This is a genomic window from Pseudonocardia hydrocarbonoxydans, from assembly GCF_006539565.1.
Taxonomy (GTDB): Bacteria; Actinomycetota; Actinomycetes; order Mycobacteriales; family Pseudonocardiaceae; genus Pseudonocardia; species Pseudonocardia hydrocarbonoxydans.
In genome coordinates, this window is sequence record NZ_BJNG01000045.1 from 1 (window position 1) to 50,409 (window position 50,409).

Genomic DNA, 50,409 nt, shown 5'->3' on the forward strand with positions numbered 1-50,409 from the left:
GTGCGACATGCAATTGCATATGGTGTCCGTTCACTCCGCCGCCGTAACGGGAAAGGGCCATGTCCGCACCGCAGAGCCCGATCGGGTCGCGCCGTCGCCTCGGCGCGGAGCTGCGACGGCTCCGGCTCAAGACCGGGCTGACGCTCGACGACGTCGCGGAGAGGATGACCTGCTCGACGTCGAAGATCTCCCGGTTGGAGACGGGGAAGGGCCTGCCCAAGGTCCCCGACGTCCGGGAGCTGATGCGGATCTACGGCGTCACCTCCGACACCGAGCAGGACATGCTGCTGAGGCTGGTCAAGGACGGCCGCCAGCACGGGTGGTGGGAGCCGCTGACCGAGGGCGTCGCGCCGGAGCGCTACGTCATGGACTCACCCGGCCGCTACGCCGCTCTGGAGAGCGACGCCACGGCCGTGCGGTCGTTCGACATCACCGTCGTGCACGGGCTGCTGCAGACCGCGGACTACGCCCGTGCGGTGCTCACCGCACTGCTGCCGCAGCACCTGCCGGCGGAGATCGACCGGCTGGTGCGGCTCCGGCTGCTGCGCCAGCAGGCACTGCACCGCGCCGCCCCACGGCCACTGGAGCTGCTCGCGATCCTCGACGAAGCGGTCCTGCGCCGGCCGGTCGGTGGTGCGGCGACCATGCACGCGCAGATCCAGCACCTGCTCGACATGACGGAGCGGCCGACCGTCACCGTGTCCGTGCTGCCCTTCGGCACCGACATCCTGCGGGCACACTCCGGGCACTTCGTGCTGCTGGAGATCCCCCGCGAGCTGGGTTCGGACGTCGTCTACATCGAGGGACACGCGGGTGAGACCTACCTCGACGCGGAGTCCGATGTGGACCTGTACAAGGATGTGCTCGCCGACGCACGCCGTCATGCGATGTCCCCCGACGAATCGCGAGCCGAGCTGCGTCGTTACCTGGACAAGTTCGCCCCCCGCAGGAAGGCCCACCCGTCGTGATCGAGTACCGGATCAGCAGCTTCTGCAACCTCGGGAACTGCGTCGAAGTGGGGCAGGCGCCTGACGGATCCGTGGTTGTGCGGGACACCAAGGACGCCGAGCGGAGCCAGTCGTTGACCTTCACCCGCGACGAGTGGCTGGCCTTTCTGGCCGGGGCCCGCGCGGGGGAGTTCGACCCCGTGTGACGGAGGACCACCGATCGGTCACCGAGCCGACACGGTCGTAGCCCAACCGTGACTCTGGCACCTACCGCTGAGTACGAGCCGCGATTACCGTTCGCGGGTCTCCTACGAAGAGGTGCCGTCCATGAGATCTGCCCGACGACTGTCCGCCGCCATGACCGCGGGCCTGCTCGCCGTGACCCTTGCCGCCTGCGCCACGTCCGAGCGCGACGACGGTGCCGCCGGCGGATCGGGGGAGGCCGGCGGGACGCTGGTGTTCGGGGCGCCCGGCGCACCGGACATGTTCGACCCGATCTTCGCCACGGACGGCGAGACCTTCCGCCCCGCGCGCCAGATGTACGACACGCTGATCACCTACGCGCAGGGCACCTCCGACCTCGCGCCGGGCCTGGCCACCGAGTGGACGCCCAACGCCGACGGCACCCAGTGGACGTTCACGCTGCGTGAGGGCGTCACGTTCCACGACGGCACCCCGTTCGACGCCGCCGCGGTCTGCTTCAACTTCGACCGCTGGTTCAACCTCGACTCCGAGGCCGCGCAGAGCCAGGCGATCTACTACACCGACACGTTCGGCGGCTACGCCAACAACCTCGCCGGTGGCGGGGACCCCGTCTACAACTCCTGCGCCGCGCCCGAGGCGAACACCGCGGTCATCACGCTGAACCGGAACAAGGGCGCGTTCCCGGCCGCGTTCGGCCTGACCTCGCTGTCGATCTCCAGCCCGACCGCGCTGCAGCAGTACGACGCCGACACCATCGAGCAGAGCGGCGAGGCGTTCACCTACAGCGACTACGCCAACGAGCACCCGACCGGCACCGGCCCGTTCAAGTTCGAGAGCTTCGACCGCGCCGCGGGCACGATCACGCTGGTCCGCAACGACGAGTACTGGGGCGAGCCCGCCCTGCTCGAGCGGCTGATCTTCCGGGTGATCCCGGACGAGAACGCGCGGCGCCAGGAGCTGCAGGCCGGCACGATCGACGGCTACGACCTGCCGAGCCCGGCCGACTGGGAGGGCCTGGAGGCCGACGGCAACCAGGTGCTCGTGCGCCCGCCGTTCAACATCCTCTACCTGGGCATCAACCAGGCGAACAACCCGGCACTGCAGGACGTCCGGGTGCGCCAGGCGATCGCCTTCGCGCTCGACCGCGAGGCGCTCGTGCAGAACCAGCTGCCCGAGGGCGCCAGCGTCGCCACGCAGTTCATGCCCGACACCGTCGCCGGTTACGCCGACGACATCGCACCCATCCCGTACGACCCGGAGCGGGCGCGGGCGCTGCTGGCCGAGGCCGGCCAGTCGAACCTGACGCTGAACTTCTACTACCCGACCGAGGTCACCCGGCCCTACATGCCGAACCCGACCAACATCTTCACGGCGCTGTCGGAGAACCTGCGCCAGGTCGGCATCACCGTGAACCCGGTGGCGCAGCCCTGGAACGGCGGCTACCTCGACTCGGTGAACGTCAACGGTGTGCACGACCTGCACATCATCGGCTGGACCGGTGACTACAACGACGCGGGCAACTTCGTCGGCACCTTCTTCGGCGCGGCCAAGCCGGAGTTCGGGTTCACCAACGACGCGCTGTTCGGCGCGATCACCGCGGCCGACGCCACCGTCGACGAGGCGGCCAAGGACGCCGCCTACGAGCAGGTCAACCGCGACATCATGGCCTACCTCCCGGCCGTCCCGATCTCCAGCTCGCCGCCGGCGGTCGTGGTGTCCGAGGCCGTGACCGGCCTGATCCCCTCCCCGCTGACCGACGAGCGCTTCCTGACGGTCAGCAAGAACTGACGGACACACACCCGGGTGGCACCGCTCGACCGGGCGGTGCCACCCTCGTGCGTCCGGACCGGGGGGAGGAGAGGTCATGCTGCGGTTCATCGTGCGGCGGCTGCTGCAGGTGATCCCGACGCTGCTGCTGCTGTCCGTCCTGGTGTTCGCCTGGCTGCGCAGCCTGCCGGGAGGGCCGGCGACGGCGTTCCTGGGCGACCGCGCCACGCCGGAGTCGGTGGCGAACCTGGAGCGGGTGCTCGGGCTCGACCAGCCGATCCCGGTCCAGTACGTGCAGTTCCTGGGCCGGGTCGTCACCGGCGACTTCGGCACCTCGACGATCACCGGTGAGCCGGTGCTGGCCGAGATCGGGAGGGCGTTGCCGGCCACGATCGAGCTGTCGATCGCGGCGCTGGTGCTCGCCGTCGCGCTGGGCATCCCGCTGGGCTACCTCGCCGCGCGCAAGCGGGGCGGCCCGCTGGACGTGTCGACGGTGATCGGCACGCTCGTCGGCGTCGCCGTGCCGGTGTTCTTCCTCGGCTACATCCTCAAGGCCGTGTTCGCCGTCGAGCTCGGGCTGTTCCCGCCGTCGGGGCGGCAGTCGGTGGCGGTCGACGCCACGAACGTCACCGGCTTCGCCGTGCTCGACGGCCTGCTCACCCGCGAGTTCGACGCGAGCCTCGACGCCCTGTCGCACCTGGTGCTGCCGGCCGTGGCGCTGGCCACCATCCCGCTCGCGGTGATCACCCGGATCACCCGGGCGTCGGTGCTGGAGGTGCTGAACGCCGACTTCGTGCGCACGGCCAACTCCAAGGGCCTGACGCCGGGCACGGTGCGCGGGCGGCACGTGCTGCGCAACGCTCTGCTCCCGGTCTCGACGACGATCGGCCTGCAGGTCGGCCTGCTGCTCGCCGGGGCGGTACTGACCGAGCGGGTGTTCGTCTGGGGCGGCATCGGTACCCTGCTCGCCGATGCGATCACCCTGCGCGACTACCCACGGCTGCAGGCGATCCTGCTGCTGGGCGCGCTGGTGTACGTGCTGGTCAACCTGCTCGTGGACCTCTCCTACGCGATCATCGACCCCCGGGTGAGGTTGTCGTGACGACGCTGCTCCAGCGCAAGCGCAAGCGGGTCGACGACCTCGCGGGTGGGCGCAGTCTCACGCAGGAGGCCCTGCGCAGGCTCCGCCGCGACCCCGTCGCCCTCACCGGGGCGGCGATCGTCGGCCTGTTCGTCCTGGTGGCGGTGTTCGCGCCGCTCATCGCCCCGTACGAGGCGACGCAGTCGTTCCCGCAGCTCCAGCAGGACCTGCGCCCGGGCTCCATCCCGGGCCCGCAGGAGGGTTTCCTGCTCGGCAGCGACCAGCTCGGCCGGGACTTCTTCTCCCGACTGGTGCTGGCCTCGCAGCAGACGCTGCTGGTGGGCGTGCTGGCCACGCTGATCGGGCTCGTCGTCGGCATGGTCATCGGGACCCTGGCCGGTGCGTTCGGCGGCTGGGTCGACACCCTGCTGATGCGCGTCACCGACGTGCTGCTGGCCATCCCGAGCCTGCTGCTGGCGATCTCGGTGGCGGCGCTGTTCGCCAGCCCGTCGCAGACCTCGGTGATCATCGCGGTGTCCATCGTCGGCGTGCCGATCTTCGCCCGGCTGCTGCGTGGGTCGATGCTCGCCCAGCGCGACAGCGACCACGTCGTGGCGGCCACGGCGCTGGGCGTCAGGCGACCGGCGGTGGTGTTGCGACACATGCTGCCCAACGCGATCGGGCCGGTCGTCGTGCAGGCCACGCTGACGCTGGCCACCTCCATCCTCGACGCCGCCGCGCTGTCGTTCCTCGGCCTCGGCGACGCCGACCCGGGCCGTGCCGAGTGGGGGCTGATGCTCGCCCAGGCGCAGGCCCTGCTGGAGGTCCGGCCCGCGCTCGCCCTGTACCCGGCCGCCGCGATCATCGTCATCGCGCTGGGCTTCACGCTGCTCGGCGAGTCGCTGCGCGAGGCCCTGGACCCGAAGGGCAGCCGATGACCACGTCGCTGCAGAAGACCCCGGGTGGTGCGTCCACCGGGGAGCCGTTGCTGTCGGTGCGCGACCTCACCGTCGCGTTCACCCGTCGCGGCGAGCCCGACTCGGTCGCCGTCGACGGCGTGAGCTTCGACGTCGCGCCCGGGCAGATCGTGGGCCTGGTGGGGGAGTCGGGCTGTGGCAAGTCCGTCACCTCGATGGCCATCACGCGGCTGCTGCCCGCGCGCGGGGTGCGCGTCACCGGCAGCGCGATGATGGACGGCGTCGACCTGCTGACGCTGCCCGAGGCCGAGATGCGGGAGCGGCGGGGCCGTGACCTGTCGATGGTGTTCCAGGACCCGCTGTCCTCGCTCAACCCGGTGATCCCGGTCGGCCTCCAGGTCACCGAGGTGCTCACCCGGCACCGGGGGATGAAGAAGGAGGCCGCGCGCGCCGAGGCCGCCGACCTGCTCGACCGCGTCGGCATCCCCGACCCGCGCCGCCGTCTCGACTCCTACCCCCACCAGCTCTCCGGCGGGATGCGCCAGCGCGCGCTCATCGCGATCGCGCTGGCCTGCCGGCCGCGCCTGCTCATCGCCGACGAGCCGACGACCGCGCTCGACGTCACCATCCAGGCGCAGATCCTGGAGCTGCTCAAGGACATGGTGCGCGACACCGGGGCCGCGCTGGTGATGATCACGCACGACCTCGGCGTCGTCGCCGGGTTGTGCGAGACCGTCAACGTGCTCTACGGCGGGCGGATCGTCGAGCGCGCGCAGCGGCACCGCCTGTTCGCGACGCCGCGCCACCCGTACACCAACGGCCTGCTCGGCTCGATCCCCCGGCTCGACTCGCCCGCGGGGGAGGACCTGGTCGCGATCCCCGGCTCGGTCGCCGACAACCTCCCCTGGGCGAGCGCGTGCGCGTTCGCGCCGCGCTGCCCCCGCGCGGTCGGCGTCTGCCGCACCACCACGCCGGAGGCCGAGACCAGCGGCGGACGGCTGCTGCGCTGCCACAACCCCGTCCCGGCGACCGCGGAATGAGTGACGTGACCACCACCGAACCGCTGCTCGACGTCCGGGACGTCGCGGTGCACTTCCCGATCAAGCGCGGGCTGGTGCTCGACCGCACCGTCGGCCACGTCTACGCCGTCGACGGCGTCACGCTGACCGTGGCGCGGGGCGAGACCTACGGCCTGGTGGGGGAGTCGGGCTGCGGCAAGTCGACGCTCGGGCGGGCGATCCTGCGCCTGGTCGACCCGACGGCGGGCTCGATCCTGTTCGACGGCACCGACGTCGCCACGCTGCGGGGCGAGGAGCTGCGGCGGATGCGCCGACGCTTCCAGATGGTGTTCCAGGACCCGCTGTCCTCGCTCGACCCGCGCCAGTCGGTGGAGTCGCTGCTGCTGGAGGGCATGAAGGCGCACGGGCTGTCGAAGGGACCCGAGGCCGACGACGCGCGGCTGCGCGAGCTCGTGCAGCAGGTCGGCCTGCCGGTCTCGGCGCTGCGGCGTTACCCGCACGAGTTCTCCGGTGGCCAGCGCCAGCGCATCGGCATCGCCCGCGCGCTGTGCGTCGAGCCCGACCTGATCGTCGCCGACGAGCCGGTGTCGGCGCTGGACGTGTCGGTGCAGGCCCAGGTGCTCAACCTGCTCGGGCGCCTGCAGCGCGAGCTGGGCCTGACCTACCTGGTCATCGCGCACGATCTCGCCGTCGTGCGCCACGTCAGCGACCGGATCGGCGTCATGTACCTGGGCGGGATCGTCGAGGAGGCGCCCTCGCAGGCGCTCTACGACGACCCGCAGCACCCCTACACCCGCGCGCTGCTCTCCGCGGTGCCGGTGCCCGACCCGGAGCTGGAGGACCGCCGCGAGCGCATCCTGCTCACCGGCGACCTGCCCTCGCCCGCCGCGCCGCCGGCGGGCTGCCGCTTCCACACCCGCTGCCCGTGGCGCCAGCCCACCCGCTGCGACGACGAGCGGCCGCAGCTGCGCGTGGTGGACGGGGCGGCGGAGGGGCACCGGGTGGCCTGTCACTTCGCGGAGGACATCCGCAGCGGCGTGCTGCAGCCGCATCGCGTCGAGGCCGTCGCCACCGACGACGTGCTGGCCGCGGCGAGCGTGCCGGAGCTGCCGGGTTCGGTGAACGAGATCCTCGGTCGCTGACGTTCCTGTCGCGCCGGGTTGTGTCGTGCACCGTTGACCTGCCGGTGGATCATTGCGACAGTGAGGCCGCTCACACCACCACGCGCACCGAGGAGCGGACCATGGCGGAACAGACCCTGTACGAGCGGTTGGGCGGCACCTACGGCATCGGGGGAGCCGTCGACGTACTGGTCGACCGGCTCTTCGCGAACGTCTCGGTCAACGCCAACGAGGGCGTGCACGCCCACCACGGCGACCCTGCCAACGCCCCGGGCTACAAGTTCCTGGTCACCGCGTGGACGATCGAGGCGACCGGTGGGCCGAAGTGCTACCCCGGCCAGGACATGACGAAGGCCCACGACCAGCTGGCCATCACCTCCGACCAGTTCGACGCCGTCGCCTTCGAGATCGCCGCCACCCTGAACTTCCTCGGCGTGCCCGGGCCGGAGCACAGGGAGTTCATGGAGATCATCGAGAGCTACCGGTCGCAGGTCGTCCAGGCCTGATACGACGTCCGGGTGATCGCGGTCACCCGGACGTCCGGTATCTGCCGGGTTCACGCGCCCCTCTTGTCGAACACCGGGAAAGAGGTGGGTCATGGACGTCCGACCGTGGGTTACCGTCGTCGCTCCGCGAGAACCGCGGGCGGGGCGGAGCATGGCAGGGGCGAGTGGAACCGACCGAAGTGGCGGACGCCGTACGGGCGGCCGCGGCCGGCGACCGGGACGCGTGGGACGCGCTGGTGGCGGGCTTCGGCCGGCTGGTGTTCGCGATCGCGACGGCACACCGGCTGAGCGCGGCCGATGCCGCGGAGGTCTCCCAGACCACCTGGCTGCGGCTGGTCGAGAACCTCGACCGGATCAGCCACCCCGAGCGGCTCGGGGGCTGGCTGGCGACCACGGCCCGGCGGGAGTCGCTGCGGCTGTTGCGCCTGCACGGCCGGGAGGTCCTGACCGAGGACGAGTCGCGGCTGGAGCCCGACGACGGCGGCCGGGTCCCGACCCCGCGCACGCCGGAGGCGGTGATGCTCGACCTCGACCGCGACCACCGGCTGTGGCGGGCCTTCGCCGGGCTGTCGGAGCGGTGCCAGATCCTGCTGCAGCTGGTGGTGGTCGTCGCCCCGCCGTACGCGGAGATCGCCGAGGTGCTGGGGATCCCGGTCGGCAGCATCGGGCCCACCCGGGCCCGGTGCCTCGACCGGCTCCGGCGGCTGCTGGCCGCCGACGGCATGACGAGCGCGACCGGGGCGTACTGACGTGACGACCGGACCCCACGACGACGACCTGCTCGACGGTCTCGCGGAGCTGCTGGCGCCCCGGACCGAGCCGCCGCCCGAGGTGCTGCACGCCGCCCGCGAGGTCTTCACCTGGCGCACCGTCGACGTGGAGATCGCCGCACTGGCCTACGACTCGCTGCTCGACGACGCGGTCACCACCCGCGCCACCGCACCGCCCCGGCTGATGTCCTTCGAGACGGCGGGCCGCACGATCGAGCTGGAGCTCGACACCGGCCCGTCCGGGCGTCGCCTGCTGGGCCAGCTCGACCCCGCGGGGGAGTCGGACCTCGAGCTGCGCCGCGGCGGCGAGGTCGTCGCCTCCGGCCGGTCCGACGCGCTCGGCCGGTTCGTGCTGCCGCTGCCCGAGCAACCGGTCCGCGTGTCGGTCCGCTGCCGCCCCGACGACGGCCCGGCCGTCGAGTCCGCACCCACGGTGGTGTGAGCATGGACGACGCGACGCGCCGGTCGCTGCACGGGATCGCCGAGCTGCTGATCGCCGGCCCCCAGTACCGGGCGCACGGCACGATCCGGCTGCGGGTGACGCCCGGCGGGTTCGGCGGGGTCGCCGTGCCGCAGCGTGTGGAGGGGACCGACCTGGTGTGGGACGGCGGGCGCGCCCCGCTGACCGGTACCTACCGCGCGCTGGCCGCCACCGCCGGGATCACGGACCCGGGCGCTCCCGGCTCCTACACCGACACCTCCGGCGTGGATCCCGACGAGGAGATCGTCGTCGACGCCGCCGCGGTCGCCGAGCTCACCGACTGGTTCGCCCGCGGTGACGCCGGGCTGCGCGCGTTCGCCCCGGACCATGAGCCGGTCCTGTGGCCGGAGCACTTCGACCTCGCGATCACCGTCGACGAGGTGAACTACGGCGTCTCGCCCGGCGACGGCGGCCACCCCGACCCCTACGCCTACGTCGGGCCGTGGACCCCCCGGGAGGGCCCGTTCTGGAACGCGGCCTTCGGTGCGCTACGCCCCGCGACCGCACTCCCGGACGCGGACGCGGTGGCGAGGTTCTTCGCGCAGGGCCGCGCCGAGGCGGGCTGAGGTGCCCGGTCAGTGGGGCGGGACGGCGTCCGGTCGGCGGGCGGTGGCGGTCAGGAGGCCGTCGCGCTCCGACACGGCCACGTCGTCGAAACCCGCTCCGGCCAGCGCGGAGGTGATCTGGCCCGCGGTCCAGAACCGGCGGACCCACTCGTTCAGCTCCGTCGCCACCAGCGCGCCGTCGACGAACAGCTCGTAGATCCCGACGGCCTCCTCGACCTGGGTGGCCGCATCGTAGTGCCCGGTGCCGCGCAGAGTGATCGTCGCGCCGTCCGGCCGCCGCCAGAACGTGCCGCTCCACGGCCGCCGCCGGGTGTGCTCCGGCGGCGGCTCCACCTCCAGCAGCACCCGGCCGCCGGGGAGGAGGTGGTCGCGGATCCGGGCGAGCGACCCGGCCACCTCCCCGTCGTCGACGACCAGCCCGAACGACCCCGCGACGCAGAACGCGAACGCGTAGCGCCGGGGCAGGTCCAGCTCGTGCAGGGCCTGTTCGTACTGCCGCAGTGGCAACCCGGCGCAGCGGCGCCGGGCCGCGGCGAGCATGTCGGGCGAGGCGTCCACGCCGTCGACGTCGAGGCCCGCGGCGAGCAGCGGGGCGAGGAACCGGGCGGAGCCGCTCATCAGCTCCAGCGCGGGAGTCCCGTGGGCCTGCACCCGCGCCCGCAGGGACGCCAGCTCGGCCTCGGGGGCGTGCGGCTTGTCGAGGTCGTAGGCCTCGGTCAGCAGCCGCCGGTACTCCGCGCGCACGGCGGGCTACCGCATGGCCCGGTTGACCGCCGACACCACCGCCTTGAGCGACGCGCTCACGATCGAGCCGTCGACGCCGACGCCCCAGAGCACCTGCCCCTCCACCGTGCACTCGACGTACGCCGCGGCGCGGGCGTCGTCACCGGAGGACATGGCGTGCTCGTGGTAGTCGAGTATCCGCACGTCGAAGCCGATCCCGGCCAGCCCGTCGACGAACGCGGCGAGCGGGCCGTTGCCGCGGCCGTGGATCTCGTGCAGGTCGTTCTCGACGCGCACGGTGGCGACGATCTCGTCGGTGCCCTCGCCGTCGCTGGTCAGGCGGTGGCGGATCAGCTTGAGCGGGGTGACGCGGTCGAGGTACTCGGTCTCGAAGACGTCGCGCATCTCCTTGGGCGAGACCTCGCCGCCCTCGGAGTCGGTGACCTCCTGGATCACCTTCGAGAACTCCATCTGGAGCCGCCGCGGCAGGTCCATCTGGTGCTCGGCCTTCATGATGTAGGCGACGCCGCCCTTGCCCGACTGCGAGTTGACCCGGATGACGGCCTCGTAGGTGCGGCCGATGTCCTTCGGGTCGACCGGCAGGTAGGGGACCTCCCACCGGTACTGGTCGACGCCCGTGCCCGCGTCGAACGCGGCCGCCTGCATTGCCGCCAGCCCCTTGTTGATGGCGTCCTGGTGGCTGCCGGAGAACGCGGTGTAGACCAGGTCGCCGCCCCACGGGTGGCGCTCGGCCACGGGCAGCTGGTTGCAGTACTCGACGGTGCGGCGGATCTCGTCGATGTCGGAGAAGTCGATCTGGGGGTCGATGCCCTGGGTGAACATGTTCATGCCCAGCGTCACCAGGTCGACGTTGCCGGTGCGCTCGCCGTTGCCGAACAGGCAGCCCTCGATGCGGTCGGCGCCCGCCTGGTAGCCCAGCTCGGCGGCGGCCACGCCGGTGCCGCGGTCGTTGTGGGGATGGAGCGAGAGCACGATGCCGTCGCGCCGGGCCAGGTTGCGGTGCATCCACTCGATGGAGTCGGCGTAGACGTTCGGGGTGGCCATCTCCACCGTCGCCGGCAGGTTGACGATCATCGGCGACTCGGGCGTGGGCTGCCAGATCTCGCTGACGGCGTTGCAGACGTCGACGGCGTACTGGAGCTCGGTGCCGGTGTAGGACTCGGGGGAGTACTCGAAGCGCCAGGCGGTGTCGGGGTACTTCTCGCTGAACCGCAGCACCTCCTCCGCCCCGTCGGTGGCGATCTTGGTGATGCCGGCGCGGTCGGAGCGGAAGACGACGCGGCGCTGGAGGATCGACGTCGAGTTGTAGACGTGCACGATCGCCCGCGCCGCCCCCTCGCACGCCTGGTAGGTGCGCTCGATCAGCTCCGGGCGGGCCTGCGTCAGCACCTGGATGGTGACGTCGTCGGGGATCAGGTCGTCGACGATCAGCTCGCGGACGAAGTCGAAGTCGGTCTGGCTCGCGGCCGGGAACCCGACCTCGATCTCCTTGTAGCCCATGCGGACGAGCAGCTCGAACATGCGGCGCTTGCGCGAGGGGCTCATCGGGTCGATCAGGGCCTGGTTGCCGTCGCGCAGGTCGACCGCGCACCACATCGGGGCGGTGGTGATGCGCGTGTCGGGCCAGGTGCGGTCGGGCAGAGACACCGGCTCGACCAGCTCGTGGAACGGGCGGTAGCGCTCGATCGGCAGGTGCGAGCCGAGCTGCGGGTTCCAGGCGGGCTGGCCGTCGGGCGCGGGCCGCGACGGCGTGCGCAGGCGGCTCTGCGCAGCGGAGGTGTACGAGTCGGGCGAGGTGGTCACGGGTGCTCCAGAGATGGGCCGATCAGGGAGAGACCGGCGCACGCCGAGAACCCGCGACGAGGGGCCGGTCGGTCAGACCCCGCCGCGGCAACCAAGGAGCAGGCGCGCCACGCCACGACAGTAGCCCGGACCCCGGGTGCGCCCGCAACCCCTTCATCACCCGGACAGGTGATACCTACGAGTAGGTGTGGACGCCGGGTTCTGCCACCATGGCCGACATCTGTTCGATCGGTCACGACGAGGGTGGGGCACACGTGGCAACCGGCACACGGGCACGACGAGGCATCGACGCCCTGGCGAACGTCCTGCGGATCATCGGCATGGCCATCGTCCTGGTCCTGGTCGTGTTCATCGTCCTCACGCTCCTGGACGCGAACCCCGACAACGGGCTGACCACGATCGTCCGCGACCTCGCGAACACCTTCAACCTCGGGTTGTCCGACCTGTTCCAGCCCGAGGAGCCCAAGCTCGGCGTGGTGCTGAACTACGGCACCGCGGCGCTCATCTGGTTCGCGATCACGACGGTCGTCGTGCGTCTGGTGCGCCGCGCCGCCTGATCGGCCCCGGGCCGTGTGGCCCAGGTCATTGCACTCTGCACGCGGCGCCCGCGCCGGTAGGGTCTCCTCCCGACCAGATACTCGACGGCCCGCGTGGAGGACCCGCGCGGCCAGGATCGGAGGTCGGCGTGGCCCTCGTCGTGCAGAAGTACGGCGGATCATCCGTCCAGGATGCGGACCGCATCAAGAAGGTGGCGGAACGGATCGTCCGTACGCACAAGGAGGGGCACGACGTCGTCGTCGTCGCCTCGGCGATGGGTGACACCACCGACGAGCTCCTCGACCTCGCCGACCAGGTGTCGCCCGCGCCCCCGCCGCGCGAGCTCGACATGCTCCTCACCGCGGGCGAGCGGATGTCCAACGCGCTGCTGGCGATGGCGATCCACGCCCTCGGCGTGGAGGCGCGGTCGTTCACCGGGTCGCAGGCCGGCATGGTCACGACCTCCAAGCACGGTGACGCGCGCATCGTCACCGTCAACCCGCAGCGGCTGCGCGAGGCCCTCGACGAGGGCTCGATCGTGCTGGTCGCGGGCTTCCAGGGCGTCAGCCAGGACTCCAAGGACGTCACGACGCTGGGCCGGGGCGGCTCCGACACCACCGCCGTCGCCCTGGCCGCCGCGCTGGACGCCGACGTCTGCGAGATCTACACCGACGTCGACGGCATCTTCAGCGCCGACCCGCGGATCGTGCCCGACGCGCAGCGCCTCGACACCATCACCTACGAGGAGATGCTGGAGATGGCCGCGTGCGGGGCGAAGGTCCTGCACCTGCGCGCGGTGGAGTACGCGCGGCGCTACAACGTCCCGCTGCGGGTCCGCAGCTCGTACAACGACAAGCCGGGCTCGCTCGTCACCGGCTCGATCGAGGAGATCCCCTTGGAGAACGCGATCATCACCGGGGTCGCGCACGACCGGTCCGAAGCCAAGATCACCGTGACCGACGTGCCAGACAGCCCCGGCATGGCGGCCCGGATCTTCCGGACGGTCGCCGACGCCGACATCAACATCGACATGGTGCTGCAGAACGTCAGCCGCACCTCCGACCGGCTCACCGACATCACGTTCTCGCTCCCGCGCACCGACGGGGCCCGCGCGGTCGCCGCACTCACCGCGGTGCAGCCCGAGATCGGGTTCGCCGAGGTCCTGCACGACGAGGAGGTCGGCAAGGTCTCCCTCGTCGGCGCCGGGATGCGCAACCACCCGGGCGTGACGGCCACCTTCTGCGAGGCGTTATCGCAGGCCGGCATCAACATCGAGACCATGAACACCTCGGAGATCCGGATCTCGGTGATCTGCCGGGCCGACCAGCTCGACGCCGCGGTCAAGGCGCTGCACGAGGCGTTCGAGCTCGGCGGCGGCGAGCAGGCCGTCGTGCACGCGGGGACCGGGCGATGACCGTTCTGGCGATCGTGGGTGCCACCGGAGCGGTGGGTTCCACGATGATCGAGATCATCGACGCGCGGGAGACCGTGCCGTGGTCGGAGATCCGGCTCGTCGCCTCCGCCCGCTCGGCGGGCAAGGTGCTGAGGGTCCGCGGTGAGGACGTCACGGTCCGGCTGCTGGAGCCCGAGGTCTTCGACGGCGTCGACGTCGCGCTGTTCGACGTGCCCGACGAGGTCAGTGCCGAGTGGGCGCCGGTCGCCGCGGCGCGCGGGGCGGTGGCCGTCGACAACTCCGGTGCGTTCCGGATGGACCCCGACGTGCCGCTGGTGGTGCCCGAGGTCAACGCCGACGAGGCCGCGAACCGGCCGAAGGGGATCATCGCCAACCCCAACTGCACGACGCTGTCGATGATGGCCGCGATGGGTGCGCTGCACCGCGAGTTCGGCCTCACCGCGCTCGTCGTCTCCTCCTACCAGGCGGCCTCCGGGGCGGGCCAGGGCGGGATCGACCGGCTGCAGGCCGAGATCACGGCCGTGTCGGGCAAGGATCTCGGCTCCCGCAGCGGTGACGTCGCCGCGGCCCTGGCCGAGGCCGGGCTCGACGCCGACTCGCCGTTCCCGGCGCCGCTCGCGCTCAACGTCGTGCCGTGGGCGGGATCGCTCAAGGACGACGGCTGGAGCTCCGAGGAGCTCAAGGTGCGCAACGAGTCGCGCAAGATCCTGGGCATCCCGGACCTCAAGGTCTCGGCCACCTGCGTGCGCGTGCCCGTCGTCACGACGCACTCGCTCGCGGTGCACGCCACGTTCTCCCGCGAGGTGACGGCGGACGCCGCGCGCAAGGTGCTCGGGGCCCAGCCGACGATCGTGCTGCGCGACGACCCGGCGGCGGGGGAGTGGCCGACCCCGGCCGACGCGGTGGGCGGCGACCCGACGGTGGTCGGGCGGATCCGCCAGGCGCTGGACTTCCCGGACACCCTCGAGCTGTTCGTGTGCGGCGACAACCTGCGCAAGGGGGCCGCGCTGAACACCTACGAGATCGCCGAGACGGTCGCGGCCGGCCTGTAGTGGCCCTCGACGACCTGATCGCCCGCTACGTCGCGGGTGGCGGTCGGGTGGCCGCGGCGAACGCGCGGGGCCTCTCGGCCCCGCCCGCGCTGCACACCGTCGTCCTCACCTGCATGGACGCGCGGATCGACGTGTCCGCGCTGTTCGGGCTGCGGGCCGGCGAGGTGCACGTGCTGCGCAACGCGGGCGGCGTCGTCACCGACGACGTCGTCCGCTCGGTCACCATCAGCCAGCGCAAGCTCCGGACGCGCGAGGTGCTGATCGTGCAGCACACCGGCTGCGGTCTCGCGACGTTCACCGACGACGAGTTCTCCGAGGAGCTCGCCCGCGAGACCGGGATCCGCCCGCCCTGGCGCACCAACGCCTTCGCCGACCCGGCCCTGAGCGTGCGCCGCGGCATCGCCCAGCTGCGCCGGGACCCGTTCCTGCTGCCCGACACCCGGATCCGGGGGTACGTGCTGAACCTCCGGACGTTCGCGCTGCAGGAGATCGTCGTCGACGGCGGGCCCGCCGCCGCGCCCGCGGCCGAGCCCCCGCGGCGCCGCGGGTACCGCCGCAGGCGCTGAGCCCCCGGACGACGACGGCCCCCGCACCGTGTGGTGCGGGGGCCGTCGACGTGCGGGTGTCAGGACTTGACGCCGCCCGCGGTCAGGCCCGCCACGATCCGGCGCTGGAAGATCAGCACCATGATCACCAGCGGGACGGTGAGGATGATCCCCGCCGCCATGATGCTGCCGGTCGGGATGTCGCGGCCGGTGGTGCCGGTGAAGAACGTGACCGCGACCGAGGCCGTGCGGATGTCGGCCCGGTTGGTCATCGTCAGGGCGATGATGTACTCGTTCCACGCCGCCACGAAGACGATGATCGCCGTGGTGAACACGCCCGGCGCGGCCAGCGGCAGGATGACCAGCCGGAACGCCTGGCCCTGGGTGCAGCCGTCGATCATGGCGGCCTGCTCCAGCTCCGCTGGCATCTGCCGGAAGAACGCCGTGAGGTTCCAGACGGCCAGCGGCAGGGCGAACGACATCGCCGGCAGGATCAGCGCCTGGTAGGTGTTGATCCAGCCGATGTCGGTGAACAGCTTGAACAGCGGGATGACCATCGCGATGCCCGGGAACATCGACGTCGCGATGATGACGCCGAGCGCGAGGTTCTTGCCCCGGAACTCCAGCCGCGCCAGTGCGTACGCCGCGAAGGTGCCGATGACCAGCACCAGCACCGTCGTGATGCCCGCGACGATCACGCTGTTGGCGAGCGCGATCGCGAAGTTGTTCTTCGGGTCGAACACGTCGACGAAGTTCTGGAACGAGATCGGGTTCGGCACGATGTTGGTGTCGAACGTGTCGGTCGGGCGCCGCAGGCTCGTGACGAGCATCCAGTAGAACGGCGCCAGGCAGTAGATGATCAGCGCCGTGATGCCGACGTAGGCGGCGTAGTGCCCCCAGCCCTGGACGGGCTGGAACCGGCGCCTGCCCTCGGGGACCGCTGCCGCGTCCTGCTCGCCGCCCTGCTGCGGCGCACCGATCGTGACGGTCACGGCATGTCTCCCTTCGCGACGGTGCGCAGGCGTCGCCGGCCGGCCGGCCGGGGCGTCTTCTGCTTGGCGTCGCCGATGACGTCGGCGCCGAGCAGCCGGACGAAGGCGTACGCCACGACGACGATGTAGAGGAACAGGATCACCGCGTAGGCGGCGGCGGCCCCGAACCGGACGTTGGAGTTCTCCAGGAAGGCCAGGATCGACACCGTCTCGACGCTGGGCTTGCCCTGCCCGACGAGGACGTAGGGCAGGTCGAACATGCGCAGGCCGTCGAGGATCCGGAACAGCACCGCGACCAGCAGCGCCGGCTTCACCAGCGGGAGCGTGATGCTCCAGAACTGGCGCAGCGCGCTCGCGCCGTCGACGCGGGCCGCCTCGTACACCTCCGACGGGATGACCTGCAGGCCGGCGAGCACCAGCAGGCCGATGAACGGCGAGGTCTTCCAGACGTCGGCGATGATGACCGCCCACTGCGCCTGCGCCCCGTCGGTCGACCACAGCACCTGGGTGCCGAGCAGGTCGTTCGCGATGCCGTTGGCGTCGAAGATCCAGCGCCACAGCAGCGCGGAGACGACGGTGGGGATGGCCCACGGGATGAGGATGCTGGCCCGGATCAGGCCCTTGCTCCGGAACGCCCGGTTCATGATCAGGGCCATCGCGACGCCCAGGATCACCTCGAGCGTCACGGTGACGACGGTGAAGTACGTGGTGTTGTAGAAGGCGTTCCAGAACCGCGCCCCGGAGTCGCCGGAGAAGATCGCGGCGTAGTTGTCGAGCCCGACGAACTGGTCGCCCTGCACGACGAACCCGGACTCGTCGACGCCCTGGCTCTGGCTGAACAGCGACTGGTAGGTGCCTGCCAGGATCGGATACCCGATGACGATGAGCAGCACCAGCATCGTCGGCGTGAGCAGCAGCCGCGCCAGCCTGCCCTGCTGACGGGTGTCCACGGCCCGGTTCGTGGTCGGCGGGGGCTTCTTCCCCGCCGGCGCCTCAATGGTTGCCATTTCCGACCTCCTCGGCGAACGGGACGGTGGACGGGCGAGCCGTCCACCGTCCCATTCGGTCGTCTACGGGCTGCGTCAGTTCGTGGTGAGGGCCTCGAGCTCGGTCTGCAGCTGGTTCAGTGCCTCCTCGGAGGTCACCGTCCCGGTGAGCGCGCCGTAGGCCGCGTCCTGGATGGCGAGCGTGGCGTCGCCGTAGCGGACCACCTTCGGTCGCGGGACGGCGCTGAGGATGGAGTCCTTGAGCACCGGCAGGTACGGGAACTCGGCCTGCAGCGAGGCGTCGTCGTAGATCGAGGTGTAGATCGGGGCCTTCGAGCCCAGCTCCAGGTACAGCTGGCTCTGCTCCTTGCTGGTGTAGAACTTGATGAACTCCAGCGCGGTGGCCTTGTTCTTCGCGTAGGTGGAGATGCCCAGGGCGTGACCGCCCAGGCTGGAGACGCCGGGGCCGTCGAGCCCGGGCAGCGGGGCCACCGCGAACAGGCCGGCGACCTGCGACGAGCCGTCGGTGGCGTTGGCCAGGCTGTACTGGTAGGGCCACTGGCGGTGGAAGAGCAGGCGCCCCTCCATGAAGGCGCGGCGGCCCTCCTCCTCCTTGTAGGTGATGGCCTCGGCCGGGATCTGGCCGGTGCTGAAGCCGTTGACCAGGAAGTCGAGCCCGGCCTGGGCCTCCGGGGTGTTGACGTTCGGGTTGCCCTCGTCGTCGGTGATGACGCCGCCCGCGCCGTTGACGGCCTCGGCGAAGTTCACCGTGAGGCCCTCGTACTTCTCGAACTGACCGGCGTAGCAGGCCACGCCCGCCCCGGCCGGGGTGGCGGCGACGGCCGCGCAGGCCTCGCCGAGCTCGGCCCAGGTGGTGGGCGGCTCGGTGATGCCGGCGCCCTCCAGCAGGTCGGTGCGGTAGTACAGCAGGCCGCCGTCGGACTCCGACGGGACCGCGTAGAGCCGGTCGAGGTAGCGCGCCGAGTCGATGACCGGCGGCAGCATGTCGGCCACCGGGAACTGGTCCTCGGGGAGCTCGACGATGTAGCGGTTGGCCGCGAACTCGGCGGTCCACACGTTGTCGACGCTGAGCACGTCGTAGGCGTCGGACTGGGCCTGCGCGTTCTGGATCATCTGCTGGCGCTGGGCGTCGGCGCTCTCGGGCAGCTCGATGAGCGTGACGGTCTGGTCCGGGTTCTGGGCGTTCCAGTCGTCGAGGATCTCCTGCAGGAAGCCGGAGGTGTCCTTGCCCTGCACGAGCGTGATCGGGCCGACGCCCTCCAGTGCGGTGCTGGCCGCCCCGCCGCCGCCACCGCCACCCCCTCCGCACGCGGTGAGGACGAGTGCGGCGATGGCCGTCATGGCTCCGACAGCGGATGACCTGCGGCGCATGAGCGGCTCCCTTCTGTTCGAGCGATGGGGTGTCCGGACGCGCGACGCGCCGGGACAACGTTTGCGCTCGAAAGAGTGGCACGCGCCACACGGGGAAAGCTAGTGTGAAGTAGGCGTTACTTTTCCGTGATTTCGGGGGCCTCACCAGCGTGTTAGCGTGGTCGGCCCTCCTGCAAACGTTGGCAGGCTCGTGTCGCACTCGTCCACTCGGCGGTATGGCGATGGGAGGTTCGTCCGATGAGGGAGGAATCGGCGCGTTCGGAGCGCCGGCAGCGCCACGCGAGCATCGTCGACGTGGCCGCGCTCGCCGGGGTCTCGCCGTCGACGGTGTCGCGCTCGCTGCGCGGGCACGAGAACGTCTCCCCGGCCACCCGCCAGCGCGTCGCCGACGCGGCGCGCGAGCTGGCCTACACCGTCTCGCCCCACGGATCGGGCCTGGCCAGCGGCCGCACGGGCACCGTCGGGGTGGTCGTCCCGTTCGTCACGCGCTGGTACTTCGCGAACGCGGTGGCCGGCGCGCACGACGCGCTGCACGCGGCGGGGTTCGACGTCCTGCTCTACCACCTCGGCGACTCGCCGTCGCGCGACCGGTTCTTCGAGCGCATGCCGCTCGCCCGTCGCGTCGACGCGGTGCTGACGCTGTCGATGCCGCTGACCGACGCCCACACCCTGGCCCTGCGCGCGCTGGACATGCCGCTGGTCACGCTGGGGGCCCGGCTCGACGGGGTCTCCTCGGTCCGCATCGACGACCAGGCGGCGGCCCGCAGCGCCGTGCACCACCTGCTGCACCAGGGGCACGAGGACATCGCGATGATCACCGCCCGGGAGGACGACCCGGGCTTCGGGTTCGTCGCGGGCGCCGACCGCCTGCAGGGCTACCGCACGGCGATGGCGGCCGCGGGCCTCCCGGAGGACGTCGTCACCGCCCGGACCTACGGGATCGAGGGCGGCGCCGAGGCGATGACGCGGCTGATGGAGCGCGGCCGGCTGCCCTCGGCGGTGCTCGCCGAGTACGACGAGGTCGCGATCGGCGTGCTGCGCACGCTGCGGCGCAGCTCGGTGCCGGTGCCCGCGCGGATCTCGGTGATCGGGGTGGACGACCACGAGATGGCCTCGGTGCTCGACCTGACCACCGTGGCGCAGCCGGTGCAGGAGCAGGGGGCGCTCGCCGCCCGGCTGCTGCTCGACCAGCTCGACGGGCAGGCGGAGGGCCCGGTCGACCTGGTCGTCCCGACCACGCTGGTGGTCCGCTCCAGCACGGGGCCCCCGTCGCAGTCCTGAACCCCGCGGGTCACGACCGGTTCAGCAGCGCGGACACCCCCGCGGCCACGGCGCCGAGCACGCCGACCGCGACGATCGCGGTGCCCGGGCCGGACACGTCGATCAGCACCCCGGCCAGCGGCGTCCCGGCGGCCGCGCCCAGCGTGGTGGCCGACCCGTGCAGGCCGGTCACCACGCCGCGGGCCGGCTCGGGGGCCAGCACCGACACCCGTTCCGACCCGGCCGCGAGCGCCGGGGCGGTGAGCAGCCCGGCGGGTACGAGCAGCAGCGCGAAGGTCCACCACGCGCCGCCGAGGGCCACCGGCAGCGTCGCCAGCGCCAGCGCGCCGACGAGCAGGGCCTGCGGGTGGGACCGCCGGGCCCTGCCGTGCAGGTAGCCCCCGGCCAGCGACGCCGTGCACCACACCGCGTTGACCAGGGCGATGGCGTACACCGGCCCGGCCCCCTGCACGCTCGCGATCATCGACAGCTCGGTGCCGAAGACCATCAGCACGGTGGCCGCGGTGCCGAGCAGCGCCGCGAGCAGCCGCCGGTCCAGCCAGGTGCGGACGGGTGGCGGTCGCTCGCCGGGCTCGGCGACGCCGGTGCGGGTCGGCGGGTCCAGCACCCGGAACGCGACGCCCGCGGCGACCCAGCCGACGCCGACCACGGCCATCGCCACCGGGCTGGACAGCGTCACCATCAGCACCGACCCGACGGCCGGGCCGATGATGTAGGAGATCTCCACCGACATCGAGTCCAGCGCGAACGCCGGGCGCCGCCGGTCCTGCGGCACCGCGGCGGCGAGCGCCTGACGGGTGATGGAGTAGACCGGGAACGCGAGGAGCCCGCCGAGGAACGCGGTGACGAGCAGGGCCGGGTAGCCCAGGTGCGGTGCCACCGTCCAGAAGACGGCCGCCGCCGCGGTCGTGAGGGCGAGCACCGCCCGCAGGCCGCGCCGGTCGACCAGGCGCCCCAGCACCGGCGCCCCGATCGCCATGCCGACCGTCGCCGCCGCGCCCACCGCCCCCGCGGCGGCGTAGCCGAGGTCGAGGGTGAGGACGACGTGCAAGGTCAGGGTTATCGCGGCGGCCGACGCGGGTACCCGGGCAAGGAGGGACGACACCAGCAGCGGGGTGACGCCGGGCAGGGCGAGCACGTCGCGGTAGCCGGTCGTCACGTCCCCATCATCACCACCAGCGAGGAGTCCCCTGTGACGGCATCAGATCAGCGCCCGGCCACCACCACGGACGGCGGCGCCCCCGTCGCCAGCGACGAGCACTCCCTCTCGGTCGGCCCCGACGGCCCGCTCGTGCTCAACGACCACTACCTCATCGAGCAGATGGCGAACTTCAACCGGGAGCGCATCCCGGAGCGCCAGCCGCACGCCAAGGGCGGCGGCGCGTTCGGCACGTTCACGGTGACCCACGACGTCAGCGCCTACACCCGCGCGGCGGTGTTCCAGCCCGGCACCGTGACCGAGGGCGTCATCCGCTTCTCGACGGTGGCGGGCGAGCGGGGCAGCCCCGACACCTGGCGCGACCCGCGCGGGTTCTCGCTCAAGCTCTACACCTCCGAGGGCAACCTCGACCTCGTCGGCAACAACACCCCGGTGTTCTTCATCCGCGACCCGATGAAGTTCCAGCACTTCATCCGCAGCCAGAAGCGCCGCGCGGCCAACAACCTGCGCGACCACGACATGCAGTGGGACTTCTGGACGCTCTCGCCGGAGTCGGCGCACCAGGTGACCTGGCTGATGGGCGACCGTGGCATCCCGCGGACCTGGCGGCACATGAACGGCTACTCCAGCCACACCTACATGTGGATCAACGCCGCGGGCGAGAAGTTCTGGGTGAAGTACCACTTCAAGTCCGACCAGGGCGTCGAGCACCTGACGCAGGACGAGGCCGACGAGCTGGCCGGCAAGGACGGCGACGCCCACCAGCGCGACCTCTACGACGCCCTCGAGGCGGGCGACTTCCCGTCCTGGACGCTGAAGATGCAGATCATGCCGTTCGAGGACGCCAAGACCTACCGCTTCAACCCCTTCGACCTGACCAAGGTGTGGCCGCACGCCGACTACCCGCTGATCGAGGTCGGCACGCTGCGCCTGGACCGCAACGTCACCGACTACCACGCCCAGATCGAGCAGGCGGCCTTCGAGCCCAACAACCTCGTGCCCGGCACCGGCCTGTCCCCGGACAAGATGCTGCTCGCCCGCGGCTTCTCCTACGCCGACGCGCACCGCGCCCGCCTGGGCGTCAACTACAAGCAGATCCCGGTGAACGCGCCGCAGTCGCCCGTCCACAGCTACTCCAAGGACGGCGCCATGCGGATCACCCCGGTCACCGACCCGGTGTACGCGCCCAACTCCTACGGCGGCCCGCAGGCCGACCCGTCGCTCACCGACGACGGCGGCACCTGGTACTCCGACGGCGAGATGGTGCGCACCGCGTACACGCTGCGCGCCGAGGACGACGACTGGAAGCAGGCCGGCACGATGGTCCGCGAGGTCTGGGACGACGACGAGCGGGCGCGCTTCGTCGACAACGTCTCCGGGCACCTGGCCGACGGGGTCTCCGAGCCCGTCCTGCTCCGCGCCTTCGAGTACTGGCGCAACGTCGACAAGGAGATCGGGGACCGCGTGGAGGCGGCGGTGCGCGCGGCGCTCGCGAAGTAGCCCACCCCCCCGGCCCACCCGACGGCCCCCGCACCATGCCGGTGCGGGGGCCGTCGTAGGTGTGGCTATGGTCACGTGAGGACGACGCAACCCGGCGCGATGTGCCCAGGTCGGACGGTGCTCGGCGGCCGGTGCGGGCAACCGGGCGAGTTGTCCGCGCGTCCTGGTCTGTACCAGGCTGCTGCCGCCGCCAGGGTCACGTTCGGGAACGACGCTCCGTCGGGGGGAGTTGGGTGCAGGACAGTCCGACCATCGGTCCGGAGACCGGTGCGTTCGCCGTCCGCGATTTCAGCCAGCTCTCCGGGACGGTCACCGAGCCCGGGCCGGGCTATCGCGTGAGCTACCGGGGCGTCCACGCGTCGTCGGGCCGGCGGTCGTGGCTGCTCTCCCTGCTGATCATCACGCTCAACGTGGCGTTCGAGGCGGCGTTCGTCTACTGGCTGCTGCGCCCGGGCCACGCACCCGAGATCGACACGACCCGCCCGTGGACGGTCGCCGCGAACGTCTTCGTCATCGCCTCCATCGCGCTCGTCGAGGGCCTGCGCCTGGTGAACGTGTTCTCGCTGTCGCTGGCCTCGATGCTGGCGCGCGACCCGGTCCCGGTGCGCCCGGACCCGCGGACGCGGGTGGCGTTCCTGACCACGATCGTGCCGGGCAAGGAACCCCTGGAGATGGTGCGGGCCACGCTGCAGGCAGCCCGGCGCATCCGCCACGACGGCGTGTTCCACGTCTGGCTGCTCGACGAGGGCGACGACCCGGACGTCCGGGCGATGTGCCTGGCCGAGGGTGTGCGGCACTTCAGCCGCAAGGGGGTGCCCGAGTACAACCAGCCGACCGGGCACTTCAAGGCGAAGACCAAGCACGGCAACTACAACGCCTGGGTCGACCGCTACGGGCACCGCTACGAGGTCTTCCTCTCCGTCGACCCCGACCACGTACCGCTGCCCAACTACGCGGAACGGATGCTCGGCTACTTCCGCGACCCCGACGTCGCGTTCGTCGTGGGGCCGCAGTGCTACGCCAACGTCGACAACTTCGTCACCAAGGGCGCGGAGAGCCAGCAGTTCCCGTTCCACAGCGTGATCCAGCGCGCCGCCAACGCCTACGAGTCGTCGATGCTCGTCGGCACCAACAACGCCATCCGGATCGACGCGCTGGTCTGCATCGGCGGCCTCGCCGACTCGATCACCGAGGACATGGCGACGGGGCTGGCGCTGCACTCGCGGCGCAACCCGGTGACCGGCGCGAAGTGGAAGTCGGTCTACACCCCCGACGTCGTGGCGGTCGGCGAGGGCCCGTCGTCGTGGGGCGACTACTTCAGCCAGCAGCTGCGCTGGTCGCGCGGCACGTTCCAGATCCTGTCCGGCCCGTTCTGGAAGCGGCTGCGGCGCCTGGGCCCGGGCCGCACGCTGCACTACACGCTGATCACGGCGTTCTACCCGTCGATGGCCATCGGCTGGATCCTCGGCTCGGTCAACGCCGTGCTGTACCTGACGATGGGCGTGTCCGGCATCGTCGTGCCGCCCCAGCTGTGGCTCGCGCTCTACGTCGACGCCACGGCGTTCCAGCTGTGGGTCTACATCCGCAACCGGCGCTACAACGTCAGCCCCTACGAGGAGGAGAACTCGCCGGGCGTGCGGGGGATGGCGATGTCGGTCATCTCCGCGCCGATCTACGCGAGCTCGCTGATCGCCACGATGCTGCGCCGGCCCGTGAAGTTCGTCGTCACCCCCAAGAGCGACGCCGCCACCCGCGACCGGCTGGTCACCTTCCGCCGGCACCTGCAGTGGTCGCTGCTGCTCGGCGGGGCCCTCGCCGCCTCGGTCGTGCTCGGCTACGCCAACGTCGACGTGATGATGTGGCCCGCGCTGTCGCTGCTGATCAGCCTCACCCCGGTCCTGCTGTGGTGGCTCTACTCCGACGTGGCCCGCAGCGCCGCGACCGGGGCGGGGGTCGTCGATGCCGCCGTCGACGCCGACCCGGTCGTGCTGGCACGCGCCGACCGGCCCGCCGATCTCGACGACGACGAGGACGAGCCGCCACACACGTCGCTGCGGGGGGTCCCGGTCGTGCCCCGGGACGCCGGCGGCGGCCCGCGTGCGGCCGTGCTCCCCCGGCGCCGGCCCGTCGCCGCCGGGGCGTCGCGCCCCCTGCCGGGGCTCCCGCCCACGGCCCCGGCCCCCGTCGACGGCCCCGCCCGGTTCGGCCCGCCGTTCGCGCCCCGCCCCCTGCCGCCCGCACCCGCACCCGCGCCCCGGTCCGAGGTCCCCGCGGGAGCCCCGCGCACCCGGCCCCGGCCCTATCTCGACCGGCCCCACGTCGAGCAGCCCGGGCCGCAGGCGCCCCCCGGCGGCCTGCCGCGGGTGCCGCCCGCGCCGGCCGCCCGGCCGTCCCCCCGGCCCCGGCCGGATCCCCCCGAGACGAGGAGCGACCCGACGTGAGGCGCCTGCTGCGCAGTTCTCTCGCGGCGATCAAGCGGCGAGGGCGGATCATCATGATCATCCTGGTGCCGACGGTGCTGATCGCGGTGAACGTGCCGCCCGCCATCGGGTTCGTCGCCGAGATGCGGCACCAGCAGCTGATCGACAGTCCGGAGTACAAGGCGGAGTTCGGCCGCTGGGACGTCGTCGAGCTGCCGGAGGACCTGCAGGTCAACGCGATCCACGCCGCCCTGCTCCCGACCGGCAAGGTCCTGATCATCGCGGGGTCGGGCAACGACCGTGCCCAGTTCGACGCGGGCACCTTCCGCAGCCTGCTCTACGACCCCGCCACCGGGTCGGCCCGGCTCGTCATGACCCCCGCCGACATGTTCTGCGCGGGTCACGCGTTCCTGCCCGACGGCAACCTGCTCGTCGCGGGCGGCACCCAGCGCTACGAGGTGCTCGACGGCGACGTCACCCGCGCGGGCGGCGCGATGCGCGTCAAGAACGAGTTCCCCGACGCCGGGCGCGACTTCCCGGTCGGCACCGAGTTCGTCGCCCCGGACGGCAAGGCCTACCGCGCGACGAACGCGTTCTCGCTGCCGCCCGCGGAGAAGCTGGTCGCGCGCGACGGGTCGGCGACGGTGACCGCGAGCGAGACGGTGGTGTGGGTGGAGTCCGAGGTCGAGGGCGCCCCGGGCGTCACCGCCGACCCGGCGCAGTACGCGATCACCGGGCTGGAGGGCGCGGACGCGGAGAACTTCTACGGCCTCGCCGAGGACATGGACCTGGAGAAGCAGGACTACCAGGGCATCGCCGACTCCTTCGAGTTCGACCCGATCGCCGAGGAGTACGTGCGGGTCGGGGACATGGCGCACAAGCGCTGGTACCCCAGCCTGACGCCGCTGTCCGACGGCACCGTGCTGTCGGTCTCCGGGCTCGACGGCACCGGGGAGATCCTTCCCGGGCAGAACGAGGTCTACGACCCGGCGACGAAGGCCTGGACCGAGCGGCCCGACCTGTTCCGCTACTTCCCGACCTACCCCGCGCTGTTCCAGACCGCGCGCCCCGGCGAGCTGTTCTTCACCGGCTCCAGCACCGGGTACGGGCCCGCCGAGGAGGGCCGGACGCCCGGCTTCTGGCGGCTGGAGGACAACTCGTTCGAGCCGGTGCCGGGCCTGCGCGACCCGGACATGATGGAGACGTCGGGCTCGGTGTGGGCGGGGCCGGTCCAGGACCAGCGGATGCTCGTCGTCGGCGGGGGCGGCGTCGGCGAGTCGCCGCTGTCGACCACCCGCACCGACGTCATCGACCTCGACGCCGAGCAGCCCGCGTACACCCCGGGGCCCGACCTGCCCGAGCCGACCCGCTACCCCAACGTCGTCACGCTGCCGACCGACGAGATCCTCATCGCCGGCGGCTCCCGCGACTACCGGGGCAAGGGCCAGAGCCACATCTTCGAGGCCAGCCTGTACACGCCGTCGTCGAACACGCTGCGGCCCGCGGCCGAGTCCTCGGTGGGCCGCGACTACCACTCCGCGGGGGTCCTGCTGCCGAACGGGCAGGTGCTCGTCATGGGCGGTGACGCGCTGTTCTCCGACGTGCTCAACACCCGCGACGCGGAGTTCGAGCACCGGCTGGAGATCTACACGCCGCCCTACCTGTTCGGCGGCCCCCGACCGGAGATCACCGACGCGCCCGCCGCCGTCGAGCTGGGCGGCACGATGGCCGTCGCCACGCCCGACGCCCAGCGGATCGACCGCGCCCGGCTGGTCCGGCCCAGCGCGGCCACCCACGTCACCGATCTGGAGCAGCGCACCGTAGCCCTGGAGATGGAGAAGCGCCCGGACGGGACGCTCGGACTCGCCCTACCGGGGGAGGCGACACTGGTCCCACCGGGGTACTACATGCTGTTCCTCGTCGACGACCAGGGAACGCCGTCGGTGGCGAGATGGGTACAGGTGACATGAGACCGAACGGCAGGCTGGCCGCGCTGGTTCTGGGGGCGGCGCTGCTCGCCGGGTGCTCCACCACGGTGGAGCCGCCCCCGGTGCCCGCTGCGCAGGTGACCTCGGCGGGGTTCTACGTGGACCCGCAGACGAAGGCCGCGGCGCAGGTGGCGCAGTACGAGGCCGAGGGTCGCACCGAGGAGGCCGACCTCGTCCGGCGGATCTCCGGGCAGCCCATCCCGCTGTGGGCCACCGGCGACCTGGAGCAGGTGCGGGTCGAGGTGGCCGACTACGTGCGCCGCGCGTCGGCGGCGGGCGGGCGGCCGCTGCTGGTGGCCTACAACATCCCGCACCGCGACTGCGGCAGCTTCTCCGGTGGCGGGGCGGGCGACGGCGAGTCCTACCTCGACTGGGTGTCCCTGCTGGCCGACGCGCTGCGCGACAGCGGCGCGGTCGTCGTCCTGGAGCCCGACGCCGTGCCGCACGAGCTGTCCGGGTGCGTCGAGGGCGCGCTGCGCGACGAGCGCTACGAGCTGCTCGGCACCGCGATCGACACCCTCAAGGACGCCGGCGCCACGGTCTACCTCGACGCGGGCAACTCCGGCTTCATCTCCGACGTCGACGCGCTGTCCGACGCGCTGCGCCGCTCCGGGGTGGAGCGCGCCGACGGGTTCTCGCTCAACGTCGCCAACTTCCGCACCACGCAGGACAACGTCGAGTTCGGCACGGCGATCTCCGAGCGCCTCGGCGGTGCGCGGTTCGTGATCGACACCAGCCGCAACGGCGCGGGCCCGCCCCCGCAGGAGGACATCGACGGCGCCCCCAGCTTCTGCAACCCGCCGGGCCGCGCGCTGGGCGCCCCGCCCACGCTCGACACCGGGTACCCGCTGGTCGACGCCCTGCTGTGGGTCAAGCGGCCCGGCGAGTCCGACGGCGCGTGCCGGCCGGGCGAGCCGGAGGCCGGGCAGTGGTACGCCGACTACGCGCTGGGGCTGGCCGAGCGCGCCTCCTGATCGGGTGTCACCCGGGTGTGGCGCACGGCACACCGGGCGTGCGACAGTGGCACCGCGCCGGCGTCGACCTGCAGACCGGTCAACCATGCAGGCACGCCCGGGACACCCCGGGGGCTCCGGTGCGCCCGCCCACGACCTCCCCGGAGGAGCCACCATGGCCAGCATCACCTTCGACGGTGCCACGCGCACGTACCCGGGTGCCCCGCACCCCGCCGTCGACGCCCTCGACCTCGACATCGCCGACGGCGAGTTCCTCGTCCTCGTCGGCCCGTCCGGCTGCGGCAAGTCCACCTCGCTGCGCATGCTGGCGGGGCTGGAGGAGGTCACCGGCGGGCACATCTACATCGGCGACAAGGACGTCACGCACCTGCCGCCCAAGGACCGCGACATCGCGATGGTGTTCCAGAACTACGCGCTGTACCCGCACATGACCGTCGCCGACAACATGGGCTTCGCGCTGAAGATCGCGGGCATGGGCAAGGAGGAGATCCGCAGGCGCGTCGAGGAGGCCGCGAAGATCCTCGACCTCGACACCTACCTCGACCGCAAGCCCAAGGCCCTCTCCGGCGGGCAGCGCCAGCGCGTCGCGATGGGCCGCGCGATCGTCCGCAGCCCGCAGGTCTTCCTCATGGACGAGCCGCTGTCCAACCTCGACGCCAAGCTGCGCGTGCAGACCCGCACCCAGATCGCGGCGCTGCAGCGGCGCCTGGCCACCACCACCGTCTACGTCACCCACGACCAGGTCGAGGCCATGACGATGGGCGACCGCGTGGCCGTGCTCAAGGACGGCCTGCTGATGCAGTGCGACACCCCGCGCAACCTCTACGACCGCCCCGACAACGTGTTCGTCGCCGGCTTCATCGGCTCGCCCGCGATGAACCTCATCGAGGTGCCGCTCACCGAGCAGGGCGCGGAGGTCGGCGGGCACGTGCTCCCGCTGCAGCGCTCGGTGCGCTCGGCGCTGTCGGGCGAGAACGCCCGCACGGCCACGCTCGGCTTCCGCCCCGAGTCGATCTCGGTGGTCGGCGACGGCCAGGGCTTCCCGTTCGAGGTCGTCGTCGTCGAGGAGCTGGGGTCCGACGCCTTCGCCTACGGCAACCTCAAGGTCGACGATGGGCCGTCGGCGGGCGAGGGCAAGCTGCTCACCGTGCGCGTCGACGCCCGGACGCCCCCGAGCAAGGGCGAGATCATCCACCTCGACATCCGCCAGGGCGAGGAGCACGTCTTCTCGACGGGCACCGGATCGCGGATCGCCCCCACCGAGGCCTGACCCGGCAGGGAGGGGGCCGTCCGTCGTCACGACGGGCGGCCCCTTCTCCTATCCGACCCGGGTGCCGCTGCGCGCGGACAGGGGGGCCCGCAGCCGCACCTCGCCGTCGGAGATCTCCGCCGAGGGCCGCAGCCCCGCCCGGCGCAGCAGCCGCGTCACGCCGAGGTCGTCGGGCCGGGCGACGCCGGTGAGCTCGTGCAGGCCGCGTTCGCCCGCCGTGTCGGCCACCCGCCGCAGCAGGGCGGTGGCGACGCCGCGGCCGTGCCAGGCGTCCTCCACCAGCACGCCGAAGCGGGCGGCGGCCGGGCCGTCGGGCCCGACGGTGGCGATGCCCACGGCGCTGCCGCCGTCGACGGTGACGGCGAGGACGGCCTCCCCGTCGTCGCCGCCGAGCAGCCCGGCGACCTCGGCGGGGTCGAGCCGGGGTGCCGGGCTCAGGAACCGGGACCGCCGGGTGGCCGGCGAGCAGCGGGCGTGCAGGGCCGCGACCAGCGGGGCGTCGGCCGGCCCCGCGGCGCGCATCCGCACCTCGGAGCCGTCGCGCAGCAGCAGGATGCGGTCGTCCTGGCCGGGCTCGACGGGCCCGCGCAGCGCGAGCTGGGCCGCCAGCTCCAGCAGGGCCGCGGCCCGCGAGATCTCCGTCGCGGTGAACGCCCACGCCCGTCCGAGCCGCAACTGCCGCGCGCCGACCCGCAGGGCGTGGGTGTGGCCGCCGGGGTCGGGGCCGTCGGGGTCGACGAGCCGGGCCCGCAGCATCGTCGCGACCGCCCGCGGCGCGCTGCCGGGGTCGGCCGCCACCATCCGCGCCAGTGCCAGCGCCGTGGTCGCGGGGTCGGCGAGCTCCTGGGCGTCGGCGCGGACGAGCAGCGAGCACGGGATGCCGGCGCGCTCGACCGCCGCGGCCATCTCGGCGACGTCCACCCCGGCGGGCACGCGCACCAGCAGCTCGTCGGTGACCGACCCGTCGTCGGCAGGCTCGCCCACCACGTGCAGCGAGATGATGTTGCACCCCGCCTCGCCGACCGCCGTGGCGAGCTCGCCCAACCGGCCCGGCCGGTCCTCCAGCTCCACGTGCACACGCCACAGCATCGAGCCGCCACCTCCTCGGGACGCCCGCCATCGTGCGCCCCGGATGTTTCCGTCCGGCTACCGGACGGTGACGGCACCGGGTCGCCCCCCGCTCGCCCCGCCCCGCCCCGCCCGCCCCGCCCGAATGGCAGTAAAGCCACTATGCCGCCACCACGTGGCAGCACAGTGGCTTTGCTGCACGTCAAGCGAGCGCGCGCCGGGCGAAGTCGATCTCCGTGGCGACGTGCTGCATCGTCTGCTCCACGACCAGGCTGCCGTGGCCCGCGTCGAACCGCGCCACCTCGTAGGGCACGTCGCCGCGGGCGGCCAGCGCGTCGAGGTAGTTGTCGATCTGGCGGATGGGGCAACGCGGGTCGTTCTCCCCGGCCAGCACCAGCACCGGCACCCGCACGGCGTCGACGTAGGTGAGCGGCGAGGCCGTGCGGTAGCGCTCCGGCACCTCCTCGGGCGAGCCGCCGAACAGCGCCCGGTCGAACGCGCGCAGCTGCTCCATCTCGTCGGCGTAGGCGGCGAGGTAGTCGGCCACCGGCACGCCGGCGAGCGCGGCGGCCCACCGGTCCGGCTGGGTGCCGACGGCGAGCAGCGCCAGGTAGCCGCCCCACGACCAGCCCTCGACGACGCACCGGGCCGGGTCGACGAGGCCCTGCGCGGCGCAGGCGTCGAGCACCGCGGCCACGTCCTGCAGCTCCGTGGTCCCCGGGCGGCCCTCGATCGCGTCGCGCCAGGCCGAGCCGTAGCCGGTGGAGCCGCGGTAGTTCACCTCGACGACGACGAACCCGGCCTCCACCCACGCCGCCCGCATGGCGCCGAAGCGGTCCTCGTCGGCGGCGTGCGGGCCGCCGTGCAGGCTGAACACCGCCCGGCCGTCCCCGTCGGCCGGCGTCGAGACGAGCGCGTGGATGCGCCCGCCGGGCCCCTCGACCCACAGGTCGGTGACCGGCACCGACCCGGGCGCGCGCTCACCGTCGGGGGTGACGAGCACGCGGTCGGTGCCGTCGGGGTGCAGCGCCCGGATCGTCGGCGGCTCGGCCGCGGAGCTGCAGCTGTACTCGACGGTGCCGTCGGGCCGGACGTCCGCCGAGCCGACGCAGCCGGGCGCGACGGGCAGCTCGGTGAGCACCCCGGTGTCGAGGTCGTAGCGGTGCAGGCGGGTGCGGGCGGCGTGGGTGTGGGCGACGAGCAGCGCGCGCCCGTCCGGGGTGAAGTCGGCGTCCAGCTCGCCGGGCAGGTCGAGGTCGAGCTCGGTCTCCGTGCCGGTGAGGACGTCCCAGACCAGCAGCTCCTCGCGTCCCCGGCGCTCGTGCTGCACCAGCAGCCGGGGGTCGCCCGCGACCGGGGCGAACGCGATCGGGCCCAGCCCACGGCCCGGCCCGTCGTGCAGCTCCGCGACGGTGCTCCCGTCGTCGACGCGGACGACCCGCACCGAGGGGTGGCGGGAGTCGCCGTGCTCGGAGTGCCCGATCGCGAGCAGCGTCTCGTCCTCCGACAGCGCGCCGACGCCCGCGTCCTCGGCGTGGTGGTAGACGACCGTCGCCGGTGCGTCGCCGACCCGCAGCCAGATGCGCGTGCCGTCGTCGGTGGAGGTGCCCACCGCGGCGACGCGGCGGCCGATCGCCAGCCCGGCCGGGTACCCGTCCTCGACGCCCGGCAGCGCGGGCACGGCGGCGGTCCCGTCGGGGGCGAACGGCTCGCTGACCCAGTGCCCGAACTCGTCGCCGTCGGTGTCGGCGAACCACCAGACCGCCGCGCCGTCGGGCGGCAGGGTCGCGGAGTGCGTCCCGCTCGGCCGGTCGGTGACGCGGCGGTGGGTGTCGGTGGAGCGGTCCCAGACGTGGATCTCGGTCGTCCCGCTGGCGTTGGAGGAGTACAGGCAGCGGTCCGGCGCGTCGCGCGCCCACGCCGGGCGCGACATCCGCGGCGCGGTGAACCGGGCCCGCCAGCGCTGCTCGCGCTCGTCGTCGAACAGCGTGGCGGGGACGGGAGCGGCGGGATGGGTCGTCACGGGGGGATCCTGCCCCACCCGCGCCCGCCCGGCAGGTGGGCCCGGCCCACCGCGGTCCGGCTCAGATGGCGGCGCCGCGCAGGGACGAGGTGGCCGGCGTGCCGTCGGCGGGGCTGACGATGCAGACGATCTCGCGGTCGCCCTCGGCCCAGGTCTCGGCGCTGGGGAGCAGGAAGTTGACCGACAGCGTCGTCTGCTCGATCGGGATGCCGACGAAGTTCTGGAAGTCGGGGCCCGCGCACAGCTGCTCGGCCGACGCGCTCACGGCCGCGTCACCGGGGAAGGCGCCGTCGGGCAGCTGGGGCAGGGCGTAGATCTCGCCGACGTGCGGCTCGGTGCACGCCACGACCGGCACGGTGCTCACCTGCTCACCCTCGGGGGTCTCGTCGGTGATGCACTGGCCGACCTCGAGGTCGAGCACGCTGGTGCCGCTGCACGCGGCCACGGAGAGGAGTGCGCCTGCGGCGAGAGCGAGGACGCCACGGCGGACGATCGGGTTCATGGTCATGCTCCTGAGGAGATCCGGCAGGGCGCGAATGTTTCGACGGGTCGGCGAACGGTCCGGGGACCCGGCGCCGGATCGTGACCATCCTGCGGCCTGACGGCGCCGGAGCCGGTCTGCCACGATCTGCCCGTGACCGACGCCGCCCGTCCCGCCCGCGCGAGCTGGACGAACCCGCTGTTCGGCGTCGCCGCGGCCGTCGTGACGGTCGCCGGGCTGCAGGCGTTCGGGGGGCTGCTCGGGCCGCTGTTCCTCGCGCTCGTGCTGATGGTGACGGTCGCGCCGATCGCCGGTGCGCTGCGGCGCCGGGGCGTGCCCCGGTGGCTCGCCACGCTGGTCACGCTCGGGTCGGTGTACGCGATCCTCGTCGCGCTCGTGGGGTCGCTGGTCTACGCCGTCGCGCAGCTCGCGGCGGTGCTGCCCACCTACGGCGGCCGGATCAACACGCTGCTCGGCGAGGCCTCGGAGCTGCTGGCGACGATCGGCGTCGGGCCCGCCCAGATCCAGGCCGCGCTCGACCAGTTCGACCTCGGCAGCCTGGTCGGCGTGCTCCAGGGGTTCCTGGCGCAGTTCGCCGGATTGCTGTCGAACCTGCTGCTGATCCTGTCGGTGCTGCTGTTCATGGCGTTCGACTCCGCGACCTTCCCGGAGCGGATGCGCGCGCTGGGCCGCGTCCGCCCGCACGTCGTCGACGCGCTGACGTCCTTCGCGCACGGCACCCGGCGGTTCCTGGCCGTGGCCACGGTGTTCGGGCTGATCATCGCCACGCTCGACGTCGCGGTGCTGCTGGTGCTCGACGTGCCGCTGGCGCTGCTGTTCGGCCTGCTGGCCTTCATCGCGAACTTCGTGCCCAACATCGGGTTCCTGATCGCGCTCACCCCGCCCGCGCTGTTCGCGCTGCTGGAGGGCGGACCGGGTCTGATGCTCGCGGTCATCGCCTCGTTCATGGTGATCAACGTGGTGCTGCAGACGGTCATCCAGCCGCGGTTCGTCGGCGACGCGGTCGGTCTGTCGGTGACGGTCACCTTCCTCGCGCTGGTGTTCTGGGGGTTCGTCATCGGCCCGCTGGGCGCGCTGCTGGCCATCCCGCTGACGCTGCTGGCCAAGGCCCTGCTCGTCGACATGCACCCGCACACGCACTGGATCGACGTCCTCGTGCGCGACGACGTGCCCGAGCCGGAACCCCCGCCGGTCCCGGACGAGGGCAGTGCGCGGGTCTGAGGTGCCCGGCGTGGTGGTCCGTGGGCGGGAACCGGCCGACGTGGCCGGGTGTGTGGCCGCGCTGCGGGCGGTGCACGACGCCGACCGGTACCCCACGGCGTGGCCCGCGGACCCCGCGGCCTGGCTCGACCCGCCGGGCACGACGGCCGCGTGGGTCGCGGAGCTCGACGGCACCGTCGTCGGGCACGTGTGCGTGGCGCCCGCGCCGGACGCCGCCGTCGCCGCCCGCACCGGGGTGCCCGCCGAGCGGCTCGTGGCCGTCAAGCGGCTGTTCACGACGCCGGCCGCCCGCGGCCGCGGGGTGGGGGCGGCGCTGGTCGGGGTGGCGGCGGCCCGGGCGGGGGACGGCGTGTGGCTCGACGTCGTCGACGGGGAGCCCGCGGTCGCGTTCTACGAGCGGCTGGGCTGGCGCCGGGTCGGCACCCGGCCTGCCGACTGGGTGGCCCTGGACGGCGGGCGGCGCACCGTGCACCTCTACGTCGCGCCCGTACGGTGACCCCCGTGGAGAACCAGGACGCCCCGAACTCCGACCAGCGCCGGGCCTGGGACGGGCCCACCGGCGACTTCTGGACCGACCACGCCGACCGCTTCGACGCCTGCGTCGCCGCCTACCACCGCCCGCTGCTCGACGCCGCCGCGATCGCCGCCACCGACGCCGTCCTCGACGTGGGCTGCGGCGCCGGGCAGGTCACCCGCGACGCCGCGCGCCGCGCGTCCGCGGGTTCCGCGCTGGGCGTCGACCTCTCGGTGCGGATGCTCGACCTCGCCCGCCGGACCGCCGCGGCCGACGGCGTCGGCAACGCGACCTTCCGGCACGCCGACGCCCAGACGCACCCGTTCGACCCGGGGGCGTTCGACGTGGCCGTGAGCCGGCACGGCTCGATGTTCTTCGACGACCCACCCGCCGCGTTCGCCAACATCGCCGGGGCGCTGCGGCCGGGCGGGCGCCTCGCGCTGCTCACCTGGCAGGGCTACGAGCGCCAGGAGTGGCTGCGCACGTTCCGCGACGCGTTCGCCGCGGGCCGGGACCTGCCGCCGATCCCGACCGGCTCGCCGAGCCCGTTGGCGCTGAGCGATCCCGACGCCGTCCGCGCCCTGCTCACCGGCGCGGGGTTCGTCGACGTCGACCTGACCGACCTGGCCGAGCCGATGTGGTTCGGTGCCGATCCCGACGACGCGCTGGGCTTCGTCGCGGGGCTGCAGGCCGGGATGCTCGACGACCTGGACGACGCCGCCCGCGCCGGCGCGCTGCAGACCCTGCGTTCCGCCCTCGCCGACCACGCGACCCCGCGGGGTGTCGAGCTCGCCTCGGCCGCGTGGCTGGTGCGGGCGACGCGCCGCTGAGCCGGTCGCGCGGACCGGGGTTGTCGGGGGTGCCGGGCATGATGCGCACGGACGAGGCGAGGGAGACGGCGAGGATGACCGCAGCGGGTGCGTTGACGGAGCAGGACGTGGCGGCGGTGCGCAAGGCGACGGCCGCGGGGCAGCCGGTGACGGTGTGGTTCACCGCCGCCGCGGTCGGCGTGCCCGCGGGGCGCTCGGCCAAGGTCTCGGCGGTGGGCGACCCGGCCGACGGCGACTTCATCCAGGTGCGGCCGGCGGGGTCGCGCGACACGATGTTCTGCTCGCCCAACGAGCTGACCCGCACCCGTCCGCCCCGGGGTGCGGCCGCCTCCGCCGCGGCCGGTCGGCCCGAGGCGAAGCGCGCCACCGCCTCCGCATCGTCGGCATCTCCTGCCGCGGCCCGGGCCGTGCCGTCCGCCCCCGTGGCCGTGCCGGGCCCGTCGCCGGCCGCCACGGAGGCGCCGCCCGCGCCCGGCCCGAAGCCGGCCGCCCGCACCGGCACCGCTCGAGGGCGGGCCGCCCGCCCGGCCGGGATGACGGTCACGCTCGAGGTCACCGTCGGCGGGGAGTGGAGCGTCGAGGTGCGGTCGGGGACCAAGCGCGTCGTGCCCGCGATGCCGGTGCAGGCCGCCGACGTGGCCGCCGCGGCCCGGTCCCTGCCCTCGGCGGTGGCCGAGGCGATCGAGGCGTCGCTGGAGCGGGCCCGCCAGCAGCAGCGCGACCGGGTCGAACGGCTGCGCTCGGAGCTCGACGCGGCCCAGCGCGTGCTCGAGCAGCTCGACGTCTGAGCGCCCGCGGCGGTCCGGTGCCGGGCCCGTCGACGCCGAAAGGCCCTCTGAACCTGCTGGTCAGAGGGCCTTTCGTGTGGTCGGGGTGACAGGATTTGAACCTGCGACCTCTTCGTCCCGAACGAAGCGCGCTACCAAGCTGCGCCACACCCCGATGGCCGCGATGGTGCTGTGGGCCGTGGTCGAGTCTAGCCGACGTCCGCGGCGGCCTCCGCGGGGGTGGCCCCCTCCGGCGCCCTCCCGACCGGGCGGGCGACGAGCGTGAGCAGGCTGGCCTCGGGCGGGCAGGCGAAGCGGACCGGGGCCCACGGCGAGGTGCCGAGACCGGCCGAGACGTGCAGCCGGGTGTGGGTGCCCCAGCGGGAGGCGCCGCGGGCGCGGGAGCGGTCGATGCCGCAGTTGGTGACGATCGCGCCGACCCCGGGCACCCGGAGCTGGCCACCGTGCGTGTGGCCGGCCACGACCAGGTCGTAGCCGTCGGCGGCGAACGCGTCGAGCACGCGGGGCTCCGGGGAGTGGGTCAGCCCCAGGCGCAGGCCGTGGTCGGGGCCGCGGCGCCCGGCCACCCGGACGTACCGGTCGAGCCCCAGGTGGGGGTCGTCGACGCCGGCCACCGCGACCGACACCCCGCCCGCGTCGACGGTGAGCCGGGCGTGTGTGGCGTCGTGCCAGCCGCGCTCGACCATCGCCGCGCGCAGGTCGCGCCACGGCAGCAGCTCGCCGGTGGGCGCGGAGCGCCGCCCCGTCAGGTAGCGGCCCGGGTTCTTCGGGGTGGGCCCGAAGTAGTCGTTGCTGCCGAAGACGAAGACCCCGGGGAGCGACAGCAGCGGGTCGAGCGCGGCCATCACGCTCGGCACCGCGCGCGGGTGGGCCAGGTTGTCGCCGGTGTTGACGACCAGATCGGGCTCGAGCGCCGCCAGGTCGGCCACCCAGCGCTGCTTGGCGGTCTGCCCGGGCGTCATGTGCAGGTCGGAGACGTGCAGGAGGCGCAGCGGCCGCGTGCCCGGCGTCAGCACGGGCAGGGTGTCCTCGCGCAGGGTGAAGCGGCGACGCTCGATCCCCGCCCCGTAGGCGACGGCCGCGGCACCGGCGGTGGTGGCTCCGAGGGCGAGCCGAGCCCAGCTGTTCACCTCCCCAGGGTACGGCGGGGGTAGCGTTCCCCGCCGTGAGCACCCTGAAGGCCCAGCTGCGGAGCGACCTGACCGCCGCGATGAAGGCCCGCGACGAGCTGGTCAAGTCCACCCTGCGGATGACGCTGACCGCCATCGGCAACGCCGAGGTCGCCGGCAGCGAGGCCCGCGAGCTCTCCGACGACGAGGTGCTCAAGGTGATCGCGAAGGAGGCGAAGAAGCGCGCGGAGTCGGCCGAGGCGTTCGCCGCGGCCGGGCGCGACGAGCTGGCCGCGCAGGAACGCGCCGAGGGCGAGGTCCTCGACCGCTACCTGCCCACCCAGCTCTCCGACGACGAGCTGGCCGCGATCGCCCGGACGGCCGTCGACGAGACCGCCGCGGAGCTGGGCGAGGCGCCCGGCCCACGGCAGATGGGTCAGGTCATGAAGCGCGCGAACGCCGCCGCGGCGGGACGCGCCGACGGTGGCCGGGTCGCCGCCGCGGTGAAGGCCCTGCTGCTCCCCGGCTGACCGGCGGTATCACCGGGCCCGTCGCGCGCCACCTACCGCCGTCGATGTCGGTGGCGGCTCGGGGACGAGCGCCCGGTGGAACGGGGTTCAGCGATGGAACGCACAGCAGCGATGGACGGGTGGCGGCGGATCGCCTGCCTGGTGCTCGCCGCCCTGGCCATGGCCGTCGGGGTGACGGCGCTCGCGGCACCGCAGGCGCAGGCGCAGCCGTTCGGCGCCCACACCTGCGCGAGCGGGTTCGTCTGGCGGGAGGCGTTCGCGGGCGACCTGGTCTGCGTCACCCCGCAGGCGCGGACCACCGCCCGCAACGAGAACGCCGCCGGGCCGGCGAACACCGCCCCCGGGTCGCAGTTCTGCCGCAGCGGGTTCGTCTGGCGTGAGGCACGCCCGTCGGATCTGGTGTGCGTGGTCCCCGCGGCCCGCAGCCGGGTGTACACCGAGAACTACAACGCCGCCGTCAACCTGGCGAACCCGGCCGGGCTGGGGCGCACGCTGCCGGTGAGCGTCGGCACCCGCAGCGACTCGCTGCAGCGCTACATCACCGCCTCGGGCAGTGGCGTCAGCGCGTCCGGGCGCGTCGACTTCTGGGGCATCGGCCTGGTCCCCGGGCGCCTGGCCTGGCTCGGGTCGGCGACGAGCAACGGCAGCGGCGCCTTCGGCCCGGTCGACATCCGTTCGGTCCGCTGCCCGGTCGACGGACCGGACTCGATGGCCGTGGTGGCCGTCGACCAGCGCACCGGGCGGGTCACCGCGGCCGGCTCGACGTGGGCGTACAGCTGCTAGTCCACCGCCGCGCCCACCGCCGCGCGACGCGGGGCGGTGGGCGGAGCGAGGGCCCTACTTCTCGACGGGGGCCTTCTTGGCCGCCGGCGCCCGCTTGGTCGCCGGCTTCTTGGCCGCGGGCTTGCGTGCCGGAGCCCGCTTCGGGGCGGCCTTCTTCGGTGCCGGCGCCTTGGCCCGCCGCTCGGCGAGCAGCTCCGAGGCCCGCTCGTCGGTGATCTGCTCGACGCTGTCGCCCTTGCGCAGGCTCGCGTTCGTCTCCCCGTCGGTGACGTACGGTCCGAACCGGCCGTCCTTGATCACCATCGGCTTCTTGGAGTTCGGGTCCTCGCCGAGCTCGCGCAGCGGCGGGGTGGCCGCCGCGGTGCGCCGCCCCCGCTGCTTGGGCTGCTTGTAGATCTCCACGGCCTCCTCGAGGGTGACCGTGAACAGCTGCTCCTCGTCGGTGAGCGAGCGCGAGTCGGTGCCCTTCTTGAGGTAGGGCCCGTAGCGCCCGTTCTGCGCGGTGATCTCCTCGCCGGTCTCCGGGTCGGCACCCACCAGCCGCGGCAGCGACAGCAGCCGCAACGCCTCCTCCAGCGTGATGGTCTCCGTCGCCATGCCCTTGAACAGCGAGCCCGTGCGCGGCTTCGGCTTCGCCGGTGCCTTCTTCGGCTTCGCGCCCTCGGTCGCGGCCGGCGCCTCGGGCTCGGGGAGGATCTCGGTGACGTAGGGCCCGTAGCGGCCCTCCTTGGCGACGATCTCGTGCCCGCTCACCGGGTCGACGCCCAGCGAGCGGCCCTCCTGCGGCACCGAGAACAGCTGCTCGGCGATCTCGCGGGTCAGCTCGTCGGGCGGGAGGTCCTCGGGCAGGTTGGCCCGCTGCGACGCCCCGTCGCGCATCCGCTCCAGGTACGGGCCGTAGCGGCCGACCCGCACCACCACGTCGTCGAAGACCGGCACGGAGTTGATCTCCCGGGCGTCGATCTCCTCCAGGTTGACGCCGACCAGCTTCTTCAGCCCGCCCGCGCGGGCGACCGAGCCCTCGCTGCCCTGGTCGCCGCCGAAGTAGAAGCCCGAGAGCCAGTGCGTGCGGCCCTGGGTGCCCGCCGCGATCGCGTCGAGCTCGTCCTCCATGGCGGCGGTGAAGTCGTAGTCGACCAGGCGCCCGAAGTGGTGCTCCAGCAGCCCGACCACGGCGAACGCGATCCACGACGGGACCAGCGCCTGGCCCTTCTTCCACACGTACCCGCGGTCCTGGATCGTCTTGATGATCGAGGCGTAGGTGGACGGGCGGCCGATGCCGAGGTCCTCGAGCTGCTTGATCAGGCTGGGCTCGGTGAACCGCGACGGCGGGTTGGTCGAGTGGCCCTCCGGGGTGAGCGACGCGGCCGTCACCGCCTGGCCCTTCGTCAGCTCGGGCAGCCGCGACTCGGCGTCGTCGGCCTCGCCGCCCGCCTGGTCGTCGACGGTCTCGACGTAGGCCTTGAGGAAGCCGGGGAAGGTGATCGTGCGGCCGGAGGTGGCGAAGGTGACGGCCTCGCCGGTGGCGGCGGTGCCGGCGATCCGGATGCTCATCGTCGTGCCGCGGGCGTCGGCCATCTGCGAGGCGACGGTGCGCTGCCAGATGAGCTCGTAGAGCCGGAAGTCGTCGCCGTCGACCTCGCGGGCGATCTCGCCCGGCGTGCGGAAGGTGTCGCCCGCGGGCCGGATGGCCTCGTGGGCCTCCTGCGCGTTCTTCACCTTCCGGGTGTACTGCCGGGGCTGCGCGGGCACGTAGGCGTCGCCGTAGAGCTCGCGCGCCTGGCTCCTGGCCGCGTTGATGGCCGACTCCGACAGCGTCGTGGAGTCGGTGCGCAGGTAGGTGATGTAGCCGTTCTCGTAGAGCCGCTGCGCGCTGCGCATCGTCCGGTCGGCGGAGAACCGCAGCTTGCGCCCGGCCTCCTGCTGCAGCGTGGAGGTCATGAACGGCGCGTAGGGCTTGCGCGTGTAGGGCTTGGACTCCACCGAGTCGACGGCGAGGTCGCGGCCCTGCAGCGCCTCGGCCAGCCGCCGGGCACCGGCCTCGTCGAGGGCCACCGCGTCGCTCTTGAGACGGCCGTCGGGGCCGAAGTCGCGGCCCGTGGCCACGCGGGTGCCGTCGACGGCCACCAGGCGCGAGCCGAACTGGCGCGGCGTGGCGTCGGCACCGGCGTCCATCTGCGCGGCGATGTCCCAGTACGACGCCGGGACGAACGCCATGCGCTCGCGCTCGCGGGCCACCACGATCCGCGTGGCCACCGACTGGACCCGGCCCGCCGACAGCTTCGGCATGACCTTCTTCCACAGCACGGGGGAGACCTCGTAGCCGTAGAGGCGGTCGAGGATCCGGCGGGTCTCCTGGGCGTCGACCATGTCCTGGTCGAGGTCGCGCAGGTTCTCCACCGCGGCGCGGATGGCGGGTTCGCTGATCTCGTGGAAGACCATCCGGCGGACCGGGACCTTCGGCTTGAGCGTGTCGAGCAGGTGCCAGGCGATGGCCTCGCCCTCGCGGTCGGGGTCCGTCGCGAGCAGGACCTCGTCGACGGACTTGAGCGCCTCGCGCAGCTCGGCGACCTTGCTCTTCTTCTCCGGCGTGATGATGTAGAGCGGCGCGAAGGAGTTCTCGACGTCGACGCCCAGGCGTGCCCACGCCTCGCCCTTGTGCTTGGCGGGCACGTCGGCGGCGCCGCGCGGCAGGTCACGGATGTGGCCGACGGAGGCCTCCACCACGTAGTCCTTGCCCAGGAACTTCTGGATCTTCGCGGCCTTCGTGCCGGACTCGACGATCACCAGCCGACGCGTCGGGCGCCCGGTCGCGGCGGTCGAGGGCGTGCGCGTGCGCCGGCCGCCCCCCGCCTTCGGGGCGCCGGTGTCTGCACCGGTCTCGGTCGTCGTGCTCGTCGTTCCGGTCGTCACGTTGGTCCTGTCCTTCGTGGCTGCGCGGGGGGCCCGCCCACGCAGTATGCGTGCCCGTACTTCCGGCCTACACACCGATACCGGGCCTGCCCACCCACGCAGGGTGTCGCCTCGGTCACACCGGGGCGCTCGTGCCGGGGGAGCGTAACCACCGTTGTCAACCGGCCCGGCGCCCCCAGCACCGTGGCCAGTCGCCGTCGGGGACCCCCGCCGGGGCCGGTCCGACCAGTTCGACCAGCCGCTGGACCCGCCTCGTGCCGCTGATCCGCAGCGCCGTGCCCCCTGCCACGCGGGCGGGCGGGATGCCGAGGCGGGTCGTGGCCGCGAGCAGCGGGAGGTGGGTCTGTGGCGCCTGCGGATCGAGCAGGAGCAGATAGCCGCCGCGTTCGTCGGGGCGGCCCGCGACGAGGGCCCAGAGCCGCAGCGCCGCGCCGTCGAGCTGCCAGCCGGGCGGCACCGTCTTGACGGCCGGGCCGCCGGTCAGCCAGTCGGCCGCCAGCCCGACGAGGTCGCAGCGGAAGGCACTGCGGACGGCGACCTCGCCCGTCGCGGTGGTGACCGCCCGCACCGGGACGCCGGTGGCGGTGCACGCGGCGACGACGGCCGGGACACGCCCGGCGTCGAGCGGGACGACCGAGAGCCGCGCCTGGTCGCCCGCCCCGAAGCGGGCGATCCGGCCCGGCCCGCAGAGCAGCCCGGCGAGATCACGCACCCCCGACGGGCGCGTGCCCGCGGAGAACAGCGACAGCTGCGGCACGGTGCGCAGGATAGAACACACGTTCGACCAACGGGGGTCCCGGCACGCCGGAGGCCGCCCACCCGGGGGTGGACGGCCTCCGTACTGCGGGGGAGCGGGTCAGGCGACCGCGCTCTCCGCGGGGGTGTCGGTGATGGAGGTCGACCGACGCTTCGAGACCACGACGGCCCCGACGATGATCGCGACCGCGACGAGCGCGATGGCGATGCTGACGACCGGGTTCGCCGTGGTGCCCACGGACAGGGCCACGACGGCCGGCGCGATGAGCACCGAGACCAGGTTCATGACCTTGAGCAGCGGGTTGATCGACGGGCCCGCGGTGTCCTTGAACGGGTCGCCCACGGTGTCACCGATGACGGTGGCCTCGTGTGCCGGCGAGCCCTTGCCGCCGTGGTTGCCGTCCTCGACGAGCTTCTTCGCGTTGTCCCACGCGCCACCGGAGTTGGCGAGGAAGATCGCCATCAGGGTGCCGGTGGCGATCGCGCCGGCCAGGTAACCGGCCAGCGGCCCGACGCCCAGGCCGAAGCCGACGGCGATCGGGGCGAAGATCGCGAGCAGGCCGGGGGTGGCCAGCTCACGCAGCGAGTCGCGGGTGCAGATGTCGACGACGCGGCCGTACTCGGGACGGACCGTGCCCTCCATGATCCCGGGGTTCTCCCGGAACTGGCGGCGGACCTCGAACACGATCGCGCCCGCGGCCCGGGTGACGGCGTTGATCGCCAGGCCCGAGAACATGAACACGACCGAGGCGCCGATGATCACGCCGACGAGGGTGTTCGGGGCGAACACCTGGTAGGAGAAAGCGGTGCCCGCGTCGGCCAGGGCGACACCCGCGTCGGCCAGCGCCACCGTGATCGCGTCACGGTAGGAGCCGAACAGCGCGGTGGCCGCGAGCACCGCCGTGGCGATCGCGATGCCCTTGGTGATGGCCTTGGTGGTGTTCCCGACCGCGTCGAGCTCGGTGAGGATGTCCACGCCGGGGCCCGACACGTCGCCCGACATCTCGGCGATGCCCTGGGCGTTGTCGGCCACCGGGCCGAAGGTGTCCATGGCGACGATGACGCCGACCGTGGTGAGCAGGCCGGTACCGGCCAGCGCCACCGCGAACAGGGCCACCGTGATCGAGCCGGTGGCGAGGGTGAACGCGCCGAACACGGCCGCGCTGATGACCAGCGCGGTGTAGACGGCGGACTCGAAGCCGATCGAGATGCCGGACAGGATGACCGTGGCCGCACCGGTGAGCGACGATCGGCCGACGTCCTGGACGGGCTTGTCCTCGGTGCCGGTGTAGTAGCCGGTCAGCCAGAGGATGGCCGCGGCCAGCACGATGCCGATGAGCACGGCGACCGTGGCCAGGATGCGCGGGTCGGCGCCCGCCATGTCGCCGACGACGGTGAGGTCGGTCGGGTTCGTCAGGCCCTCGAAGCTGTTGGGCAGGTAGACGAACGCCGCGACCGCGCTGAGCACGGCGGAGATCGCCGCGGAGATGTAGAAGCTCCGGTTGATCGTCTTGAGGCTGCCCTCGTTCGGGCGGGTGCGGGTGATGTAGACGCCGATCACCGCGGTGACCACGCCGATGGCCGGCACGATCAGCGGGAACAGCAGGCCCTGCAGGCCGAAGGCGGCGGTGCCGAGGATCAGCGCGGCCACCAGGGTGACGGCGTAGGACTCGAACAGGTCCGCGGCCATGCCCGCGCAGTCACCCACGTTGTCGCCGACGTTGTCGGCGATGGTGGCGGCGTTGCGGGGGTCGTCCTCCGGGATGCCCTGCTCGACCTTGCCGACCAGGTCGGCACCCACGTCGGCGGCCTTGGTGAAGATACCGCCGCCGACACGCATGAACATGGCGAGCAGCGCGGCGCCGAAGCCGAAGCCCTCCAGCACGCGGGGTGCGCCACCGGCGTAGACCAGCACGACGACGGCCGCACCGAGCAGGCCGAGGCCGACGGTGAACATGCCGACGACGCCACCGGTGCGGAACGCGATGCGGGTGGCCTTCTCCCGGCCGCCCTCCTCGCGCGACGCCGAGGCGACCCGGATGTTGGCCGCCGTGGCCAGGCGCATGCCGAGACTGCCGATCGCCGCCGAGAACAGCGCGCCGATCAGGAAGAAGATCGACCGGCCGATGCTCTCACCGATGTTCGCCGCGGGGAGCGCGAAGAGCAGGAAGAACACGATGACGACGAAGACGGCGAGCGTCTTGAACTGGCGGTTGAGGTACGCCGTGGCGCCTTCCTGGACCGCACGGCCGATGTCCTGCATCTTGGGGGTGCCCGCGTCCGCCGCGAGCACCTCCTTGCGCAGGACGAAGCCGACGGCCAGTGCAGCGAGGGCGACCACCGCGACCACACCGACGATGATGTAGTCGTTCGACGCGAGCGCGATGGAACCCGCGTCCGCGGCGAGGGTGGACCGAGACATCCGTCCTCCTGGTTCAGTGGATCACTAGGGCCAGGGGCGCAGACGTCGTCCCTGGCGTCTTCACGAGTCCGTCTCCGCAGGTAGGCGCGGTGGCGGGCGGGTGCAGTGTAGATGTGTGACCCACGACGCGTTGCGGCGGAGGTGCTCGATGCCGACCGGGCAACGATAGGGTCACGAAGTGCCCCGATCGCGTGTTCGTGTGAACACGGCGGCCGTGTCGAACGTGGGCACCGTGTGACTCCTCGTGCCCGGCCGGTCGCGGCCGGTGGGTTGATGTGCGCCTGCATCGCGGTGATCTGCCTCGCGATCCCGCTGCTCGTGGCCGACGACGGGCCCGGCGTCACCGTTGCGGCGCGGCTCGCCGTGCCGTCATCGGCTGCCCCGTCACCGGTCGACCCGCTGCCCGGGTGGGCCCCGCCCGAGCTGCTCACCGCCCCGGTGGACGACGGCAGGGCGCAGGCCGCCGTCGACGCCGCGCAGGCGGCCGCGTCCGCGACGACCGAGCTCGGTGTGGCGGTGCTCGACCGGGTCACCGGCCGGACCGCGGCGGGCGACCGCGGTGACGAGCCGTTCTACACGGCGTCGCTGTCGAAGCTCGTGGTCGCCGTCGACGTGCTCGACCGTCGCCGCACCGAGGACCTCGCGGTCACCGACGACGACCTGGACCTGCTGCGCCGCGCGCTCGGCCCCAGCGACGACGCCGCGATGAACCAGCTGTGGGTCCGTTTCGACGGCCCCGGCGCGGCCGCGCGGGTCGGTGCCGATCTCGGCCTGACCGGCACCACGGCCCCTGCCGACCCGTCGCAGTGGGGTGAGATGTCGGTGCCGGCCGTCGACCTGCTGCGGCTCTACGACCATGTGCTCGGCGGGATGCCCGACGAGGACCGGCTCGTCGTCGTCGACGCGCTCTCGGCCGCGCCGGCGATCGCGGCCGACGGCTTCGACCAGGCCTTCGGTCTGCTCGACCCGGTGGTGGACGGGCCCGGCGCGGTGGGAGCGCAGGCCAAGCAGGGGTGGATGTGCTGCTTCTCGGAGCGGTACTACCTGCACAGCGCCGGGGTCGTCGGCCCGGACCAGCGTTTCGTGGTGGCGGTGCTGACCCGTGTCCCCAGCGGGCCCGGCTGGGACGCCGCCCGGGCCGAGGTGACGGCCGTGGCCGCGGCGGCGGTGCGCGCGCTCGGCTGAACCGCAGCGGCCGGCTGTCGGGGTCGTGTGCCAACCTCGGCTGCTGTGGACGGCGAACGGGAACCCCGGCCCGGGGCGGCGGCCACCGTCGACCGCGGGGAGGCGCTGCTGCGGCGGGTCCTCGCCGGAGCGGGGTCCGCGCATCCGGCGGACCTGCCGCCCCTCGGCCCGACCGGCTTCCCGATCGGCGATGACGGGCCGCTGCGCCACGTGGCGACGTTGCCCGCACGCGAGGGCGTCGTCGTGCCGTGGCCGGGATGGGTGCCCCCGCCGGTGCGTGAGGCGTTCGCCCGGCGGGGTGTCGCGGCGCCGTGGAGCCACCAGGCCGAGGCGGCGTCGCTGGCCCACGCCGGGCGCGACGTCGTGGTGGCCACCGGCACGGCGTCGGGCAAGTCGCTGGCCTACCAGCTCCCGGTGCTCTCGCGCCTCGCCGTCGACCCCCGTGCCACCGCGCTGTACCTCGCCCCGACCAAGGCGCTGGCCGCCGACCAGCTCCGTGCGCTCGCCGAGCTCGGTGTGGCGGGGGTCCGGGCGGCCGCGCTCGACGGCGACACCCCGATGGAGGAGCGCGACTGGGTGCGCGCCCACTCGCGCTGGGTGTTCAGCAACCCCGACATGCTGCACCGGTCGGTGCTGCCGCGGCACGGGCGCTGGGCGACCTTCCTGCGCCGCCTGCACGTCGTCGTGGTGGACGAGTGCCACACCTACCGCGGGGTCTTCGGTTCGCACGTGGCGCTGTTGCTGCGCCGGCTGCTGCGGGTGGCCGCCCGCTACGGTGCCCGCCCGACGCTGGTGCTGGCGTCGGCCACCGTGGCCGAGCCCGCGGAGTTCGCGAGCCGGCTCACCGGGCGTGCCGTCACGGCCGTCACCGTCGACGCCTCGCCGCACGCCGGGCGCACCGTCGCGCTGTGGGAGCCGCCGCTGCGTCCCGAGGTGGTGGGGGAGAACGGCGCAACGGTGCGGCGCCCGGCCGGGGCCGAGGCGGCCCGGATGCTCGCCGACCTCGTCGTCGAGGGGGCCCGGACGCTGGCGTTCGTGCGGTCCCGGCGCGGCGCGGAGCTGACGGCGCTGGGCGCGCAGCGGTTGCTCGCCGAGGTCGACCCCGACCTGGTCGCGCGCGTCGCGGCCTACCGCGGTGGCTACCTGCCGGAGGAGCGCCGGGCGCTGGAGGCCGCGCTCGCCAGCGGCGCGCTGCTCGGTGTGGCCACCACGAACGCGTTGGAGCTCGGCGTCGACATCGTCGGGCTCGACGCGGTCGTCGTGGCCGGGTTCCCCGGTACCCGGGCGTCGTTCTGGCAGCAGGCGGGCCGGGCCGGGCGGGCCGCCGACTCGGCGCTGGTGGTGCTGGTGGCCCGCGACGACCCGATGGACACCTACCTCGTGCACCATCCGCAGGCGCTGCTCGGCGCTCCCGTCGAGGGGTGCGTGCTCGACCCGGCCAACCCCTACGTCCTCGCGCCGCAGCTGGTCTGCGCCGCGGCCGAGCTGCCACTCACCGAGCGGGACGTGGCGGAGCTCTTCGGGGGCCCGCCCGCCGCGGCCGTGCTCGACGAGCTGGTGGCCGACGGCGTGCTGCGCCGCCGCCCGACCGGCTGGTTCTGGCCGTCGACGAGTGAGTGGCCCGCGGGCTCGGTCGACATCCGCGGCTCCGGCCCCGGGCAGGTCGCGGTCGTGGAGGCCGATACCGGACGGATGCTCGGCACCGCCGACGCGGCGTCGGCGCCCGCGACGCTGCACCCCGGCGCGATCCACCTGCACCGCGGGGAGAGCCACCTGGTGCGGGAGCTCGACCTGGACGCCGGTGTGGCTCTGGTGGTGGCCGCCGATCCGGGGTGGCGCACCGACGCGCGATCGACCGCCGACGTCGAGGTCGTGCGGATCCTGTCGCGGCGCGAGCACGGCCCGGTCGGCGTGGCGTTCGCCGAGGTGGACGTCAGTACGCGGGTGGTGGGGTATCAGCGCCGGGCTCCCGACGGCACGGTGCTGGAGACGGTTCCGCTCGACATGCCGGAGCAGACGCTGCGCACGAAGGCGGTGCTCTACGACGTCGACGAGGCCGCGCTGGGCGCCGCCGGCATCGCCCCCGGCGAGGTGCCCGGGGCGCTGCACGCCGCCGAGCACGCCGCGATCGGTCTGCTCCCGCTGTTCGCGATCTGCGACCGCTGGGACATCGGCGGCATGTCGACCGCCCTGCACCCGCACACCGGCCGCCCGACGGTCTTCGTACACGACGGCCACCCCGGCGGGGCGGGGTTCGCCGAGCGTGGCCACGAGGTGCTCGTCGGCTGGCTCACGGCCACGCGGGCGGCCATCCGCGGCTGCGGCTGCCGCGACGGCTGCCCGTCGTGCGTGCAGTCGCCCAAGTGCGGCAACGGGAACACCCCGCTCGACAAGCGCGGCGCGGTGACGGTGCTCGACGTCGTGCTCCGGGCCCTGGACGGCGCGGTCACCGGCGGCCGGTAGGTCGTTGCCGGCCGGCCCGCGGGGGCGGGGGCCGACCGGCAACGACCTGTGTGCGGTGATCCGGTCGGGGGTCGCGTCGGGGGACGCACCGGACCATCCGCAGCTCGGGGAGCGGGTCAGGACGGGACGGGGAGACTGCCCCCGTCCGGGCCCCAGTAGGCACCGCCGCGGGCCCGGGCACCAGCGGTCGTCGCCGATCGGCAGGGCGGCCACGACGAGCGCCCCGGTGGGGGTCGTCGGGCCCTCCGGGCCCTGGTCACCGGCCCGACGCGCCGTCCAGCGCAGTACCGGACCGCTCGACGGCCCACGCTCACCGCTGACCGTCGGGAAGTGCGCGCTCGTCCCGGATCCGGGGCGAGCCGAGGGCGTAATCGGGGTGGGGACGGCCGGACCGGCGCGGGCGCGGGCCGTGGCGACCGCCCGGCCCAGGACGGCGAGCCCGGGTGCGGTCTCGGTCTCCACCAGCGCCTCCCACCCGTCGAGCCGGCAGGAGCGCAGCCGGACCCCCATCCGCTCGGCGATCCCGGCCGCCCGGCCGCACGCGACGGCCGTGCCGTGGACGGCGTGCCCGGCCGCGGCGAGTGCGCCGAGGTCGGCGGCGGCCTCGGCCCGGTGCCGGGCGGCAATGCCGGAGCCGAGCTCGATGCCGATCACCAGCAGCCCGGCCAGTACGGCGACGGCCCCGGCGGCCCACACCGAGGCGACGCCGGCGTCGGGATCGTGGCTCACGGGAGCTCGCCCGGTTCGAGCACCGCGACCGCCCGCCCGCCGACCCGGAGCGGCAACGGCGGCACGGCGGGTGCCGTGACCTCAGCGAACACCTCGTCGCCGCGCACCACCAGCTCGATGCGGGCCCCGGACGGCGCGAGCCGACCGGCGATCTCCCGGCCCCGGTCCGGCTCACCGCGGGCGGCGAGGCGGGCGAGCTCCCGGGCGGCGTCGATGCAGCGCACCGACGCCGCCGTGGAGGCGATGGCCCCGACCGCGAGGGCCAGGAACAGCACCAGGCAGCACAGCGCCAGCGCGGCCTCGACCGTCACCGCACCGGCGTCGCCGGTCAGAAGGTGGTGCTGAGGGCGCGCGTGACCAGGTCGGTCAACGCCGTGACGACGCTCTCGCCGCTCACGACGGTGTAGAGGACGGCCGCGAACGCCGCGGCGGCGACCGTGCCGATCGCGTACTCCACCGTGGACATGCCGTCGTCGCGGTGGGCGAGGTCGTGCACGCGGCGGGCGAGGATCGTGATCATGGGATGTCTCCTTCGTCGGAACGGACACGGTGGTCACCACCGTGCGAGTGCCTGGCCCGCCAGGCCGATGACGACCGGGGCGATGCCGAGGACCAGGAAGGCGGGCAGGAAGCACAGGCCGAGGGGGCCGGTGATGAGCACGCCCGCGCGCTGGGCGCGGGCCTGCGCGGTGTCGACGAGCTCGGCCCGCACGCGCGCGGCCTCGGCCGTCGCCACCTGGGCCAGCGCCGCACCGGTGCCCGCGGAACGTCCGGCCGCCCGGGCGAACACGGCCAGCGCGGGGAGCTCCCGGGCGGCCTGCCACGCCTCGTCGGGGTCGGCACCGAGCTCCAGCAGCCCGGCGACGCGGCGCAGTTCGGTGCCGGTGCGGCCCGGGACGGGCCCGGCCGCGGCGGCCACGGCGGAGGCGACCGGCAACCCCGCCCGCAGGCAGACGCCGAGCAGCTCCCAGCCCGTCGCGAGTGCGGCGAGGTCGGGGGCGGCCCCGGCCCGTGCCGGCAGCCGGTGCGCGACGAGCAGGGCGCCCAGCACCACGGCCGCCCCGGTGAGCCCTGCGGCCGGTCCGCCCAGGGCGCCGCCCAGCGCGCCGGCCGCCGCGGTGCCGACGGCGATCCAGG

The 50,409-nt window shown here is 73.4% G+C and carries 45 protein-coding genes, 1 tRNA gene and 1 pseudogene; 29 read left to right on the forward strand and 18 right to left on the reverse strand.

Annotation, left to right across the window (positions count from 1 at the left end; translation table 11 throughout):
* Window positions 1-59 precede the first annotated feature (59 nt).
* The 11 genes from PHY01_RS23340 to PHY01_RS23390 all read left to right on the forward strand — a co-directional run bounded on the left by PHY01_RS23340 (window position 60) and on the right by PHY01_RS23390 (window position 9,379).
* On the forward strand, window positions 60-968 hold the full coding sequence (locus tag PHY01_RS23340; protein ID WP_141281940.1) for a helix-turn-helix domain-containing protein: 909 nt from the start codon (window positions 60-62) through the stop codon (window positions 966-968).
* Window positions 965-1,153 (forward strand): DUF397 domain-containing protein, encoded by a 189-nt coding sequence (locus tag PHY01_RS23345; protein WP_141281942.1) that lies wholly within the window; start codon window positions 965-967, stop codon window positions 1,151-1,153. The genes PHY01_RS23340 and PHY01_RS23345 overlap by 4 nt, the downstream gene beginning before the upstream one ends.
* 121 nt (window positions 1,154-1,274) lie before the next feature.
* Window positions 1,275-2,939 carry an ABC transporter substrate-binding protein gene (locus PHY01_RS23350; RefSeq protein ID WP_141281944.1) on the forward strand — a complete coding sequence of 555 codons (1,665 nt, stop codon included), beginning with the start codon at window positions 1,275-1,277 and terminating at the stop codon, window positions 2,937-2,939.
* Window positions 2,940-3,015: 76 nt separating this feature from the next.
* Window positions 3,016-4,020: an ABC transporter permease gene (locus PHY01_RS23355; RefSeq protein ID WP_141281946.1), complete on the forward strand. Its 1,005-nt coding sequence runs from the start codon at window positions 3,016-3,018 to the stop codon at window positions 4,018-4,020.
* Entirely contained in the window at window positions 4,017-4,937 is a 921-nt protein-coding gene (locus PHY01_RS23360) for an ABC transporter permease (RefSeq protein ID WP_141281948.1), read from the forward strand. The genes PHY01_RS23355 and PHY01_RS23360 overlap by 4 nt, the downstream gene beginning before the upstream one ends.
* Entirely contained in the window at window positions 4,934-5,956 is a 1,023-nt protein-coding gene (locus PHY01_RS23365) for an ABC transporter ATP-binding protein (protein ID WP_141281950.1), read from the forward strand. The genes PHY01_RS23360 and PHY01_RS23365 overlap by 4 nt, the downstream gene beginning before the upstream one ends.
* Window positions 5,953-7,077 carry an ABC transporter ATP-binding protein gene (locus PHY01_RS23370; RefSeq protein ID WP_141281952.1) on the forward strand — a complete coding sequence of 375 codons (1,125 nt, stop codon included), beginning with the start codon at window positions 5,953-5,955 and terminating at the stop codon, window positions 7,075-7,077. The genes PHY01_RS23365 and PHY01_RS23370 overlap by 4 nt, the downstream gene beginning before the upstream one ends.
* 101 nt (window positions 7,078-7,178) lie before the next feature.
* On the forward strand, window positions 7,179-7,562 hold the full coding sequence (locus PHY01_RS23375; protein WP_141281954.1) for a group I truncated hemoglobin: 384 nt from the start codon (window positions 7,179-7,181) through the stop codon (window positions 7,560-7,562).
* 164 nt (window positions 7,563-7,726) lie between these two features.
* Window positions 7,727-8,311, forward strand: a complete 585-nt coding sequence (locus PHY01_RS23380; RefSeq protein ID WP_141281956.1) for an RNA polymerase sigma factor — start codon at window positions 7,727-7,729, stop codon at window positions 8,309-8,311.
* Between the two features lies 1 nt (window position 8,312).
* Window positions 8,313-8,774, forward strand: a complete 462-nt coding sequence (locus PHY01_RS23385; protein ID WP_141281958.1) for a hypothetical protein — start codon at window positions 8,313-8,315, stop codon at window positions 8,772-8,774.
* Window positions 8,775-8,776: 2 nt separating this feature from the next.
* Window positions 8,777-9,379 carry a hypothetical protein gene (locus PHY01_RS23390; protein ID WP_141281960.1) on the forward strand — a complete coding sequence of 201 codons (603 nt, stop codon included), beginning with the start codon at window positions 8,777-8,779 and terminating at the stop codon, window positions 9,377-9,379.
* Between the two features lie 9 nt (window positions 9,380-9,388).
* On the opposite strand, the gene PHY01_RS23395 is transcribed toward PHY01_RS23390, so the two are convergent.
* Both PHY01_RS23395 and leuA read right to left on the reverse strand, forming a co-directional pair.
* On the reverse strand, window positions 9,389-10,123 hold the full coding sequence (locus PHY01_RS23395; protein WP_141281961.1) for a class I SAM-dependent methyltransferase: 735 nt from the start codon (window positions 10,121-10,123) through the stop codon (window positions 9,389-9,391).
* 6 nt (window positions 10,124-10,129) lie between these two features.
* The gene (gene leuA, locus PHY01_RS23400; RefSeq protein WP_141281963.1) at window positions 10,130-11,926 is read right to left on the reverse strand and encodes a 2-isopropylmalate synthase; all 1,797 of its coding nucleotides are present in this window, start codon (window positions 11,924-11,926) and stop codon (window positions 10,130-10,132) included.
* 254 nt (window positions 11,927-12,180) lie between these two features.
* On the opposite strand from leuA, the gene PHY01_RS23405 reads away from it, so the two are divergent.
* From PHY01_RS23405 to PHY01_RS23420, 4 genes are all read left to right on the forward strand, one after another.
* Complete coding sequence (locus tag PHY01_RS23405; protein WP_141281965.1) at window positions 12,181-12,483, forward strand: hypothetical protein; 303 nt, start codon at window positions 12,181-12,183, stop codon at window positions 12,481-12,483.
* A 128-nt stretch (window positions 12,484-12,611) separates the two neighbouring features.
* Entirely contained in the window at window positions 12,612-13,877 is a 1,266-nt protein-coding gene (locus tag PHY01_RS23410; protein WP_141281967.1) for an aspartate kinase, read from the forward strand.
* On the forward strand, window positions 13,874-14,929 hold the full coding sequence (locus PHY01_RS23415) for an aspartate-semialdehyde dehydrogenase (protein ID WP_141281969.1): 1,056 nt from the start codon (window positions 13,874-13,876) through the stop codon (window positions 14,927-14,929). The genes PHY01_RS23410 and PHY01_RS23415 overlap by 4 nt, the downstream gene beginning before the upstream one ends.
* The gene (locus PHY01_RS23420) at window positions 14,929-15,495 is read left to right on the forward strand and encodes a beta-class carbonic anhydrase (protein WP_141281971.1); all 567 of its coding nucleotides are present in this window, start codon (window positions 14,929-14,931) and stop codon (window positions 15,493-15,495) included. Before PHY01_RS23415 ends, PHY01_RS23420 begins: the two co-directional genes overlap by 1 nt.
* A 59-nt stretch (window positions 15,496-15,554) precedes the next feature.
* On the opposite strand, the gene PHY01_RS23425 is transcribed toward PHY01_RS23420, so the two are convergent.
* From PHY01_RS23425 to PHY01_RS23435, 3 genes are all read right to left on the reverse strand, one after another.
* Window positions 15,555-16,466: a carbohydrate ABC transporter permease gene (locus PHY01_RS23425; protein WP_246086107.1), complete on the reverse strand. Its 912-nt coding sequence runs from the start codon at window positions 16,464-16,466 to the stop codon at window positions 15,555-15,557.
* On the reverse strand, window positions 16,463-17,473 hold the full coding sequence (locus PHY01_RS23430; RefSeq protein WP_141281973.1) for a carbohydrate ABC transporter permease: 1,011 nt from the start codon (window positions 17,471-17,473) through the stop codon (window positions 16,463-16,465). The genes PHY01_RS23425 and PHY01_RS23430 overlap by 4 nt, the downstream gene beginning before the upstream one ends.
* 75 nt (window positions 17,474-17,548) lie before the next feature.
* Entirely contained in the window at window positions 17,549-18,814 is a 1,266-nt protein-coding gene (locus PHY01_RS23435) for an ABC transporter substrate-binding protein (protein ID WP_246086108.1), read from the reverse strand.
* Window positions 18,815-19,081: 267 nt separating this feature from the next.
* On the opposite strand from PHY01_RS23435, the gene PHY01_RS23440 reads away from it, so the two are divergent.
* The gene (locus PHY01_RS23440) at window positions 19,082-20,125 is read left to right on the forward strand and encodes a LacI family DNA-binding transcriptional regulator (protein WP_141281978.1); all 1,044 of its coding nucleotides are present in this window, start codon (window positions 19,082-19,084) and stop codon (window positions 20,123-20,125) included.
* Between the two features lie 10 nt (window positions 20,126-20,135).
* On the opposite strand, the gene PHY01_RS23445 is transcribed toward PHY01_RS23440, so the two are convergent.
* A complete protein-coding gene (locus PHY01_RS23445; protein ID WP_141281980.1) occupies window positions 20,136-21,284 on the reverse strand; it encodes an MFS transporter in 1,149 nt (382 codons plus the stop codon).
* A gap of 33 nt (window positions 21,285-21,317) precedes the next feature.
* On the opposite strand from PHY01_RS23445, the gene PHY01_RS23450 reads away from it, so the two are divergent.
* The 5 genes from PHY01_RS23450 (at window position 21,318) to PHY01_RS23470 (ending at window position 29,436) form a co-directional block, all read left to right on the forward strand.
* On the forward strand, window positions 21,318-22,784 hold the full coding sequence (locus PHY01_RS23450) for a catalase (RefSeq protein ID WP_141281982.1): 1,467 nt from the start codon (window positions 21,318-21,320) through the stop codon (window positions 22,782-22,784).
* Between the two features lie 233 nt (window positions 22,785-23,017).
* Window positions 23,018-25,225 (forward strand): glycosyltransferase family 2 protein, encoded by a 2,208-nt coding sequence (locus PHY01_RS23455; RefSeq protein WP_218030304.1) that lies wholly within the window; start codon window positions 23,018-23,020, stop codon window positions 25,223-25,225.
* Window positions 25,222-27,174: a radical copper oxidase GlxA gene (gene glxA / locus PHY01_RS23460; protein ID WP_246086109.1), complete on the forward strand. Its 1,953-nt coding sequence runs from the start codon at window positions 25,222-25,224 to the stop codon at window positions 27,172-27,174. The genes PHY01_RS23455 and glxA overlap by 4 nt, the downstream gene beginning before the upstream one ends.
* The gene (locus PHY01_RS23465; protein ID WP_141281984.1) at window positions 27,171-28,166 is read left to right on the forward strand and encodes a glycoside hydrolase family 6 protein; all 996 of its coding nucleotides are present in this window, start codon (window positions 27,171-27,173) and stop codon (window positions 28,164-28,166) included. The genes glxA and PHY01_RS23465 overlap by 4 nt, the downstream gene beginning before the upstream one ends.
* A 154-nt stretch (window positions 28,167-28,320) precedes the next feature.
* A complete protein-coding gene (locus PHY01_RS23470) occupies window positions 28,321-29,436 on the forward strand; it encodes an ABC transporter ATP-binding protein (RefSeq protein ID WP_141281986.1) in 1,116 nt (371 codons plus the stop codon).
* Between the two features lie 48 nt (window positions 29,437-29,484).
* Here the strand turns inward: PHY01_RS23470 and PHY01_RS23475 are convergent, their stop codons facing one another.
* The 3 genes from PHY01_RS23475 to PHY01_RS23485 form a co-directional block, all read right to left on the reverse strand.
* Window positions 29,485-30,525, reverse strand: coding sequence for a GNAT family N-acetyltransferase (locus PHY01_RS23475; RefSeq protein WP_141281988.1), 1,041 nt, complete (start codon window positions 30,523-30,525; stop codon window positions 29,485-29,487).
* A 181-nt stretch (window positions 30,526-30,706) separates the two neighbouring features.
* Complete coding sequence (locus tag PHY01_RS23480; RefSeq protein WP_218030305.1) at window positions 30,707-32,527, reverse strand: prolyl oligopeptidase family serine peptidase; 1,821 nt, start codon at window positions 32,525-32,527, stop codon at window positions 30,707-30,709.
* Between the two features lie 61 nt (window positions 32,528-32,588).
* Window positions 32,589-33,035, reverse strand: coding sequence for a septum formation family protein (locus tag PHY01_RS23485; protein ID WP_141281990.1), 447 nt, complete (start codon window positions 33,033-33,035; stop codon window positions 32,589-32,591).
* A 126-nt stretch (window positions 33,036-33,161) separates the two neighbouring features.
* Here PHY01_RS23485 and PHY01_RS23490 point away from each other — a divergent pair, with 126 nt between their 5' ends.
* From PHY01_RS23490 to PHY01_RS23505, 4 genes are all read left to right on the forward strand, one after another.
* Window positions 33,162-34,250 carry an AI-2E family transporter gene (locus PHY01_RS23490; RefSeq protein WP_170183949.1) on the forward strand — a complete coding sequence of 363 codons (1,089 nt, stop codon included), beginning with the start codon at window positions 33,162-33,164 and terminating at the stop codon, window positions 34,248-34,250.
* Between the two features lie 10 nt (window positions 34,251-34,260).
* Complete coding sequence (locus PHY01_RS23495) at window positions 34,261-34,746, forward strand: GNAT family N-acetyltransferase (RefSeq protein ID WP_141281994.1); 486 nt, start codon at window positions 34,261-34,263, stop codon at window positions 34,744-34,746.
* A gap of 5 nt (window positions 34,747-34,751) precedes the next feature.
* Window positions 34,752-35,594: a class I SAM-dependent methyltransferase gene (locus PHY01_RS23500; protein ID WP_246086110.1), complete on the forward strand. Its 843-nt coding sequence runs from the start codon at window positions 34,752-34,754 to the stop codon at window positions 35,592-35,594.
* Window positions 35,595-35,668: 74 nt separating this feature from the next.
* The gene (locus PHY01_RS23505; RefSeq protein WP_141281998.1) at window positions 35,669-36,382 is read left to right on the forward strand and encodes a DUF6319 family protein; all 714 of its coding nucleotides are present in this window, start codon (window positions 35,669-35,671) and stop codon (window positions 36,380-36,382) included.
* A 77-nt stretch (window positions 36,383-36,459) separates the two neighbouring features.
* Here PHY01_RS23505 and PHY01_RS23510 read toward each other — a convergent pair.
* Window positions 36,460-36,536 (reverse strand) — tRNA-Pro (locus tag PHY01_RS23510).
* Window positions 36,537-36,570: 34 nt separating this feature from the next.
* Window positions 36,571-37,512, reverse strand: a complete 942-nt coding sequence (locus tag PHY01_RS23515; RefSeq protein WP_141282000.1) for a metallophosphoesterase — start codon at window positions 37,510-37,512, stop codon at window positions 36,571-36,573.
* 35 nt (window positions 37,513-37,547) lie between these two features.
* Here PHY01_RS23515 and PHY01_RS23520 point away from each other — a divergent pair, with 35 nt between their 5' ends.
* Complete coding sequence (locus PHY01_RS23520; RefSeq protein ID WP_141282002.1) at window positions 37,548-38,021, forward strand: GatB/YqeY domain-containing protein; 474 nt, start codon at window positions 37,548-37,550, stop codon at window positions 38,019-38,021.
* A gap of 93 nt (window positions 38,022-38,114) precedes the next feature.
* Complete coding sequence (locus tag PHY01_RS23525; RefSeq protein WP_141282004.1) at window positions 38,115-38,804, forward strand: hypothetical protein; 690 nt, start codon at window positions 38,115-38,117, stop codon at window positions 38,802-38,804.
* 54 nt (window positions 38,805-38,858) lie between these two features.
* Here the strand turns inward: PHY01_RS23525 and topA are convergent, their stop codons facing one another.
* The 3 genes from topA to PHY01_RS23540 all read right to left on the reverse strand — a co-directional run bounded on the left by topA (window position 38,859) and on the right by PHY01_RS23540 (window position 44,895).
* Window positions 38,859-41,594: a type I DNA topoisomerase gene (topA, locus tag PHY01_RS23530; protein WP_370467394.1), complete on the reverse strand. Its 2,736-nt coding sequence runs from the start codon at window positions 41,592-41,594 to the stop codon at window positions 38,859-38,861.
* Between the two features lie 280 nt (window positions 41,595-41,874).
* A complete protein-coding gene (locus PHY01_RS23535; protein WP_141282008.1) occupies window positions 41,875-42,474 on the reverse strand; it encodes a hypothetical protein in 600 nt (199 codons plus the stop codon).
* Window positions 42,475-42,573: 99 nt separating this feature from the next.
* Window positions 42,574-44,895 carry a sodium-translocating pyrophosphatase gene (locus PHY01_RS23540; RefSeq protein ID WP_141282010.1) on the reverse strand — a complete coding sequence of 774 codons (2,322 nt, stop codon included), beginning with the start codon at window positions 44,893-44,895 and terminating at the stop codon, window positions 42,574-42,576.
* 273 nt (window positions 44,896-45,168) lie between these two features.
* Between PHY01_RS23540 and PHY01_RS26720 the strand changes: the two genes are divergently transcribed.
* Entirely contained in the window at window positions 45,169-46,080 is a 912-nt protein-coding gene (locus PHY01_RS26720) for a serine hydrolase (RefSeq protein WP_170183950.1), read from the forward strand.
* A gap of 45 nt (window positions 46,081-46,125) precedes the next feature.
* Window positions 46,126-48,543 (forward strand): DEAD/DEAH box helicase, encoded by a 2,418-nt coding sequence (gene sftH, locus PHY01_RS23550; RefSeq protein WP_141282012.1) that lies wholly within the window; start codon window positions 46,126-46,128, stop codon window positions 48,541-48,543.
* Between the two features lie 399 nt (window positions 48,544-48,942).
* On the opposite strand, the pseudogene PHY01_RS28040 reads toward sftH, so the two are convergent.
* The 4 genes and pseudogenes from PHY01_RS28040 to PHY01_RS23570 form a co-directional block, all read right to left on the reverse strand.
* Window positions 48,943-49,272, reverse strand: a pseudogene (locus PHY01_RS28040) (Rv3654c family TadE-like protein); the annotation flags it as partial.
* Window positions 49,269-49,583: a TadE family type IV pilus minor pilin gene (locus PHY01_RS23560; protein ID WP_218030306.1), complete on the reverse strand. Its 315-nt coding sequence runs from the start codon at window positions 49,581-49,583 to the stop codon at window positions 49,269-49,271. The pseudogene PHY01_RS28040 and the gene PHY01_RS23560, both read right to left, overlap by 4 nt.
* Before the next feature lie 17 nt (window positions 49,584-49,600).
* Window positions 49,601-49,792 carry a DUF4244 domain-containing protein gene (locus PHY01_RS23565; RefSeq protein ID WP_141282014.1) on the reverse strand — a complete coding sequence of 64 codons (192 nt, stop codon included), beginning with the start codon at window positions 49,790-49,792 and terminating at the stop codon, window positions 49,601-49,603.
* 33 nt (window positions 49,793-49,825) lie between these two features.
* Window positions 49,826-50,409 (reverse strand): type II secretion system F family protein (locus PHY01_RS23570; RefSeq protein WP_307723984.1); only part of this gene is annotated, 584 nt, incomplete at its 5' end.

Coding starts and splice junctions, on each gene's coding strand:
- PHY01_RS26720 (WP_170183950.1), top strand. CDS start 45,169: ATGTGCGCCTGCATCGCGGTGATCTGCCTCGCGATCCCGCTGCTCGTG.
- PHY01_RS23430 (WP_141281973.1), bottom strand. CDS start 17,473: ATGGCAACCATTGAGGCGCCGGCGGGGAAGAAGCCCCCGCCGACCACG.
- PHY01_RS23475 (WP_141281988.1), bottom strand. CDS start 30,525: ATGCTGTGGCGTGTGCACGTGGAGCTGGAGGACCGGCCGGGCCGGTTG.
- PHY01_RS23470 (WP_141281986.1), top strand. CDS start 28,321: ATGGCCAGCATCACCTTCGACGGTGCCACGCGCACGTACCCGGGTGCC.
- PHY01_RS23465 (WP_141281984.1), top strand. CDS start 27,171: ATGAGACCGAACGGCAGGCTGGCCGCGCTGGTTCTGGGGGCGGCGCTG.
- PHY01_RS23370 (WP_141281952.1), top strand. CDS start 5,953: ATGAGTGACGTGACCACCACCGAACCGCTGCTCGACGTCCGGGACGTC.
- PHY01_RS23525 (WP_141282004.1), top strand. CDS start 38,115: ATGGAACGCACAGCAGCGATGGACGGGTGGCGGCGGATCGCCTGCCTG.
- PHY01_RS23365 (WP_141281950.1), top strand. CDS start 4,934: ATGACCACGTCGCTGCAGAAGACCCCGGGTGGTGCGTCCACCGGGGAG.
- PHY01_RS23340 (WP_141281940.1), top strand. CDS start 60: ATGTCCGCACCGCAGAGCCCGATCGGGTCGCGCCGTCGCCTCGGCGCG.
- PHY01_RS23440 (WP_141281978.1), top strand. CDS start 19,082: ATGAGGGAGGAATCGGCGCGTTCGGAGCGCCGGCAGCGCCACGCGAGC.
- PHY01_RS23350 (WP_141281944.1), top strand. CDS start 1,275: ATGAGATCTGCCCGACGACTGTCCGCCGCCATGACCGCGGGCCTGCTC.
- PHY01_RS23415 (WP_141281969.1), top strand. CDS start 13,874: ATGACCGTTCTGGCGATCGTGGGTGCCACCGGAGCGGTGGGTTCCACG.
- PHY01_RS23355 (WP_141281946.1), top strand. CDS start 3,016: ATGCTGCGGTTCATCGTGCGGCGGCTGCTGCAGGTGATCCCGACGCTG.
- PHY01_RS23485 (WP_141281990.1), bottom strand. CDS start 33,035: ATGACCATGAACCCGATCGTCCGCCGTGGCGTCCTCGCTCTCGCCGCA.
- PHY01_RS23565 (WP_141282014.1), bottom strand. CDS start 49,792: ATGATCACGATCCTCGCCCGCCGCGTGCACGACCTCGCCCACCGCGAC.
- PHY01_RS23435 (WP_246086108.1), bottom strand. CDS start 18,814: ATGACGGCCATCGCCGCACTCGTCCTCACCGCGTGCGGAGGGGGTGGC.
- PHY01_RS23375 (WP_141281954.1), top strand. CDS start 7,179: ATGGCGGAACAGACCCTGTACGAGCGGTTGGGCGGCACCTACGGCATC.
- PHY01_RS23390 (WP_141281960.1), top strand. CDS start 8,777: ATGGACGACGCGACGCGCCGGTCGCTGCACGGGATCGCCGAGCTGCTG.
- PHY01_RS23505 (WP_141281998.1), top strand. CDS start 35,669: ATGACCGCAGCGGGTGCGTTGACGGAGCAGGACGTGGCGGCGGTGCGC.
- PHY01_RS23540 (WP_141282010.1), bottom strand. CDS start 44,895: ATGTCTCGGTCCACCCTCGCCGCGGACGCGGGTTCCATCGCGCTCGCG.